This is a genomic window from Tenacibaculum sp. DPLXC6, assembly GCF_056815515.1.
In genome coordinates this window covers 403,701-461,371 of the sequence record NZ_CP141806.1, presented here as the reverse complement: position 1 = coordinate 461,371, position 57,671 = coordinate 403,701, and the positions used below count along the sequence as shown (strand labels likewise).

Sequence of the window (57,671 nt, the reverse complement as noted above, 5' to 3'; positions counted from 1 at the left end):
TTCTATTAAAAATTGGTCAAAAGCACTCACTTCTGATAATTTAACTCAATGGGTAGCTAACGAAAATTTAGGTAAGAATAAACCTAAAATAGTTGCTGTTATTATGGCTGGAAATATTCCTTTAGTTGGCTTTCATGATTTTTTATCAGTTTTAATTTCAGGACACTCCGTATTAGTTAAACAATCTTCCAACGATAAACACTTACTTCCTTTTTTGGCAAAGTATTTAGAGTATGTTGAGCCTGAATTAAAAGGAAAAATCACATTTACTGAAGAAAAAATAACAAGTTTTGATGCTGTTATTGCCACTGGTAGTAATAATACAGCACGTTATTTTGAATATTATTTTAAAGATAAACCTAGCATTATAAGAAAAAACAGAAACTCTGTGGCTGTTCTAACAGGAAACGAGTCTGGAGAACAACTGCAAAACTTAAGCGAAGATGTTTTTCGTTACTTTGGGTTAGGTTGTCGCTCAGTTTCTAAAGTATTCATCCCAAAAGATTATAATTTTGATGCTTTTTTCAATGGAATGTATCAACAACATGAAATCATTAATAATACTAAATATGCTAATAATTACGATTACAACAAAGCAGTGTATTTAATGAGTGAATTTGACATTCTAGAGAATGGTTTTTTAATGATTAAAGAAGATGAAAGCTACGCCTCTCCTATTGCTTCTGTTTTTTATGAATACTATGATAATGTAGATGATTTAAAAATTAAACTGTGGGAAGACAGAGATCAAATTCAGTGTATTGTAGCTAATGATTTTATTAAAAATGAAGTAGCATTCGGACAAACACAACACCCAAAGTTATGGGACTATGCTGATGGTGTAAACACACTAGAATTTTTAGCTAAAATTTAAAAGAGTCTCTATATAAATTTGCACCTTTGTGTAGCAAAACACAACAACACAAATGAAAAAACATAACTTTAGTGCAGGACCTTGTATTTTACCTGAAGAAGTGCTGAAAAAAGCATCAGACGCTGTTATTAATTTTAATAATGACAATTTATCTTTAATCGAAATATCACACAGAAGTCAACCTTTTGTTGATGTAATTGAAAAAGCGAGAAATTTAGCATTAGAATTATTAGGACTAGAAAATAAAGGTTATAAAGCATTGTTTTTACAAGGTGGAGCTAGTATGCAATTTTTAATGGTTGCTTATAACCTATTAAACAAGAAAGCAGCTTACTTAAATACAGGAACTTGGAGTGACAAAGCAATTAAAGAAGCTAAACTATTTGGCGAATTAGTAGAAGTAGCTTCTTCAAAAGATAAAAACTTCAGTTATATACCTAAAGCATATGAAATTCCTACTGATGTAGATTATTTCCACTGTACTAGTAATAACACTATTTATGGAACACAAATGAAGAGTTTTCCAAAGACTTCTGTTCCAATGATATGTGATATGAGTTCTGATATTTTTTCTCGTCAATTGGATTTTTCAAAGTTTGATTTGATTTATGCAGGGGCTCAAAAAAACATGGGACCAGCTGGTACTACGCTTGTTGTAGTAAAAGAAGACATTTTAGGGAAAGTAGAACGTCAAATTCCTTCAATGTTAAATTATCAGGTAATTATTGATAAAGAAAGTATGTTTAATACACCTCCTGTATTTGCAGTATATACTTCCATGTTAACTTTGGAATGGTTAAAAGATTTAGGAGGTATCGAATTCATTGAAAAGGTGAATGAAAAAAAATCAGCACTGTTATATAGTGAAATAGACAGAAACCCTTTATTTAAAGGAGTAGCTGCTATAGAAGACAGAAGCCATATGAATGCTACTTTTACCTTAGCTGATAAAAACTTACAAGCTAAGTTTGATAAAATGTGGCAAGAAGCCAATATCAACGGGTTAAGTGGTCATAGAAGTGTTGGTGGTTACCGTGCAAGCATGTACAATGCCTTACCTTTATACAGTGTTCAGGCCTTAGTAGATGTAATGCAAGAATTAGAAAGAATAAGTTAGATACAACGTCATTTTTTTATAATGGCATTTTTAATATAAAGAACGATGAAGATATTAGTGACCGATGGAATTTCCGCTAGCGGAATACAAGCTTTAGAAGACAAAGGCTTTGAAGTAATAAACACTAAAGTTGCACAAGAGCAATTAGAAAACTATATAAACGACCATACTATTGATGCTATTACAGTAGGTAATACTACACAAGTACGACAAGAGTTAATTGATGCTTGCCCAAGCATTAAACTTATTGCTTGTTTAGGAACCGAAATGGATAATATTGATGTTGATTATGCTATTAGTAATGGGGTTCACGTTGTGAATAGTGAAGATGCTTCTGCTACTTCAATTGCAGAACTAGTATTTGCACATTTATTCGGAATGGTTCGTTTTTTACATCAATCGAACCGTGAAATGCCTTTAGAAGGAGACATGCGTTTTAATGCTTTAAAAAAGCAATACTCACAAGGAACTGAATTAAGAGGAAAGACACTAGGAATTATTGGATTTGATACCGTAGGACAAGAAGTTGCAAAAACAGCACTGGCTTTAGGTATGGAAGTAATAGCTACCGATGCTGAAGTAGATAATGCAACCATTACAATTCCTTTTTTCGATGGTCAATCGGTAGATTTCTTTATTGAAACAGAAACTATAGATAACCTATTATCAAAATCAGACTTTATAACCTTACACCTTCCTGTACAAGAAGGATATGTTATTGAAACATCTTTATTAAACAAAATGAAAGACGGTGTAGGAATTATAAATACTTCTCATGGAGGTGTTTTAAATGAAGTTGATTTAGTAAAAGCTATAGAAAGCGGAAAAGTTAAATATGCAGGATTAGACGTTTTTGAAAGTCAACCGAGGCCAGAAATTCAACTATTAATGAATCCTGAAATATCAATGACACCTCATATTGGTGCTTCAACTGTTGAAGCGCAAGATAGAGCTGGAATTGAACTTGCTAATAAAATCATCGAATTACTAAGCGAATAAAATAATCTATGGCAATTGTAAAACCATTTAAAGCTGTTAGAGCCACTCGAGATAAAGTCGCTTTAGTATCTTCTAAATCGTACGAAATTTATACCCCTGCGGAAATTGGAGCTAAACTCGATTTTAATCCATACACTTTTTTACATGTAATTAACCCTGGTTATAAATATCATAAACAAGATGTAACAGGAGAACAACGCTTTAAATTGGTACACAATCGTTATTTAGAATTTAAAGAAAATGAAGTCTTCAAACAAGATGAAGCTCCAGGGTATTATGTATATCAAAAAATAACTCCAAATGATAATTTCTGTGGAATAATTGCAGCAACCTCTGTTGAAGATTATCATAATGAAGTTATTAAAAAGCATGAAGACACTTTAAAAGAACGTGAATTACTGTTTGAAAACTATCTAAAAAACACAGGTTTTAATGCAGAACCTGTACTACTCACCTATCCTGATAATACTGTTATTAATTCTATTGTAAAAAAATATCAAAAAAAAAGAGCTGAGTATGAGTTCTCTACATCTGATAAGGATTTACATTTTTTATGGGTGATAAGTGATGAAAAAGATGTTGAAGAAATAGCTAAAGCGTTTAAAGATGTTAACACCTTATATATTGCAGATGGGCATCATCGTTCAACATCTTCGTGTTTGTTGGCACAAAACTTAGCTGAGAACAATCCTGAGCACACAGGAAAAGAAGACTATAACTTTTTCATGAGCTACTTATTACCTGAAAGTCAGGTGAAAATTTATGAATTCAATAGATTTATAAGAGATTTAAACGGATTAACTCCTGAAGAACTTTTAATGGAACTTGACACGCATTTTAGAATTGAAAACCGTGGACAAGAACTTTATAGACCTAAAGAAAAGCATCATTTTAGTATGTACTTAAATGGTGAGTTTTATGCATTGTATTTACGCAAATCTGCTTATAATTTTACCGATTGTTTAAGCGAATTAGATGCTTATATTTTATACACAACTGTACTAGAACCTATTTTAGGAATTGAGGATATTAGAAACGCTTCTAAAATTGTATACTCACAAGATAAATCTGACGGATTAGAGCTAAAAACAAAAGTAGATAGTGGTGAGTTTAAAGTTTCTTTTGGAATGTTACCCACTAACATTCAAGAACTAAAAACTATTGTTGATGCTGGTTTAATGATGCCGCCGAAAACAACCTATATAGAACCTAAGTTAAGAAGTGCTTTAACTATTTACGAGTTTTAGTGTAAAGTCTGATAAACAATTATTATGATTACAGGAATTAAAGAAAATCTTCAAAAAATAAAATCAACACTACCAGAAAATGTAACGTTAGTTGCTGTTTCTAAAACCAAACCTATTGCTGATTTACAAGAAGCTTATGATGCTGGTCAGCGTATATTTGGTGAAAATAAAATACAAGAAATGGTAGCTAAATACGATGAATTACCTAAAGACATAAAATGGCACATGATTGGCCATTTACAACGTAATAAGGTAAAGTATATGGCACATTTTGTTGATTTAATTCATGGTGTAGATAGCTTTAAAACATTAAAAGAAATAGATAAGCAAGCTAAAAAACATAATAGAGTTATCAATTGTTTGTTACAAGCTCGAATTGCTAAAGAAGATACCAAATTTGGACTACCTTTTACTGATATTGAAGATATTTTAGCTTCAGAAGAATTCAAAGAGTTAAAAAATGTAAAAATAGTAGGCTTAATGGGAATGGCCACTTTTACAGACAACCAAGAACAATTACAAGAGGAGTTTTCATCATTAGCTAATTTCTTCAATAAAAATCAGGAAAAATACCCCGATTTATCAATTCTTTCAATGGGTATGAGCGGTGATTATGAGTTAGCCATACAAAATGGCAGTACTATGGTACGAATAGGAAGCTCTATTTTTGGAGTTAGAAATTATATTGCTTAGATTTACATAAATCAGCTAAAAAAAAGGGAGAGATTTGTACGCTATTTTAGACATTGAAACTACTGGAGGAAAATATAACGAGGAAGGAATTACTGAAATTGCCATCTATAAATATGACGGACATCAAGTTATAGATCAATTCATTAGCCTTGTGAATCCAGAAAGAGAAATTCAAGAGTTTGTTGTAAAACTTACAGGAATTAATAATAAAATGCTACGAAATGCACCTAAGTTTTATGAAGTAGCGAAAAGAATTATTGAAATAACCCAAGATTGTTTCATTGTAGCACACAATGCTAATTTTGATTACCGCATTCTTCGTACTGAATTTGATAGGTTAGGTTATAAATACAAACGCAATACACTTTGTACAGTTACTTTAAGTAAGAAACTTATACCTGAATCTCCATCACATAGCCTTGGAAAACTATGTAAGTTTTTAGGAATTCCTATGTCAGATCGTCACAGAGCTACAGGTGACGCTTTAGCCACTGTACAATTATTTAAATTATTAATAGATAAAGATGTTGAAAAGAATATTATTCAACAATCCATAAAATATTTTGATAATAGACACGAAAAATTTCGTATTCAAAGAATATTAGATAGCTTACCTGAAAAAGAAGGTGTTTTTTATGTTCATAATCATGAAGGAGCTATCATTTTTGTTGGTAGAGGTAAAAACATAAAACAAGAAACTAATAAACTCTTTTTAAAAGAAACTAGAAAAGCTTTGAAAGTAATAAAAAGAGTAGCTAGGGTTTCCTACGAAGAAACAGGGAATATGCTTTTTACGCGTTTAAAATACCATTTAGAACTCGAAAAACTACGACCTAAGTACAATATTATACGAAAAAGAAAGATTACAGATAGAAGCTTTAATCATGATAATATGCTTGTCATAGATAAAGGTAGAACCCCTGAAGAACACGCTGTAATTTTAATTGAAAAAAACGAAGTTGTAGGATATACATATACCAATCTTGCATTTCAAGAAAACCAGTTGTCTATTCTAAAATCAATGCTCACTCCTATTGAGCACAAAGAACTAGCTAAAACAATAATAAAAAACTATTTACTAAAAAATAAAGTGTCTAAAATAGTACGATTACAAGTTGAAAATAATTTGTAATATTGCTATAAAGCATTCAAAAAAACTAATCTTTTGGATAAAAAAACACTTAATTGGAGGGATAAATTACATGAAGTAATCTACGAAGCAGACACACCTGCTGGTAGACTATTTGATATCGTTTTATTATTTGCAATTTTAGCAAGTATTATATTAGTAATGCTTGAAAGTGTAGAAAGCTTTGATAATAAGCATCATGATTTCTTATATATTTCTGAATGGATTATTACTTTCTTTTTTTCAATTGAATATATCCTTCGAATTATTTCAATAAAAAAACCAACAAAATATATTTTTAGCTTTTATGGTATTATAGATTTACTTTCTACCATTCCTATGTACTTAACGTTCTTTTTTGTGGGTACACATAGTAGCTTAATAGCTTTGAGAGCATTGCGCCTATTAAGAGTTTTTAGAATTTTAAAAGTATCTAGATACATTGGAGAATCAAATCAATTAATCAAAGCTTTGAACGCGAGTAAAGCTAAGATTGGGGTATTTCTTTATTTTGTATTGATTATCTGTATCATTTTAGGATCTGTGATGTATTTTATTGAAGGAGCAGAAAACGGTTTTACAAGCATACCTAGAAGTATTTATTGGTCAATAGTAACACTTACAACTGTTGGTTATGGAGATATTGCTCCTCAAACCGCTTTAGGACAGTTCATTGCGAGTATTACTGTAATTATTGGTTATGCTATTATTGCAATTCCTACAGGAATAGTAAGTTCTGAAATGACTAAAAATAAGGTGCATCTAAATACACAATCTTGCCCAAATTGTTCTTATGAAGGTCATAAAGATGATGCAGATTTTTGTTATCATTGCGGAACAAAACTGAACTAAATGTCACAAAAAAACACGTTAATTACAATTGTTGGAGCTACGGCTATTGGTAAAACAGCACTAAGCATTAAACTAGCTCAACATTTTAATTGTGATATTATTTCGTGTGACTCTCGTCAATTTTATAAGGAAATGACCATAGGAACAGCGGTTCCTGAACCTGAAGAATTAACTGCTGCTCCACATCATTTTATCCAAAACAGAAGTGTTTTTGATGATTATTCAGTAGGTCAGTTTGAAAAAGATGCTTTAGCTAAGTTAGATGAGTTATTTTCCCAAAAACCTATTCAAATCATGGTAGGCGGAAGTGGTTTGTATGTAGATGCTGTTTTAAAAGGATTAGACTATTTTCCTGATGTAGATCCACAAATAAGAATAGATTTAACTATCGAATTAGAAAATAAAGGAATAGAATATCTTCAAAAAAAATTAAAAGAACTTGATATTGAAGCTTACAATACGATTGCTATTGACAACCCACATCGATTAATCCGTGCCTTAGAGATTTGTATAGGAACAGGAAAAACATATAGTTCTTTTAAAAACAAACCAAAAACTCCTCGTAATTTTCAAACTATAAAAATTGGATTGACAGCCGATAGAGAAATTATGTACGACCGTATTAATCGTCGTGTAGATATTATGATTGAAAAAGGTTTGATAGAAGAAGCTAAAAAACTATATCCTCATAAAAGCCTAAACGCATTACAAACAGTAGGATATAGAGAGTTATTTGAATATTTTGAAGGTAACTTTACTAAAGAATTTGCTATTGAGGAAATTAAGAAGAATTCAAGAAGGTTTGCTAAACGACAAGGAACATGGTTTCGTAAAGATCCAAACATTTTATGGTTTGATTTTCAAGAAGATGTTCAAAATATTATAAAAACTATTGAAAATAAACTTTAACGCTTTTTAAGAACACTAAAAAAATCACTTTTTTATATTTGTCAAAAACAGAAATACATGAAACTAAAAATCACTTTTATACTAGCCTTATTTTTTATCGGATTTTCAAATGCTCAAACTAAAGTTGGAACGGTAAATAGCGAATTAATTATTAGTAAAATGCCACAAATCAAAGGAGTTTTACAACGAGTAGAAAATTATGGTAAAAAACTAGATTCTAGTTTTCAAATAAAAGCGTCTGAATATAAAGCTAAAGTAGATTCTTTTAAGGCTGAAGAAAAAATTATGACAGATGCTGATAAAAAAACTCGAATTAAAGAAATACAACAGTTAGAGTTAGACATGGCTAAGTTCCGTAAAAATGGAGGAGCTATGATACAGCTTCAAAAAGATCAAAGTTTACGTCCTTTATATAAAAAGTTGAGCGAAGTAATTGCAGAAGTAGCAAAAGCTAACGGGTATACACAAGTTTTAACTACTACTGGAAATGAATTTGGATACATTGATGAGCGTTTTGATATCACACAATTAGTACTAGATAAGTTAGGAATTAAAGAGTAATTCTTTTATGTATCAAAAACAAAAAGACTTACAATTACAATACGAAGGATTTTTAAAAACACCTTTTCTATGGCATGGAAAAGGTGTTTTTAATTTAGAACAATTTCCTATTTTAATAACTCGAACAAGTTCGTTTAACCAAGAGATTACACAAAAATTACGTTTAGGGAAATTGGTAGAACGTTTTGTTTCATTTGAATTAAATCAAGACACTTCTGTATCAATTCTTGCTGAGAACATTCAAATTCAAAAAGAAAAAATTACTGTAGGTGAATTAGATTGTTTATTGTTGAAAAATAAGAAACCAATTCATTTAGAAATTATATATAAGTTCTACTTATATGATGCTTATGTTGGTAATTCTGAAGTTGAGCATTGGATTGGACCAAACCGACGAGATTCTCTTATTCAAAAGCTAACTAAGCTTCAAGAAAAACAATTACCACTACTCTACTCCAATCATACTAAAACTTATTTAGATAAATTAAAGTTGAGTGTAGATAAAATAATACAACAAGTATATTTTAAAGCACAATTATTTGTTCCTTTAAAAGACTTCGGAAAAAACTTTAAACAACTAAATAATGAGTGTATTTACGGGTTTTACATCTATCCGAAAGAGTTACCACAATTTTCCGATTGTAAATTCTATATTCCAACTAAACATAACTGGTTAATAAATCCACATTCAAATATTAACTGGTTAACTTTTAAAGCCTTTCAAAATAAACTTCACCAATTTTTAAATGAAGAAAATGCTCCTCTTTGTTGGTTGAAAAAACCAAATGGTGAACTTTTTAAGTTTTTTGTGGTTTGGTGGGATAATTAATGTATTTCAAATTACTTATTAAATTTGCCCACTAAAAATCTATGAAATATTTCAAACCCTCTTTTTTACTTCTATTTACTTTAATCACATTCACATCTTGTTTTGAAGTCGAAGAAAACATACTTTCTTGTGTTGATGTAGACATAGCTTTTGAAGATGATTATTATAAATTAGAAGCTGAAGTTTATTCGAGTAAGTATATAGAAGTTAACCTAATAAATGAATGTGACTTAGATACAAGAGTTACTGGAATAAAAGTTGAAGGTCAACACCGTGAAGACTTTCAGGTTAAAGGTCTATCAATAGGTACAAATATAACAACAGCAACTTACTTTGATGTTGTTTTTACTCCTACACATATAGGTACTAGAGATGTAATTATTGTAATAAAGCACGAGCTAGGAGAATTGGTAATTAACTTATCAGGTGAAGGAATATAACTTTTAGTAATAAAAAACGCTTAGAAATGATTTTCTAAGCGTTCTATTTATTGTAAATTAAGACTATTCACTATCTTCTTTTTCTTCTATTTTATTTATATACTCTAGATCTCTAGTATTTTTTTGTACAGAAATGGCTGCATAAATACTTAAAGAAAAAGACATTGCATAAAATCCTTTTTCACTTAATAATAAGTTTGCATTCCATAATCCAACTACGAGTAAAACTATAGAAGCAATGGTTGTAAACCAGCTAATACTATAGTAAATTTCTGTTACTTTTATTCCTTCTAACCTATCTCTAACAGATTTTTGAACAGATATTACTGAGAATAACGCGAACAATAAAACCGTAAAATAATAACCTTTTTCATTAAGTTCCATCTCTACGTTCCATAAACCAATACAATAAGAAGAAATTCCTATTAGTAATGCTACCCATGACGCACCAATGTAGGCTGAAGTTGGTTTTTGATTGTATACTTTTAATGTTTTCTTTTTTTCTTTCTTTGTTTTCTTGTTTTGATCTAACGACCATTCTGATTGATTATTCATAACTTTTAGTTTTTAATTATGCTCAAAAATGCTTCATTTTGAAAGATTCATAAAAACATTATTAATAAAAATCTAACGATATAATTCACAAATTAAACTTAATAATCGCTATATTTACTAATGAAAATACAATTATATATAACGATTAAATGAATCAACTTCATAGTATAATCTCTTCTTTTTCTATAGAAGAACAGCAACGTTTTATGTTATTTTTAGAAAAGAGGAACAAAAGAGTAGATACCAAAAACATTCAATTGTTTAAAATAGCTCAAAAAGGAGAAACTTCTACAAAATTTATTTGTGAAGAATTATACGGTACTCAAAAAAAAGAAGCTTTTTATACGCTCAAGCAACGTTTGTATGAATCGTTAATTGATTTTATAGCCAATAATAAAATCCAAGGAGAAAACTCTGTAGACATGCTTTTGATAAAGTATATTTTAGCTGCTAGAGATTTTTTACTTCATAAAAACAACAAAGCAGCTTATAAAATTTTAGATAAAGCCGAAGTAATTGCAAAGGAATATCAACTATTTTCTATTTTAAATGAAATATATCATACCAAAATTCAGTATGCACATACCAATCCCAATATAAACTTAAATGAAACTATTACATACTTCAAAGAAAATCAAAGAAACCTTTTTTTAGAAGAAGAACTAAATATTATATATGCAAAAGTTAGAAACACATTAAAAGTAAGTCCACATAAAAAGAACTTAGATTTTTATTCATTAATAAATACACTTTTTGAAGAACATCAAATTAATGTACAACAAGATTTATCTTTTAAATCTCTTTATCAACTGATTTCCATCGTTAACATTTCAGCTTTTATACATAAAGATTATTTAAAAACGGAAATCTTTTTAACCGAGACTTATCGCCTACTGAATGAAAAAAAAGGAAAAGAAAAACAGGTATTCTATCATATTAGGGTTTTGTATTTAATTGCTAATACTCTTTTTAGAAATAAAAAATTCAAAGAATCATTAGAGTATTTAAATAGTATGCACTCTTATATGTTACAGAATAAAAAAAAGTTTTTTAATAGTTTTTATTTGAACTATACCCTATTATTAGCTCTAAATTATAACTACACTAATAATCAAGAAATTGCTATTAAATTATTAGAAACTGTTTTGAAAAAAAAGCATTCTGATATAAAAACTATTTTAGAAATAAAATTAAGCCTAATTACATTTTATTTTCAGAGTAATGAGTTTAGGAAAGCTTTGCAATTATATAATACGTTTTATCATTCAGATCAATGGTATATTGATAAAGCTGGAATTGAATGGACTGTAAAAAAGAATTTAATTGAAATTCTATTACATTTAGAATTACAAAATATAGATTTATTTGAATCTAGATTATTAAGTTTTAAACGAAAACATATTCAGTTTTTACTAGAGATTAATCAAGAAAGAGTAATCACATTTTTAAAATTAGTTGAACAGTATTATAAAAACCCAGATATAGTAACTACTCCTGATTTTTTCAACTTAGTAGAGAATTCATTTGTTTTTGTTGGAGCTAAACAAGAAGATATTTTTGTAATGAGTTTCTATGCTTGGTTAAAAAGTAAAATGACACAACAACCTATTTATGACGTTACTTCAGCTTTAATAAAAGAAGTACAACTTCAAAGTCCACACTAAAAACTTTAATTTTTTAATATTAGAAAACAACTCTTTCTTTAAGAATATAAAGTTAAACTGCTTATACTTTTTGTGGTTTAGAAGTTACTTTCAATTTTGATATTCGCTTTCTTGATGTAATAAAATAAACTCCTGATAATAAAACTACTGAAGCAACAATAGATTGAGTTGTTAAGGTTTCATCTAGAAAATACCATCCTAAAAATAAGGCTACAACTGGATTTACATACGCTGATGTTGATACTTTTTCCGTTGGAACAATTTTTAATAAATAATTAAAAGATGTAAATGCAACAATACTTCCGAAAACAATTAACAAAAACATAGCTCCTTGCGCTTTAAAAGACCAATCTAAAGGAGAAGACCAAGTTTCTTTTAATAAAACAGAACCTATAAAGAGAAAAAGTCCTGCAAAAAGCATTTGATAACCTGTACTTACAAAGAAGTTTTTAGGAAGCTTAGCTTTGGCTACAAAAACACTACCGTAACTCCAACTTAATACACATGAAAAAATCATAAAGATTCCTATTAGCATATCTTTTGATGTCGTAATTTCATTTTGACTTACTAACAAATACATTCCTATAATTCCTAAAACGACTCCAATAATGGATTGTCTCTGCATCTTCTTTCCATCAATTAAACGTAGTAGTAACAATACAAATAAAGGTTGTGTTGCCGCTAACAAAGCACCAAAACCACTATCTACAAACTTTAATGCCCACACAAACATCCCGTTTCCATACACTAAAAAAAGAAAACCAGCTATCGCAGAATTTAAAAGTTGCTTTTTAGTCACTTTTATTTCTCTTTTTAAAAGTTTAGCTATTAGCATGATTAGCGCTCCCGATATAGAAAAACGAATGGCTGCTAATAACAATGGAGAAACCTCAGTAACAACAATTTTATTTAGCAAATAGGTTGATCCCCAAATAACATAAATAGCTATAAAAGCAGCTATAACAAGCGGTTTAGATTCTTTCATTTTATCTATATTCTAATGTGCTAAAAGTACGATAAAACCTTTTTGCTTGTTCTTGAAAAAGAAAAAATCGTTTGAAAATATTTTCAAACGATTTTTTATTAAACACTCACTATTTAATAGTTATAATTTTGCAAATAATTTTTCTGCTACTAATTCAGATGATGCTGGATTTTGTCCGGTGATTAAGTTTCCGTCTTCAATCACATATTCTTGCCAATCTCCTGCTTTGCTATAAATTCCACCATTATTTTTTAGTTCATCTTCTACTAAAAACGGTACAATTGAAGTTAATTGCACTGCATCTTCTTCTGTATTAGAAAAACCTGTTACTTTTTTATCTTTAACTAAAGGATCTCCATTTACTTTAGCGTCTTTTAATACAATAGGTGCATGACAAACTGCTCCTACTGGTTTATTGTTTATATAAAAAGTTTCTATTAAAGCTACAGAATCTTTATTTTCAGCTAAATCCCATAAAGGTCCATGTCCTCCAGGGTAAAAAATTGCATCATAATCACCTTCTTTAACTTCACTCAATTTCATTGTGTTTGCCAATAAAGCTTGAAGTTCTTCATCTTTATTGAAACGATGTGTAGCTGGTGTTTGAAAATCTGGTTCGTTACTTTTTGGATCAATTGGTGGTTGTCCTCCTTTTGGAGATGCTAAAGTTACTTCTACTCCTTTATCTTTTAATAAATAATAAGGAGCTGCAAATTCTTCAATCCAAAACCCTGTTTTTTCTCCTGTATTCCCTAATTCTTCATGACTAGTAAGTACAAATACTACTTTTTTCATATTATTTCTATTTTTAAGTTACCTCAAAATTAGTATATGAAAGGTGAAAAAAAATTGATGTATGGTAATAAAGACCTTTATAAAGTTTCTTTTCGTATTCTACTTAAACTTTCTGTTGTTATTCCTAGGTAAGATGCTAAATGATAATTTTTAATTTGCTGCTCTATATTTGGATAGGTTTGTAAAAATAAATAATACCTTTCTTTAGCTGATAATACTAAGTTGTTCAGAATTCTTTTTTGAAACCTTACTGTTGAGCGTTCTAACTTTTTTCTAAAAAAATGTTCTATTTTGGGTACTTTTTCATAGATACTATCCAAATCACTCTTGGCTACTTTTAACACAGTAGCATCTGTAATACACTCAATAGAAAGTACAGATTCTGATTCGGAAAAATAACCTATGTAATCACTAATCCACCAGTCGTTAATAGCAAATTGTATTGTATGCTCTTTTCCTTTAGCATCCATAAAAAACGTTCGTAAACAACCTTTTACTACATAATATTGGTAGTATACTTTTTCATTCGTTTGTAATATGGTATCGCCTTTTTTATACGTTACTTCCGAAAAAATACTCTCAACTACTTTTAACTCTTCATTTTCTAGCTGAAGGTCTTTAAATACATTACTAACAGATGTACTCATTATAAAAACATTATAGCAACCCTTCTAAATAGTGTTGCTCAATTTGATAAGCTTCTTTTAAATCTAAAATTTTAGCTTCAATACGTTTTTTATCTACTTTTTTAGATGACTTAGCACCAATTAGCATTACATTTTTACGCGTGTGCTCATTGCTTATAAACTCAAAAACCTTGGTAGTATAATTGTTTTTCTCTAAAATTAAAGCACGAATGGTATCGGTAACCATTTCAAACTGACGTTCCTTAAAAATTCCATATTTTAATAAAGGGCTCTCCTGCTCTTTTCCTTTTACTTGCTGACGGATTTGTTTATGACAGCACGGAGCACAAACAATCAATTCTGCTTTTGAAACCAAACCTTTGTAAATAGCATCATCGGTAGCTGTATCACAAGCATGTAAAGCAATTAAAATATCTATTTTATTGTTATCGTATTCCTGAATTGGTTGTGCTACAAATAGTAATCCTTTAAAATCACACTTTTTGGCAATATCATTACAATAATCAACTAAACTCTGGCGTAACTCAATACCTGTTACACTGGCAGTATATCCTTTTTGATTGACCAAATAATCGTACAAAGCAAAAGTTAAATAGCCTTTTCCTGAGCCCATATCTACAATATTGATATGCTTAGGTAATTTAACTGATTGTATTTGAGCTTCAATAATCTCTAAATACTTGTTAATTTGACGGTATTTATCCGCCATTTTAGGAATTACTTTTCCTTCTTTATCCGTTACACCTAAATGATATAAATATTCGCTGTTTTCAGCTCTTTTTTCTTTGGGCTTATCGTGAGTTTCTGGTAATTTATTTTTAAAACTTGGTTGTGTAGTTTTATAGCTTACCTTCTTCTTCTTAGAAATAAACACCAACAAATCATTTTCTAATGTAAATAATGTCGCCGCTCTAAACTTTTCTGAAAGTAAATGAGTTAATTCTTCAATACTTTCTTCAAACGAATAGTTTTTTGTTTGATCATTTGTTTTATAACGATATAAAAACTGAAAACAAACGTCTCCTTTCAACGTTATCTGGCGAACGTATACATTCGATAATTCATCACTTTTACGAATTGGTTTACTTAAAGTTAATTTTACAAAATTATTTTTTTGTACGCTATTTTGAAACTCAGTAAACAGTTGATGTAAGGCTTCTTTCATATTACAAAAATAGGCAATCGAATTTGTTTAATAACAAATAAAAAGTACTATCATTTCCATTAAAACTGCAACGCTAAATAAAAGTTATCGTTTCTATTAAAACAAATAATGAAATACTATGAAGAAATTAATCACACTTTTTACCCTTTTACTATTGTTTTTTAGTTTTTCTTATTCTAATCAAAAGAAAGAGAAGAATACAGCTACCATTAAAAATGAAATTGACTCTTATTTAACAAAAGCTATGGAGCTACATAATATTCCTGGATTAGCTTTAGCAGTAATTAAAAATGATGAAATAGTTTATAAAAATTATTTAGGCAAATCATCATTAGAGAATAATAAACCAGTTGATGAAAATACACTGTTCAGAGTTTTTTCAGCGACAAAACTTATAACTTCCACAGGAATATTTCAGCTTATACAAAACAAACAGCTAAGTTTAGAAGACAAAATTTCAAAATACATAAGTGATTTACCACAACAATGGCAAGAGATAAAAGTTAAAAATTTACTAAGTCATTCTTCTGGTTTACCAGATATTATAAGATATAAAAGTACATTAACTGATGAAGAATTAATGGAAAAACTATTCAATGACAAAATGAATTTTACTATTGGAAAACAGTTTCAATACAATCAAACAAATTATTGGTTACTGGCTCAAATTATAGAGAAAATTACAAGAATGTCTTTCGATGATTATATTATTAAAAATCAGTTTGATAATTCTACAAATGGAGTTTTATTTTCTTCTAACTCGCTAGAAAATATTCCAAATCGTGCTACAAGATATTTTTATAATGAAAAGACAAAAGAATTTGAAAAAGACACAAATAATAGTGGTGTAAGAGGACATTCAGGAAACGGGCTAAACATCACTCTTGATAAATTTATTGAGTGGAACAAGAAATTGGACGACGATATCTTGTTAAGTGGTAAGATTAAAACAGAAATGTGGGAACCTTTTAGTTTTACGAATCAAAAAGACCATTTTTTACATGGTTGGAATAGCATTCAAGTAAATGGATTAAACTCTTATGGGTTTTCGGGTGGAAATTTAGCTGCTTTTAGAAAATTCATAGATAATAATACAACGATTATTTTATTGTCTAACGGTTATAAAATACCAGCTTACAACATTATTATTAATGATATAGCTAGAATTTCAATCCCTGAACTTAAAGCAAAAAAATTAGCAAAGGAGGAAGATGTTATGAATTTTGTTACTCGTCATCAATTTAACGAAGCTATTCAATCATTCAAAAAGTTAAAAGAAGAAAATCCAAATTCAGACTTTGATAACTTAAAATGGAATATTAACAGTATAGGTAATTCTTATATTTATAGTAAAAATAACATTGAAAATGCTATTGATGTATTTAAATTTAACGCCGAAGTTAATCCTAATTGGTGGGTATCAAAAGCTAGTTTAGCTGAAGCTTATGAAATGAAAAATGATAGTCTTAAGGCAATTAAAAACTATAAAAAAGCAATTCTACTCAATGAAAACAATGAATGGAATTATAATGAGCAAATGAAAAACAAAATTGCAGAATTAAAAAATAAATAAGATAATAAGCCTATCAATGACTGAACTTAGTATTTAAAAATTCAGTCATTTTTTTTAATACTCGTTTCTTGTAACATTTTTTATTCTAAAACGTCTACAAGAAAACTAAACTGCATGAAATATCTAAAAATTAGTAATTTATTATTACTCCTAACAGTATCGTTTTTATTTCTTAACTGTACAAAAAACAACAAAACTAAAATTGAAAAAGAAAACAATACCTACGTTATAAAAAACGTCAATGTAGTACCTATGACAGAAAATAATAATGTTATTGAAAATGCTACAGTGGTAATTCACAATAACAAAATAGAGTCTATAAATGATTCTGTCCCTTCTGAAGCAACAATTATTGATGGAAATGATAAATGGCTTATTCCTGGACTAATTGATATGCACGTACATACGCTGAGCAATGGCAGCTTTTCTCAAGGATATGCAACTAGAGGTTCTACAGTAAACTTTAACACACAGAACTTAATGACTCCATACATAGCAAACGGAGTGACTACAATATTTGAGTTAAGTGGAAGGCTTGGACACTTTTCACAAAGAGATAAAATAATGGAAAAAAGTGTTATTGGACCTCGTATGGCAATAGCTGCTGTAATTGATGGTAAAGGCAATGAAATAAAAGCTACGACTCCTATAGAAGGAAGACAATCGGTTAGAAATGCTAAAGGTTTAGGTTATAGGTTTATAAAAGTTTATACATGGTTAAACGAAGAAACTTTTAAAGCTGTTATTGATGAAGCTGAAAAACAAAACATGAAAGTTGTTGGCCATATTCCTACAACTTTTGAAGGAAAACCCGCTGAAGATTTATTTGTACCACATTTCGGACTCATTGCACATGCTGAAGAATTATCTAAACAAACGAATGATTATAGTTATGAAAAAGCGCAAGAATTTGCTCGCTTAGCTAAAGAAAATAATACTTGGTTAATTCCGAATTTATCTAACATGGTTTGGATTTTAAATCAGGCTAAATCACCAGAAAAAATTCAAAACCTACCAAGTTTAAAGTATGTACACCCATTAATGCAGAGTAAATGGTTAAACTCGAATCGTTTTTCTGGATCTTCTCCTAAATTAATTGAATTCTTTAACAAACAAAAAGATTTTCATAAAAAGATTGTTAAAGCTTTTAAAGAAGAAGGTGTGCCTATGCTCGCAGGAACAGATGCTGGTATTTCTGGAATTGTTTGGGGATTTTCTCTTCATGATGAATTGGAATTATTAGTAGAAGCTGGATTAACAACTGAAGAAGCCTTAGCTTCTACAACTAGATTACCTGCTGAATGGCTAGAAATCGGCGATAAAATTGGTACTATTGAAACAGGAAAGTTTGCTGATTTAATTTTTTTAGATAAAAATCCATTAGAAAATATTAATAACACACGTACAATATCAGGTGTATTTGTCGATGGAAAATGGCTTGATAAAACTAAAATCGATACTATGCTCTTAAAAGTAGCTAATTGGAATAATACCAACAAAGAAAAATTTCAATGGAAAAATAGGAAGGAATTATAGTTCTATAAGTAATGATATATAATATTACAAACCAAATATAGTTCTTATACCTGGTTTGTAATATACTAACCAACTTAATCAATTTCTACTTTTTAAAATATCTTCTATATCAGTAATCGTAAAACCTTTGGCTTTTAATAAAATTAAATAGTGATATAATAAATCGGCAGCCTCGTTTTTAAATAATTCATCATTGTTGTCTTTCGCTTCAATAACTACTTCTACAGCCTCCTCTCCTACTTTTTGAGCTACTTTGTTAATTCCTCTTTTATAAAGTTTATTAGTATAAGACGTTTCAACATTATTATCTATTCTGTCAGAAATGATACTTTCTAATGAATACAAAAAACCTTTAGGTGTTTCCTCACCAAAGCAAGAAGTGGTTCCTTTATGACAAGTAGGTCCTTCGGGAGTAGCTTTAATCAACAAAGTATCATTATCACAATCTATTAGAATATCTTTTACCCATAAAAAGTTTCCTGATTCCTCACCTTTTGTCCAAAGTCTATTTTTACTTCGGCTATAAAAAGTAACTTTTCCTTCTTTTTTCGTTTTAGTAAAGGCTTCTTCATTCATGTACCCTAACATTAGTACTTGTAAGGTGATATTATTTTGTATTACTACTGGAACCAACCCATTTCCTTTTGAAAAATCTATATTCATCGTATAGCTATGTTTTGTTTTTTTAATTCGTTTTTTAGTTCGGGTACCGGTATTTCACCAAAGTGAAAGATACTAGCAGCCAATCCTGCACTGGCTTCTGTTTTTGTAAAAACTTCTATAAAGTGCTCTACCTTTCCTGCACCACCAGAGGCAATCACAGGAATATTTACAGTTTTACTTACCGCGTTAGTTACTTCAATATCAAATCCGTTTTTGGTACCATCACTATTCATAGAAGTTAATAATATTTCACCAGCACCTAATTTTTCTACCTCTTTTGCCCAACTCACTGTTTCTAATTCGGTTTCAAAAGTGCCTCCTTTAGTGAACACTTTCCAATTACCATTTACATTTTTAGTATCAATGGCAACCACAACAAACTGGCTTCCGAATCGATTTTTTAAATCACTTATTAATTGCGGATTTTTTACTGCGGAAGAATTGATACTTACTTTATCGGCTCCTGCTTGTATTAAGGCCACTGCATCTTCAACAGTACTAATACCACCACCAACAGTAAATGGAATATTAATCTCTTGTGCAATTGTTTTTACCAACTCAACTAATGTTTTTCTGTTTTCTAAGGTGGCTGTAATATCTAAAAACACCAATTCATCTGCTCCTTGTTTTACATATTGTTTTGCTAATTCTACTGGATCTCCTGCATCCTTAATATCAATAAAATTAACTCCCTTTACAGTTCGTCCGTTTTTTATATCCAAACATGGGATAATTCTTTTCTTTAACATCTCTTAGCTTATAAATTCTTGTAATTCTTTTAAACTTATATTTCCTTCATAAATAGCTTTACCTACAATGGCTCCTTCACAACCAATTTCTTTTAATCGATGTAAATCATTGATATTGGCTACTCCTCCACTCGCTATTAAGTTTACTGAGGTTTTACTCAAAATTTCTAAATATAAATCTAAAGAAGCGCCTTGTAACATTCCATCTTTAGCTACATCTGTACAAATAGTATTTGCAATACCTATTTCTTGATATTCACTTATAAATTCAACAACATCAACTTCTGAGGTTTGCAACCAACCATTGGTCGCAATTTTTCTGTCTTTACAATCTGCTCCCAAGATTATTTTATCCGCACCATATTTAGTTAACCATCCAATAAAAACATCTGGATCCTTTACCGCTATACTTCCTCCTGTTATTTGATTTGCTCCACTTTCAAATGCTATTCGAGCATCTTCATCTGATTTTAGACCTCCTCCAAAATCAATTTTTAAATTGGTTTTCGTTGCTATTTGTTCTAATACTTTGTGGTTTATAATTCGACTAGATTTTGCGCCATCTAAATCAACAACATGTAAGTATTCTATTCCGTTTGTCTCAAACTCTTTCGCTACTTCTAACGGGTTCTCGTTGTATATTTTTTTGGTATTGTAGTCACCTTTAGTTAAACGAACACATTTTCCTTCTATAATATCTATTGCGGGTATAATTCTCATTTTAATCTCTTTTATAACTCTAAAAAATTCTTCAATAATTGCTCTCCAACATCTGCTGATTTTTCTGGGTGAAATTGCATTGCATAAAAATTATCTTGCTTCATGACAGTACTGAACGGAAGAATATAATCGCAGGTTGCCAATGTATTTTTAGTTACTTCTGCATAATACCCATGAACGTAGTATACATCATCTTCTAGAGCTATGTTTGTAAACAGTTTAGATGATTTTAATTCAGAAAAATTATTCCACCCCATATGTGGTACTTTTTCTTTTGGTGGAAACTGTTTTGTACGCGCATCAAAAATGCCCAAACATTTGGTACCTCCTTCTTCTGAATATGTACACATTAGTTGTAGTCCTAGACAAATTCCTAGTACAGGTTGTTTTAAGGAAACAATTAATTCATCAAGATTTCTTTCTTTTAAGTATTGCATTGCTGAACTAGCTTCTCCAACTCCTGGAAATATTACTTTATCTGCCGATTGTATTTCTTCTGGACTATCAGTAATAATACTTTCATACCCCAAGCGAGTTAACGCATTTTGTACCGATCTTATATTACCTGCATTATATTTTATAATAGCTATCATATTTTAATTATGAATGATGAATTTTTAATTACAAATTATTATCTCAGACTATTGAGTAATTCATAATTTTTAATTCGTAATTGATTACAAAACTCCTTTTGTTGATGGTAAGACCATCTTCTCTACATCTCTTTTTATAGCTACTTTTATAGCTTTTGCAAAAGCTTTGAAAATAGCTTCTATTTTGTGATGTTCGTTAGTACCTTCTGCTTTGATATTTAAATTACATTTAGCACCGTCTGTAAACGACTTAAAGAAGTGATAAAACATTTCCGTAGGCATTTTACCTATCATTTCTCGTTTAAAATCAGCTTCCCAAACCAACCAGTTTCTTCCACCAAAATCAATGGCTACTTGCGCTAAACAATCATCCATTGGCAAACAGAACCCGTAACGTTCAATACCTAGTTTGTTTCCTAAAGCTTTGTAAAAAACTTCACCTAAAGCGATTGCTGTGTCTTCAATAGTGTGGTGTTCATCTACCTCTAAATCACCTTTTACTTGTATATTCAGATCCATTTGACCATGACGCGCTATTTGATCTAACATATGATCGAAAAAAGCAATACCTGTATCAATCGTACTTTTCCCGGTTCCATCTAAATTTACTTCTATTTTTATTTGAGTTTCATTGGTGTTTCTTTCAATAGAGGCAGAACGTTCTTCCAACTTTAAAAACTCATAAATCGTGTTCCAATCGTTACTCTCTAAAGCTATAAAATCGTCTAGTTCCTCTCTTTTTACAGTAATTTCATCAGTTCCTAAATTCGTTTCATCATTGATGTAAATTCCTTGAGCACCCAAATTTTTAGCGAGTTCTACATCGGTTAAACGGTCACCAATCACAAAAGAGTTTTTCAAGTCATACTCTTTAGAGAAGTATTTTGTTAATAAGCCTGTGTTTGGTTTTCTTGTAGGTTGATTGTCTTTAGCAAAGGTTCTATCAATGATTTCCTCTGCGAACTCAATACCTTCTTCTTTTAAAGTATTCATCACAAAGTTGTGTACTGGCCAAAACGTGTTTTCTGGATATGCTTCCGTTCCTAATCCATCTTGATTAGTGACTAACACTAATTCAAAATCGAGTTCTTTGGCTATTTTACTCAATCCTTGAAAAACTTTCGGATAGAATTGTAATTTCTCAAATGAATCTGTTTGTTCATCTGCTGGTTCTTTGATTAAGGTACCATCTCTATCTATAAATAATATTTTTTTCATCGTCTTTTTAAAATTTAAAGTGAATTTTCAACTTTATCAGATGTAACACTCAATTCTTTTAATGCTGTCATTAATTTTTTGTTTTCTTTCTCACTTCCTATTGTAATTCGTATGCAATTATTTACCAAGCTATTCCTGTTTCTCGTTATAATTTTTTGAGCTACTAATTGAGTATATAACTCATTCGCATTTCTAACCTCTATTAGTAGAAAATTAGCTTCTGAAGGATATACTTTTTTAACCAGTTCAACTTCCTCTAGCTGCTTTTCTAATTTTTCCTTTTCATTTAGAATTATATTTTTCTCAATTTCAAACTGAGCTAAATTATCTAGCTTATTAAGTACAGCTTCTTGATTTAAAGCACTAATATTATAAGGAGGTTTTACCTTATTATAGAGGTTTATAATATCAGAATTAGCATACGCTACTCCAACTCTAACACCTGCTAACCCCCATGCTTTACTAAAGGTTTGGCTAATAATTAGATTTTGATAGTTTTTTAATTGATTTATAAAAGATTCTTTAGTGCTAAAATCAATATAGGCTTCATCAATAATTACAATTCCTTTGAATTTACTAAGAATAAACTCAATTGTTTCATCTTCAAAGCAATTTCCTGTTGGGTTATTTGGTGAGCAGATGAATATTAATTTTAAATTTTCATCTTCTAAATAACGTTCTAAAACATCTGTATTAATCTGAAAATCTTGATTTAAATCTAATTTAATCAATTCAACATCATTAATGGCTGCGGAAACATTATACATTCCATAAGAGGGGGTAAAAGTTAGTGCTTTGTCTTTCCCTGGATTACAAAATATTCTAAATGCTAAATCGATTACTTCATCACTTCCATTTCCTATAAAGATTTGATTCTCATTTACACCTTTAATTTCAGACAATCGTTTTTTAATTGCCATTTGTTGTGGATCTGGATAACGATTCAAGTTACCAAATGGGTTCTCATTGGCGTCTAAATATACTTCAGCAATTCCTTTGAATTCATCTCTAGCAGAAGAATAGGCTTTTAGCTGTTGAATATTAGGTCGTACTATTTTTTCTAAATTAAACATTATTAAGCTCTTTTAATCTAACTGTTATTGCATTTTTGTGTGCTTGTAAACCTTCAGCTTCTGCCATCAATTCTATAGCTTCACCTAGGTTGTCTATACCTTCTTTAGTTACTTCTTGAAAGGTTATTTTCTTCACAAAACTATCTAACGAAACACCACTGTAGTTTTTTGCATAACCGTTTGTAGGCAATGTGTGATTGGTTCCACTAGCATAATCTCCAGCACTTTCACAACTATAATTTCCTAAAAATACTGAACCCGCATTCATAACTCCATCAATATATTCAGATGCTTTTTCTGATGCTATAATTAAGTGTTCTGGTGCATATTCATTACTAAAGTTTATACATTCTTCTTTAGAGTTAAAAACCACTGTAAAACTATTTTCTATTGCTTTTTTTGCAAGTTCTTTCCTAGGTAAATCTTCTAACTGTTTCTTTAACTCTACTTCAACATTTTTAGCAACTTCTTCGTTAGTAGTTACCAATACTGATTGACTGTCTGCTCCGTGTTCTGCTTGCGACAACAAATCAGCTGCTACAAATACAGGATTGCTAGTTTCATCAGCAATAACAAGTACTTCACTAGGACCCGCTGGCATATCAATAGCTACTCCTTGCTGTTGTACCAACTCTTTTGCCTTAGTTACAAATTGATTTCCTGGTCCTAAAATTTTATATACTTGAGGAATTGTTTCTGTTCCGTATGCCATGGCTCCAATTGCCTGTGCACCACCTACTTTAAAAATTTTAGTTACTCCTACTAAAGATGCAGTATATAAAATAGCTGCATTCACTTTACCTTCCTTATTGGTTGGTGTGCATAATACTATTTCTTTACAACCTGCTATTTTTGCTGGAACTCCTAACATTAGAATTGAAGAAAATAAAGGAGCTGACCCTCCTGGAATATATAAACCTACTTTTTCGATAGCAACGTTCTTTCTCCAACAAGTAACTCCTTTTGTTGTTATTACTTTTTTAGTTTCTTCTTTTTGAGAAGTGTGAAATTTTTCAATATTAGATTTTGCTAATTGTATAGCAGATTTTAACTCGTCTGAAACTAGTTTTTCTGCTTCTTCCAGCTCTTTTTCAGATACTTTTAAAGAATTTAGAGAGACTCCATCAAATAACTGAGTATACTTTTTTAAGGCTTTATCTTTATTTAGTTTTACATCATTAAGTATGGTTTTTACAGTTTCTTGCAAGCTGTTTTCATTTATCGTAGCCCTTTTACAAAGTGAACTCCATGTTTGTACTATTGGATTTTTTATAATTTTCATCTGTTTATTTTTATTGTTTTTAACTGTCATACCTAGACTGTACGTATAAGTACGAGGAAATAAATCCTTGGCTATTTTTCCTGCTATTAAACAACCATTTTTTCTATTGGACACACCAAAATACCTTCTGCTCCGTTGGTTTTTAGTTCGTCTATGATCTCCCAAAATTCATTTTTATTAAGTACAGAATGTACAGAACTCCAACCTTCTTCTGCTAAAGGAAGTACTGTTGGGCTACGCATTCCTGGTAAGATATCAATGATTTTGTCTAGTTTTTCATTCGGAGCATTTAGTAACACATATCTTGATTGTCTTGCTTTTAATACTGATTGAAGCCTAAATTGTAATTTGTTAAGTATCGCTTGTTGTTTTTCTTGAATCTTAGGTGAGACTGCCAATACAGCTTCCGATTTTAATAAAACTTCTACTTCTTTTAAGTTGTTTTTAAATAAAGTTGAACCACTAGATACAATATCACAGATTCCGTCTGCTAAACCTATATTTGGAGCTATTTCTACAGAACCGTTAATGATATGTAATTGTGATTTTATGTTCTTCTTTTCTAGAAATTTTAAAACTGTGTTTGGATATGAAGTTGCTATTTTTTTATTCTGAAAGTAGCTTATTCCTGTATATTCCTCATTTTTAGGAATTGCTAAGGACACTTTACATTTTGAAAAACCTAGTTTTTCTATGAATTGAATTCCTTCTCCTTTTTCTATTAACAAGTTTTCTCCGATAATAGCTATGTCAACTACTCCATCTTTTAAATACTGTGGAATATCTCCATTTCTTAAATAGAATATCTCTAATGAGAAGTTACTTGCTGAAGCTTTTAATTGATCTTTACCGTTATCAATAGAAACTCCACAATCTTTTAAAATTTGTAGGGAGTCTTGATTAAGTCTTCCTGATTTTTGTATGGCTATTTTTAATTTACTCATTTCTGGTTTTGAATAGGTTTGAGTAAATCGTTTTGAGAAGCTTGTTTCCTGGCGCCTTGGAAATAAAAAACCCGTTTGATTTACTCAAACGGGTTTAAAATATATCTTGATTTTATTCAATACATTTTCAGCTCGCCTGAGTGCAAGTATGAAAATGATGATGATGTAATTGAATAAAATTCATTTCTTTGTTTTTGTTAGTACAAATATCTGCAATAAAAATTGAATTATGCAAATTATTTTTAATAAAAAATAAAAACCACCTGAATTACAGATGGTTTCTATATTTATACCTAAAATAGGTTGTATTATTTTACGAAATTAATTTTACGCATACGTAAACTCTCTGGAGTAACTTCTAAGTACTCATCTGGTCTAATATACTCCATACATTCCTCTAGAGAAAAATCAATTTTTGGAGCAATTTTCACACCGTCATCAGAACCTGAAGCACGTACATTTGTTAACTTTTTCCCTTTAATTAAGTTAACTGCCATATCATCTGCTTTAGCATTTTCACCAACAACCTGACCTTTGTAAATCTCTTGGTTAGGGTCAATAAAGAAACGTCCTCTATCTTGTAAACGGTCAATTGCATAAGCAGTAGCTTTTCCTGTTTCAGAAGAAACAATAGCTCCTTTTAATTCTTCTGTAAAATCTCCTTTATAAGGTCCATATTCACTGAATCTATGGTTTATAATTGCTTGACCAGCTGTAGCTGTTAATATTTTATTACGTAAACCAATTAATCCTCTTGAAGGAATAGTAAACTCTAAGTGTTGTAAATCTCCTTTTGGCTCCATTACTAATAAATCTCCCTTACGTAAAGAAACTAAGTTAATTGCTTTAGAAGCTACATCTTCTGGAACATCAATTGATAATGTTTCGTATGGTTCACTCTTAACTCCGTCAATATCTTTTAAAATTACTTGAGGACGACCTACTTGTAATTCATAGCCTTCACGACGCATAGTTTCAATTAATACTGATAAGTGTAATACACCACGTCCAAAAACGTTGAATTTATCTTCAGTATCAGTTTCATCAACACGTAAAGCTAAGTTTTTCTCCATCTCTTTAAATAAGCGATCACGTAAGTGACGAGAAGTTACAAACTTACCTTCTTTACCAAAGAATGGAGAGTTATTAATAGTAAATAGCATACTCATAGTAGGTTGATCTACTTCAATTCTTGGTAAAGCTTCTGGATTATCTACATCGGCAATAGTATCACCAATTTCAAAATCATCTAAACCTGTTACTGCACAAATATCTCCACTACGAACTTTGTCTGCTTCAGCTTTACCCATTCCTTCAAAAACATGTAATTCTTTAATACGGACTTTTTTAGTAGTTCCGTCTGCTTTACAAAGCATGTAATCTTTATTCTTTTCTAAATCTCCACGATATACACGTCCAATAGCTATTCTTCCTTTAAATGAAGAATAATCTAATGATGTAATTTGCATTTGTGGTGATCCTTCACGATATGGTGCTTCTGGAATTGTTTCTAAAACAGCATCTAATAAAGGAATAATGTCTTCAGTTGGTTTTTGCCAATCTGTACTCATCCAACCATTTTTAGCAGAACCGTAAATAGTTGTAAAATCTAATTGATCTTCATTTGCTTCTAAAGCAAACATTAAGTCAAATACTTTTTCATGTACTAAATCTGGCGTACAGTTTTCTTTATCAACCTTATTAACTACTACGATAGGAGTTAACCCTAATTCAATAGCTTTTCCTAATACAAAACGTGTTTGAGGCATTGGTCCTTCAAAAGCATCAACCAATAATAAAACTCCATCTGCCATCTTTAATACACGCTCTACTTCTCCACCAAAGTCGGCGTGACCAGGAGTATCAATTACATTAATTTTTACTCCTTTATAGTTTACTGATACATTTTTAGATAAAATGGTAATACCGCGTTCACGCTCTAAGTCGTTGTTATCTAATAATAAATCAGTACGCTCTTTACGTTCATCTAAAATTTTAGCTTGATCTATAATTTTGTCTACCAAGGTTGTCTTTCCGTGGTCAACGTGTGCTATAATAGCAATGTTTCTTATTGATTGCATTCGTGCTTATTTTGAAGCTGCAAAAGTAGTGTTTTATTGTTTACGATTTACGAAATTTTATTTATGAATTCGTAATGTTTTATTTAATGAGCTATAAAAACATCATTTTATATGCTTTTCTCTTATTTTTAAAGAGTATTGAGATTTTTTTATTTTTTATCTTATTCAAATAAAAAATAATTTATAGTGAAGTTATTCTAGTTTAGGGTCTTCTAATTCCTCATCATCTTCTTTAAAGGCGCTTGGCAGAATATCTGGGATTAATTTTATAAGTAAAGGCAAAAGTAATGCTCCACCTGGTAGCATAAACACTGTAAATGCAGGAATCGCTTTACAAATATCAAGTGTTTGTTCTTTTACTTTTACCTTTTCTTCGTCTGTTAATGAAGTTGTTAGTGATTTTCTAACAAGAAAGATAAGCTCCTTACTTTCTTGGAGCTCTTTAGCTAATCTTTTTTTGTTTTTATTGATAGCTACTTTTATTTCATCAACTGTATTCATTAAAGCTTTCTACGTGCTTTTTCTGTTTTAAGTAAATTCAATTCTCTTGAAGTTTGTCCAGCTACAGAAGTATTTTCTTCTGCCCTACGAATTAAATATGGCATAACGTCACGAACGGGCCCAAAAGGAACATATTTCGCTACATTATATCCTTCTTTAGCTAGATTAAAACTAATGTGGTCACTCATTCCATATAATTGACCAAACCACATACGTTTATCATTAGCCGCAATATTATGCTCTTTTGCTAAATCCATCAATAAATATGAACTATCTTCATTATGGGTTCCTGCAAAAATTGCCATATTCTTATGATCCATCATATAACGAACTGCTTCGTTATAATTATCATCAGTTGCTTGTTTATCAACACAAATAGGAGATTCATAACCATTTTCTTTGGCTCTTTCACGTTCTTTCTCCATATAAGCTCCACGAACCACTTTCATTCCGATATGATATCCTTTTTGGTGAGCTCTTTGATGTAAGTTTCGTAAATATTCCATACGATCTTGACGATACATTTGTAGCGTGTTGAAAACAATAGCCTTTTCTTTATTGTAAATTTCCATTAACTCTTCAATTAAATCATCAGCAGCATCTTGCATCCAACTTTCTTCAGCATCTATCAATAACGGAACATCTTTAGCTTTTGCTGCTTTACATACAGTATGAAAACGTTCTACAACTCTATCCCACTCTACTTTTTCTTCTGAAGTTAACTCTTTTCCTTCAGTTAATTTTTGATATAAAGCAAAACGCCCAAAACCTGTTGGTTTAAAAACTGCATAAGGTATAGATTGTTTTTCTTCAGCAAAATCAATTGTTTTCAAAGTCATTTTTAAAGCATCATCAAACTGAGCTTCATCTTCCTTTCCTTCTACTGAATAATCTAAAATACTATGTACATTACCTTGTTCGTACATTTTTTCGATATTCGGTAAGCAATCATCTTCACTTACTCCTCCACAAAAATGATCGAAAACTGTTGAACGGATTAACCCTTCAACTGGTAAATGTGCTTTTAAAGCAAAGTTTGTTACCGCAGTACCTATTCTAACCATTGGCTGGCTCTGAATCATTTTAAACAAAAAATATGCACGTTCTAACTCTGAGTCAGATTTTAATTTAAAAGCAGTTTCTGTATTGTCAAAAAGTCTCATTATCGAGGTAATATTATATCTTAATTTATAGAGACAAATATAATTGAGTAGACTGATATATTTTAATTTTTTCTATTTAATTTCGCCTTATATTTTTTTGTTATTATGACTACAATTAACGCGGCAACATACCCTATTCATTTTGAAGAAAAAGGCTATAATAAATTAACTTCTTTAGTTTCTGAAAGAAATTATTCTTCAGTTTTTATTTTGGTGGATGACAACACTTTAGATTGTTGCTACCCTCGGTTTATGCAATTATTTGCTACAGATAAGCCGATTGAAGTTATTCAAATTGATGCTGGTGAAGTTCATAAGAATATAGAAACTTGTATGGGCGTTTGGAATGTAATGACTGAATTAGGTGCTGACAGAAAAAGCTTGCTAATAACTTTAGGTGGAGGTGTTATTACTGATTTAGGTGGTTTTGTTGCTTCTACTTTTAAGCGTGGAATTGATTTTGTAAACATTCCTACTACCTTGTTAAGCATGGTAGACGCTTCTGTTGGTGGTAAAACAGGTGTTGATTTAGGTGTATTAAAAAATCAAATTGGTGTATTTGCTAATCCTGAGTTAATTATTATTGACCCTGAATACTTGCATACAGTAACTCCTAGAGAAATTCGTTCTGGTACTGCAGAAATCATTAAGTATGGAATGACTCATGATATTCGTTTGTTCAATGAAATTAAAGATAACGACAAACTAAATATTGTTAATTTAATTCATCGTTCGATAGAAATTAAGAATGAAGTTGTTTTGGAAGATCCTAAAGAACAAGGAGTTCGTAAGGTTTTAAATTGGGGACATACTATTGGACATGGTGTAGAGTCTTATTTTTTAGAGAACCCGAAAAAAGAAGCCTTAACACATGGTGAAGCTATTGCTATTGGAATGGTTTGCGAGGCTTATTTATCATCAAAAGTTTTAGGGTTTTCTGAAGATAAAGTCTTTGAAATAAAAGATGCTATTATTAAGATATATGGTAAAGTAGGATTATTAGAAGAAGATTTTCAACCTATTCTTGAGTTAATGAAACACGATAAAAAGAATGTAGGAGGAGAAATTAACTTTGTACTCCTTAACGATTATGAAGATTTTAAAATAAATAGTAAAGCTTCTGATGAATTAATCAAAGAAAGTTTACAGTTTTATAATTCATAAAGAGTTTTTATATCTCTTTATTTTAGTTTTCCATTTATATACTCCTTGGCTGTTTTATAAATAGCATCTACTTCTTTAGTACTGAATCCACTAAATTCACCTAAAGGAAAACAAATAGTGGCATATGTTTTAAAAAACTTATGTTCTTCTGAAGATAACATCAAAAGCTTAGATGTGTGTGCTAAAACTTTTAGAGTTGTATTTAATTCTTCACTTGTTTTTTCAGAAGGATACACAACATAACTACCTACAATTGGGTATTCTGAATCTTTGAATGGATTGGTTGGAAAATTATCTATTATTCCTCCATCAGAATAAAGCATATCGTTTATTTTCACAGGATTGAATAAACCTGGTAATGCGCATGAAGCTAAAACTGGTTTTAATAACTCACCTTCATGAAAATACTCAGTTGTACCTCTATTTAAATTGGTTGTTGAAACCGTTAAAGGTATCTCTAATTCTTCAAATGTTGGTTTAATTTTATCTTTAATTAATCTTGCATAATTCGAGGAATTAAAAATTCCAGGTTTAGCAATCGTTATCCATGTAAACTGGAAAATTTCTGTAGTTTTAAAGAAGTTTAATATTTCTTTTGGCCTCATTCCTGAAGCATACATAGATCCTACTAGAGAGCCTGAACTACAAGCCGAAATAGCGTTGATTTTAATGTTCAACTCTTCAAGTTTTTCTAATAAAGCAATATGAGCCACTCCTTTTTCTGCTCCTCCACTCAACACTAAATTAATTGGTACATTAGTGTCAAGGTTTTTTATTTTTTCAAGAGAACATTGATATTTTTCTTTAATCATCTTTTTCTATTTATTAGCTTTCTTAAATATAACACAATAATTCTGTTATTAACTCACATAACATTTTTTATAGAGTTTTTCATAAGCTGGCAGAATATTATCTAATGAAAATAACTTAATATGTTCTTTAGCATTTTCTTTAAACTCACTTAAAACTGTATCATCTTTTAGGATATTAATTGCATTATTGGCCATACCTTCAATATCACCTAACTCACTTAAAAAACCTGTTATTCCATTAATATTTACTTCTGGTAAACCTCCTGTATTTGTAGAAATAACTGGTGTACTTGCAGCCATAGCTTCCAAAGCTGCTAATCCAAAACTTTCTGTTTCAGACGGTAGCAAAAACACATCTGTATAACATAATATTTTTGCAACCTCTGTACTATTTCCCATAAAAAGAACCTTGTCTTCAATTCCTAACTCTTTAGCTAAATTTTCCGCTTTTAAGCGTTCTGGTCCATCACCAACCATCAATAATTTTGAAGGGATTTCTTTTTGAACTTTATTAAAAATTCGAATTACATCGTCAGTACGTTTTACAGGTCTAAAATTACTTATATGTGTTAATATTCTTTCTTCTGGTTTAGCCAATGCTTCTCTTTTACACTCTCCTTCATGTGCCTTATCATACTTCTCTCCATCAATAAAGTTATATACTACTTTAATATCTTTTTCAATATTAAATAATCGAAGTGTATCTTCTTTTAAACTGTTGGATACGGCAGTAACTTCATCCGATTTGTTTATACTAAATTCTACTGCTGTTTTGTATGTTGGGTGGCTTCCTACCAAGGTTATATCTGTACCATGTAGTGTTGTTACAACCTTTACATCAATCCCCTTATCTTCAAGCATCTTTTTTGCCATATAGGCAGCATATGCATGTGGAATCGCGTAATGTACATGTAATACTTCAAGGTCATATTTTTGTACTACTTCTACCATCTTACTAGATAAAGCTAACTCGTAAGGTTGATATTGAAATAGTGGATACTCTTCTAAAACAACTTCATGAAAATGTAAACGGTGAGAAAAGAAATCTAATCGAACAGGTTGATTGTAAGTTATAAAATGTACTTCGTGTCCTTTATCTGCTAATGCCATTCCTAATTCAGTTGCTACTACTCCACTTCCTCCAAAGGTAGGATAACATACAATTCCTATTTTCATGTGTATCTGTTGATTATTTTTTGAATATGATTACTGACGTAAATTTACGGTATTACTTACTTTTTTTTGTAAAGATTTTCATAAAATAAAACGCCATTACGTAGTGTAATGGCGTTTTTAATATTAATTATAAAGTTTATCTTAATAATCTCCTAAAGTTTCAGGGTTTTGAGTTAAAGCAACCTCTAATTGTTCATCATTAGGTGCTTTACCATGCCATGCATGTGTATGCATCATAAAATCAACTCCATTCCCCATTTCTGTACGTAATAATACACAAACTGGCTTTCCGTTACCTGTACGTGATTTTGCTTCTGCCATTCCTGCTAAAACAGCCTCAACGTTATTGCCTTCTGCAATCTCTACAACATCCCAACCAAAAGCTTCAAATTTAGCTTTTAAGCTTCCCATAGCTAAAACTTCGTCAGTAGATCCATCTATTTGCTTTTCGTTTACATCTACCGTAGAAATTAAATTGTCAACTTTTTTAGCCGCTGCATACATAACAGCCTCCCAAATTTGACCTTCTTGTAACTCACCATCTCCGTGTAAAGAATATATAGTTTTGTTATCACCATCTAACTTTTTTGCTTGGGCTGCACCAATAGCAACACTCATACCTTGACCTAACGACCCAGAAGCAATACGGATCCCTGGTAAATGCTCGTGTGTAGTTGGGTGTCCTTGTAAACGAGAGTCTAATTTTCTAAATGTATCTAACTCGGCTACAGGAAAAAAACCGCTACGAGCTAAAACACTATAATAAACTGGCGAAATATGTCCGTTTGATAAAAAGAATAAATCTTCGTTTTTACCATCCATAGAAAAATCAGTAGAATAATCCATGATTTCTTGGTATAAACACGTAAAAAATTCTGCACATCCTAAAGATCCTCCTGGATGTCCTGAATTTACAGCATGTACCATGCGTACTATGTCTCTACGAACTTGTTGTGTAAACTCTTGTAATTGTTGTGTTGTTGGCATTATTGTTTTGTTTTATGCCCACAAATGTAATTGATTATGGAAAAATGAGCAATTACTTTTTTATTTAAGTAAAAGAAAAAGGGTTCATCTAAATTAAGTTTTCTTTTTCGTTTAATTTTCCCGTTCTAATGAATCGCTATTGAACCCTTTATTTACGTGATTCAAATAACTTATTTGTTTATTTCATTTACAAATAGTTATACACGGATTTTATAAAAAACGAGTTACAATAAAATATAACAAACTCATTTTTAAAATCTTACACACAAAATGAAGTCAAGTTTTTTTGGTACTTTTGAGTTCAAGTTGATTATATTGTTATGAAAAAAACATTTTTTTTATTTCTTATTATGGGGTTTAGTTTAGACATTTTCTCTAAAGTCCAAATAAAGAAAGATACTTTATCTCAAAAAAAATTTCAAGAACTAGTTGATTCATTTTATGAAAACAAGCATAATACCTCAAAAGCGGCTATATATGCTAAAGCTATTTATAATAAAGCTATTATTGAAAGTGACACCATGAACATGTTGCATGGAAAGTTTTTTTTAGCTGATATTTTAAATGATAAAAACATTTATATACGTTTTTGTGATTCTTTGATAAATATTACCAAAAAGCATCCTTCAAAAAATTTCCCTTCTGCAATATATTATCATAAATCAATATTTTATTTTAACGAAGGAATAAATAGTAAAGCTTTAGAAGAGTTAACACTAAGCAAGCAAACTTTAAGAAAAAATGATAGTCTAAAACATTTACTATTTATCCAGCTCGCTATGATTAAAAGCTCAGTTGGAGAAGTTGAAAACGCAATAGATCTTTATAAAAAAGCTTACTTATTCGCTAAACAAAAAAAGTACTTAAGTCATCAAGATTTCTCTACTCTTCCTTTAAATATAGCTTCCGCTTACAAAAAACTTAATAAAATTGATTCTGCATTTTTTTATAATAATGAAGCAGTAAGCTTGTATGAAAAAATAAATGATAGTTTGAGTTTAGGGTATTCTTTTTATGTATTAGGTAGTATAGAAAATAGAAGGAAAAATTATAATGAATCAATTATTTCATATAAAAAATCTATACCTTATATCATTAGTGACGAGAATTACAGAATTTTAATCAGAGCCTATGTTAAAATAGGGGTTCAATATAACTACTTAAAAAATAAAAAGAATGCCTTAAAATATCATCTAAAAGCAGACTCTTTGTTTAATGTAAGAGAGATTCCTAGTAAATATTTAGAAGACACTTATAAATATTTAATCAACCATAGTAAAAATAATAAAAACTTAAAGAAACAATTATTATACATAAATAAGTTATTGAAAATAAAGGATTTTAAGTTAAATGAAGAAAAGAAAATAAAGGAAACGCTCACTGAGGAATACGACATCCCTAACTTATTATCAGAAAAAAAGCAAGTAATAAAAGAGCTAGAAAAGGAAATTAATGAATCTAAGAGAAATAAAGTAGTGTATATTTCTTTATTAACATTATCATTTGTTTTAGTAGGATACCAAGTCAGAAGAAAAAAAACTTTAAAAAAACGTTTTATAGCATTAGCAAATCAAAACAAAACTGTAGATAAAAAAGAATCAGAGACTATATCACAACAAACCATTAATAAACATGAACTTTCTAACGAAACTATTGATCTTATTATTAATGGACTTGAAGCTTTTGAAAAAAATGCAGATTTTTTAAACTCTAAAATCAACTTACAACTATTAGCTGACAGATTAGATACCAATACAAGTTACTTATCGAAAGTAATCAATCAACACAAAAAAAACTCTTTTTCTAGTTATATAAATCAACTTAGAATTGAATACGCTATTGAAAAACTTAAAAGTGATACTCTCTGGAGAAAGTACACGATAAAAGCTATTGCGAAAGAAGTTGGTTTTAAAAATGCTGAATCTTTTTCGAGAGTTTTCTATAAATTTACAGGTATTAAACCTTCTTATTTTATTAAAGAATTAGAAAAATCTGAAAAAAATTAAGTCTTCTGCTTTTTCTTTTTAGCTGCAGGAAACAGTACATTATTCAATATTAAACGATATCCTGGTGAGGTTGGATGTAAATCTAATTCTGTTTTAGGATCTCCTACCCTATGCTGGTAATCTTCAGGATCGTGTCCCCCATAAAAAGTAAACATTCCTTTTCCTTTAGTTCCGTGAATGTAACGCCCTTCTCTATTTGTTTTATTTTCTCCTAAAACAATAATAGTAGATTTTATAGTATTGGGGTCAAAAGATGTTGTTTGCCCCATAAAACCTTTTACCAGCATAGTGTGGTTCTGGGTAAGCATTGTTGGAACTTGATCCCATTTTGCAGAAAATTCTTTTAATACAAAGTAGTCTACTTCTTTTCTTATTCTTCGTTTACGAGTCATATCTATTGAAGAGAACTCATACGTAGTAGGATTCCGAATCAATTCAAAATCTTTAAACACAAATGTTTTATTAAAATTTATTTTCGATTGGTAATTAGGTTCTGAAGCATCACCATCAAACATTCCTTCACAAATATCTACACCATCTGCAGCCAGCGCAATATCAAAACTATCGGTTGCAGAGCACATCGCAAACATAAACCCACCACCTACTACATAATCACGGATTTTTTTAGCTACGTCTCCTTTTTCTTCTGATACTTTACTGTATCCTAGTTTTTTTGCTAAAGCTTCTGCATCTTTTTTTTGTTGAATGTACCAAGGCGCTGTTCTAAAAGCTCCATAAAAACGCCCATACTGACCTGTAAAGTCCTCATGATGCAAGTGTAGCCATTCATACAACAATAGTTTATCATTTAGTACTTCTTCATCATATATTACATCAAACGGAATTTCAGCATATGTCAGTACCATAGTTACTGCATCATCCCACGGCATTTTATCTTTCGGTGAATACACCGCTATTTTAGGGGCTTTTTCTAAAGTTACTGCTTCTTGGTTTTTAGATGGTGATGAAATTTCTTCTAAAATTAATGCTGACTTAGCATCAGAAATGATTTGATAGGATACACCTCGTATTTTGCATTCTTTTTCTACTGCTTCATTATTTTCAATTAAAAAAGCACCTCCATCATAATTCAATAACCATTTTGCCTTCAACCCATTTTCTAAAGCATAGTAAACAATACCATAGGCTTTTAAATGATTTTTTTGATTTTCATTACTCATAGGTACATAAATAAATGATGCCCATAATGAGTTAGAAAAAAGGAAAAATGTTAGTATGTAGAGAAATTGTTTCATATCAAAAACTAAAATACACAATTACTTTTAAGCAATTGTGTATTCTATAATATTTTAAGTTTTATTTAAAGATTAAAACGGAACATCATCATCACTCGGTCCAAAAGCATCTTCTGGTGAAGCAAAGTTACTAGACGCTACTTCATCATTAAACCCTGAGTTCATACTCGATTGGAATTCACTACTAAATCCTTCTTCTAAATCTGAGAATTTTGCCAAGTGTCCTGTAAACTTCAAACGAATATTATCTAATCCACCATTACGGTGTTTTGCTACAATAAACTCTCCTTGTCCTTCACATGGTGAGTGATCATCATCATCCCATTCTGTCATTCCATAGTATTCAGGACGATAAATAAACGATACAATATCGGCATCCTGCTCAATCGCTCCAGATTCACGAAGATCGGATAGCAACGGACGCTTACTACCTCCACGGGTTTCAACCGCACGCGATAACTGAGAAAGAGCAATTACAGGTACATTTAATTCTTTTCCTAATGCTTTTAAGTTACGCGAAATCGTCGAAATTTCTTGTTCACGGTTACCTCCTGCTCCACCTGCTGTCATTAACTGTAAGTAATCAATAATTAAGATTTTAACTCCGTGTTGCGACACTAAACGACGTGCTTTTGCACGTAAATCAAAGATTGATAGTGCAGGTGTATCATCAATAAAAATAGGTGCATCAGAAAGTTTTTTCACCTTCACGTTTAACTGCTCCCATTCGTGTGGTTCCAAGTTTCCTTTACGTAATTTTTCAGAAGTTAATCCTGTTTCCGAAGAAATCATACGGGTAATTAACTGTACCGATGACATCTCTAGTGAGAATAATGCTACTGGGTGTCCAAAATCAATCGCCATATTTTTTGCCATCGATATTACGAAAGCGGTTTTACCCATACCGGGACGTGCTGCAATAATGATTAAATCGGTAGGTTGCCAACCTGAGGTTAATGCATCTAGTTTGGTAAATCCTGTTGCCAAACCACTCATCCCCTCTTTGGTTGATATTTCTTGAATTTTATTAATCGATTGTTGTACTAACGAATCGGCTCTTTCGGCTCCTTTTTTAAGGTTTCCTTGTGTTACTTCAAATAATTTTCCTTCGGCATCATCTAACAAATCAAAAACATCAACAGTTTCATCATATGCATTTTCAATAATTTCTGAAGAAATGGTAATTAGTTTACGTTGAATAAACTTTTCTAGGATAATTCTAGAGTGAAATTCAATATGAGCAGATGAGGCTACTTTTTGAGTTAACCCAATTAAGTAAAAATCTCCTCCTGCTAAATCTAGTTTTCCATTTTTCTTTAATTGATTTGATACAGAAAGTAAATCAATTGGCTCTGAGTTTTGGAAAAGCTCATAAATAGCTGCATAAATTTCTTGATGCCTTTTATCATAAAAAGCATCTGGATGTAAGATATCAATTACTTCATCAATCCCTTTTTTATCAATCATCATAGCACCCAAAACAGCCTCTTCTAACTCTAAAGCCTGCGGTGGTAACTTTCCTTTTTCTAAGCTTATAATTCTAGCTTTATCTATTTTTGTTCCTTTGAGAGATTGGGTTCTTTCCATAACAGCAAAAGTAAATTTTTAAGATGATATTTTTAGAGACTATGCTCAATTTTCTTTATGCACATTTTTTGTAAATAAACTGTTATTAACTTGTTGATAACGTTACAACTTTCTTATTTTTGGAGGCATGCGTAACCTAAAAAAATATTTTTTTGTTGCTTTATTTTTACCTGTTCAAGTAATTTTTGTGCTTTTTATTAGCCAAAAACCACAGTGGATTGAGTTTTATTATAGTAATGGAATTTACCCATATATTTCACAATTCTTTCGAACTATTTTAGGATGGATTCCTTTTTCTGTTGGGGATATAATTGGTTTTGGTTTGCTTTATCTTTTATTAAAATCTATCTATTATTTAATTAAAAAAAGGTTTCAAAACTTCCTTCCTAAGTTAGTAAAATTTATTGCAATTCTATCTATTATTTATTTTTGTTTTTATGCTTTTTGGGGATTGAATTATTTTAGACAACCTTTAGCTGAGAATCTTGGACTAAAACAATCTACCTATACAACTGATGAGTTAATTTCAACTACTAAACATATTGTAACAGAACTAAACAAAATTCATTTACAAATAACAAAAAATGATTCTATTTCTGTAATAGTTCCATATTCTCAAAAAGAGATTTATAACTTAGCTCCAAACGGGTTCCAAGAACTCTCAAAAATATATCCTCAACTGGCTTATCAAACTTCCTCTGTTAAAAGTTCATTAGTTAGTTTGTTTCAGTCTTATAATGGAACTTCAGGATATTTAAACCCAATAACAGGAGAAGCGCAAGTAAACAACATGATTCCTAAAACTGGTTATCCAGCAACGACCTGCCATGAAATGGCACATCAAATTGGTTGGGCAGCTGAGAATGACGCTAATTTTGTGAGTTTTTTAGCTTCAATAGCCAATAAAGACTTATATTTTAAGTATTCTGGCTACCGTATGGCTTATAACTATTGTATAGGTCAAGTTTATAAAAGAAATAAAGAATTGGGTAAAGAAATAGCTAAAACTGTAAACAAAGGTATTTATAAAGATTATAAGGCTACCTACTTACACTGGAAACAGTTTAAAAATCCTATAGAACCTTATTTAAAGAAAGGGTATAACTCTTATCTTAAAGCTAATAATCAATCTAAAGGGATTCAATCGTATAGTTATGTTGTTGATTTGTTAATTGCTTATTTTAAAAAGAATGTTTCCTAAAAATTTCATCTTGTTTCAATTGACAAAATACATTTGAAATGGCTATTTTTGATGCTTTAAAAATACTACGATGAACAAACAACATATAATCGACCGATTTGTAAAGTATGTAACTATTGATACTGAAAGTGATCCTAATAACCCAGCATTTCCTAGTACTGAAAAACAATGGAATTTAGCGAAGATTCTTGAAAAAGAACTTAAGGAAATAGGAATGGAAGATGTTGAATTAGATGAGAATTGCTATTTAATGGCAACGTTACCTAGTAATTTAGATTATGAAGTACCAACTATTGGTTTTGTTGCTCATATTGATACTAGTCCAGACTTTACTGGAGCTAATGTAAAGCCTCAAATTCATGAGAATTACGACGGAAAAGACATCTTATTAAACAAAGAAAAGAACATCGTTTTATCTCCTGATTATTTTGAAGATTTATTACAATATAAAGGTCAAACTATTATTACTACAGACGGTACTACTTTATTAGGTGCTGATGATAAAGCTGGTGTTACTGAAATTGTTTCTGCAATGGAGTACTTAATCCAACACCCAGAAATTAAGCATGGTAAAATCCGTATTTGCTTTACTCCTGATGAAGAAGTTGGTAAAGGAGCTCACATGTTTGATGTAGAAAAGTTTGGAGCTGAGTGGGCTTATACTATGGACGGAAGTCAAATTGGTGAGTTAGAATACGAAAACTTTAATGCTGCTGGTGCTACAGTTACTATTCAAGGTAAAATTGTACACCCTGGGTATGCTAAAGGTAAAATGATTAATTCAATGCTTATTGCTAGTGAGTTTATCAATGCTTTACCTGAAGATGAAGTTCCTGAAAGAACAACTGGTTATGAAGGTTTCTTCCACTTACATCATATGGAAGGTAAAGTTGAACAAACTACGTTGAGTTACATTATTAGAGATCATGATATGGATCAATTCAACAACCGCAAAAAAGCAATGTTAGATTTAGCTGAAGTTTTGAATGCTAAACGTGGACAAAAACTAGTTTCTGTTGAGATTAAAGATCAATATTTTAACATGAAGGAAAAAGTTACCCCTGTAATGCACATTGTTGATATTGCTGAAGAGGTAATGAAAGACATGGGAATTACTCCGTTAATTAAACCTATCCGTGGTGGTACTGACGGTTCTCAATTATCATACAAAGGCTTACCATGCCCTAACATTTTTGCTGGTGGACACAACTTTCATGGACGTTATGAATATGTTCCTGCTGAAAGTATTGTTAAAGCTAGTGAAGTAATTGTTGGAATTGCTCAAAAAGTAGCTGTAAAGTTTAATTAATTTTACACACAACATATATAAAATCAAAAACTCTAGCTTCCGCTAGAGTTTTTTTATGATATTTTTACCCCTTAAAAAAAATATCATTCTGTTTGAAATAAATCCCCTTAATTTTATTTCATGGCAAATATGATTCTTTTTAAAGGATTATATTATAGGAAAATTCCCTTTTGCCTAGACGTAAAACCCCTAATTTTACAAAAAAACACAAATTTGTAAATTTCTTTCATTTTATTTTTTGTAATCAGTCACCTCTATACTTTTGCCGATAAATATTAAAGTAAATGAATAGACAAGACCTTTTAAAGCTAGCTGATAAGTATCAGTCACCTTTGTATGTTTACGACACTGAAAAAATTATTTCTCAGTATAAAAAGATAACATCTGCTTTTTCAAAAGTTAAAAATGTAAAGATTAATTATGCAGTTAAGGCATTATCAAACATTAATATCTTAAAGGTTTTCAATAAGCTTAACAGTGGTTTGGATACAGTTTCTATTCAAGAAGTTAAACTTGGTTTATTAGCAGGTTTTGAACCTCATGAAATTATATATACACCTAATGGAGTTTCACTACAAGAAATAGAAGAAGTAGCTAAATTAGGGGTTCAAATTAATATTGATAACTTATCTATTTTAGAGTTATTCGGACAAAAACACCCAAAAATTCCTGTTTGTATTCGTATCAACCCGCATGTAATGGCTGGTGGAAACAGTAAAATATCTGTAGGTCATATCGATTCTAAGTTTGGAATTTCAATTCATCAAGTACCTCATATAAAAAGAGTTGTTGAAAATACAGGAATGCATATTAATGGAATACATATGCATACTGGTTCTGATATTTTAGATATTGATACTTTTTTAAGAGCTACAGAAATTTTATTTGATACAGCAAGACAATTCAAAGATATTGACTTTATTGATTTTGGTAGTGGGTTTAAAGTTCCTTACAAAAAAGATGATATTTCAACTGATATAAATGAATTAGGTAAAAAATTATCTACACGATTTAATGAATTTTGCAAAAACTACGGCAAGGAAGTTACGCTAATGTTTGAGCCTGGAAAATTTTTAGTGAGTGAGGCTGGATATTTTTTAGCTAAAGTGAATGTTATTAAACAAACAACTTCTACAGTTTTTGCTGGTATTGATAGTGGCTTGAATCACTTAATCCGCCCTATGTTTTACAATTCTTATCATTACATAGAAAACCTATCTAACCCAAAAGGAAGAGAACGTTTTTATAGTATCGTTGGATATATTTGTGAAAATGACACCTTTGGTTCTAATAGAAGAATCAACGAAATATCTGAAGACGATATATTATGTTTCCATAATGCAGGTGCTTATTGTTTTTCTATGGCTTCAAATTATAATTCAAGGTTTAGACCCGCTGAAGTTATGATTTACAAAGGAAAAGATTATTTGATTAGGAAAAGGGAAACTATGGAAGATATTCTTAAGAATCAAGAAAGCGTTACACTATAATAAAACACTTAAAAACTCTGACCTTAGTAAGGCCAGAGTTTTTTTAAAATATAATCAACCCCTCAAAGACTATATTTTAAAACGTTGTAATTAAAGTCCCCTATCTTTATTTACATCTACAAATATCACTTATTTATTTCAAAATTTTCACAGGAAAAACACCCTTTATTATAAAATTTTTAACTAAAAAACAAAAAAACCACTCAGAAAATGAGTGGTTTTATAAATTTTAATTCGTCTTTTTTTAAAATATATAACGCAGACCTATTTGCATTTGCCAACGAGAAAGTAAACTAGAATCGAAACCAAATGTCTGTTCTTGATTGGTACTAAATGTATAAGTAGGTGCTTCAGAATAATCTGGCACATAATTAGCAGGATCTGTATTCATAGGATCTACATCAGGGAATCTTACACCTAAAGGTTGTACGTTATTAGGTTGTTGTACTACTCCCCAATCTGAGTTAATTAAATTACCTACATTTAAAATATCAAGACTTAACTGTATTGTATTTTGCTTTTCAGCAGATACGTTAAAATTAAAGTCTTGTAATATTTTTAAATCCCATTTACCTCTCCATGGTGCCAAAGCTCCATAACGTTCAACGTACTGCCCTCTTCTTTCACTTAGATAATCATCTTGTTGTATATAGCTTTCAAAAGCAGCTGCGTGAGCAGGATTACTAAATTGCATTTGATTAAGTTCTGAACTAGTTGGAACGTATAATAAATCATTTACAGCTGACCCATCATTATTAATATCTCCTCCATAAGTGTAATTAAACCTTCCTCCTTGCGCATATTCAAAAAATGTAGAAATAGTTGTAGCAAACTTATCTCCTCCATAAGTGAACTTCTTAGACGCTACACCAATAATTCTATGAGTGTCACCATATTTAGAATATGATAAAACATCATTATTAGCATTTCCTACTACTGGATTAAAAGCAAAAGCATCTCCTGTAATTTCTGCTTCAATAGAGTTTACATCTTTAGCATTTAAGTAATTATAGGCAACGCTTGTATACAACCCATTATCAAAAGTTTTTTGAAGTTTTAGAGAAGCATTCCATACACGACCTTTATCTGAATTTGTAAATACATAAGCATTATTTCCTTTATCGCTTCCATCATATATTTCTCTACTATCAAATGGTGTATTTAAAGTTGCACTAGGTTCTCTTAATCCCCAGTTTTGTACATGAGCACCATTAATGTCTTTTGTATAAGAAATGTCTGTAGTTGCTATAATTCCGTTTTCAAATTTCCAATCTAAACCTAAGTTTGTTCTCCATACTTGAGGAAACTTAAAATCTGGATCAACTAATTGGAAGAAACCATCGTCTGCTCCACTTACTTGGTTTCCAATCCACACGAAAGGTAAGCGTCCTGTAAACACACCTGAACCTCCACGAAGTTGCATTGTATTATTTCCTTTTACATCCCAGTTAAAACCTACTCTTGGTGAAATCAACCATTGGTTTGTAGGCATCTTGGTTGAAAGCAACTGTTGCTCTTCTCCTGTATTTGGGTTGTAATACAGTACAGAATTATCTCTAGTCGCTCCATTATCGGTATCAATAAATTTCTGAATTAAACTAGAAGTATTAAAATACAATGGTTTATCAAAACGAACTCCGTAAGTTAACTTAAACTTATCATTCATTTCCCATTCATCTTGTACATAAAATGCTAATTGACCTACATTTAGTTCAGATAATTTCCAACCGCCATCATTTCCGTCTCCATTTGCATTAAATGAATCGTAAGCATTTTGAGTAGCTGCTAAATATTGCTCTACTACCCCTCCTGGTTGTGCAGCTGATAAAAAAGTTGCTACATCTGGGTAAGGACTAAACAACCCGTAGTATGGGAAAATTCCAAAATTAAAGGACTCGTAATTTGTTAAATTGAATGAGTTTTCAAATTCAAATTGTTCAAATGAAAAACCAACAGTGTACGTATGATCTCCCTTATAAAAGTTCATGTTGTTTGTCAACTGAAAAACTCGTTGATCTAACTTGTTATTGATAGAAAATGGTTCATGACCAGCTATAATATAATTACTACCATTACCATCTTGTATGGTAATTACTGGAGCAGGTGCAGATAAAGGATTTCTAAAATCATCAAAATGTGTATAACCTATTTGCAGTTTATTGGTTGTTGTTTCTGATAAGTTAGAGTTTAATTCTAATTGGAAGGAATTTAAGTTGTTATTAATTTCATACCCTGAATTTTCAAACTGTAATGTAGAAAAACTTGGACCTCTAATTCCCAAAGCTGTTGGGTGTGCAGGAGTTTCTTTTGAAGCTCTTAAGAAATTATAAATTAATGCTAATCTATTTTTATCATTGATATTCCAATCTAATTTAAAAATTCCTTTAGTAGATTCAGAACCATAAGTAAAACCTTCATAAGCTCCCGTATCATATCCTAAAGCAGACAAAGCATCACGAACAGCTATCATATCTGATTCTAATACTCTAGATTCATTAACTGCTCCACTACCTGTATTTGGTATCCAACCTGCTGTACCTAAATCTTCTCTATCATCTTTTTCAAAATTTGCAAAAAAGAACAATTTATCCTTAATAATTGGTCCTCCTAAGCTTGCTCCATATTGGCTTTGACTTAATTTTGGTTTTACAACTTCTTGACCTTTAATTTTACCTCCTGTCATATCTTGGTTTCTGTAAAAACCATAAACAGTACCTTTAAATTCGTTAGTACCACTTTTTGTTACTGCATCTACCGAAGCCCCAGTAAACCCAGATAAAGTAACATCGTATGGTGCTGTAGAAACCGAAATTTGTTCAATTGCGTCTAACGATATTGGTTGTGATCCTGTTTGTCCTCCTGGTGTTGGTGAATCTAAACCAAAAGGGTTATTAAAAATAGATCCGTCTAATGAAAAGTTATTGAATTGATCGTTTCTTCCTCCAAATGAATTTCCACTCGCAGTTGGTTCTAAACGGGTAAAATCTGCAGCAGAACGTGATATAGTTGGTAAGGTTTTTAACTGAACAGCACTTACACTAGTTTGTGCCCCTGTTCTATCATTATTAAAAACTTTACTTCTTGTTGTTGATATAACAACTTCTTCTAATTGCTCTCCATCCTCAGACAAAACACCATCAATATTAGTTGTTTTACCTAAAGTTAAATATACATTGGTTACTTCTTGTGATTCAAACCCAATATAGCTAAATGTTACTTTATAAGGGCCTCCAACTCTTAAGTTAGGTATGGTGTATCTTCCATTATCTTGAGCTACGGCTCCAGATATGGTACCTGTTGGCTCATGCAAAACAACAATGTTAGCACCAAACAAAGGTTCTCCCTGATTGTCTGTTACAGTTCCTTTTATTTTTGATGTGGTTACCTGGGAATAAATGGATAAACTCAAAAAAACAAAAGAAAAAATTATTAATTTCTTCATAATAGTTCTGATTTTGTTTATGTTATACTTCAAATTTAAGCATAAAAAAAATCCGCTCGACCGAGCGGATTTATACTTTATTAACATGTATTTAACAATTTAGTTACTATTCAGCAACTACTTCAAATACGATGTCAGCAACAACAGTTCTGTGTAAACGTACAGCAGCGTTGTATTTTCCTAATCTTTTTACGTTACCTCCAGTAACTTTGATAAATTTCTTATCCACTTCAGTACCTGCCTTTGCTAAAGCTGCAGCAACATCAATGTTGTTTACTGATCCAAATAATTTATCTCCTGAACCTACTTTAGAAGCTATCTTGATTTCATAACCTTTAATAGTTTCAGCTACTTTGTTAGCGTCTTCTATTAATTTAGCTTCTTTAAAAGCACGTTGCTTTAAGTTTTCTGCTAATACTTTTTTAGCTGAAGAAGTAGCTAAAATTGCATATCCTTGAGGTATTAGGTAATTACGTCCGTAACCATTCTTAACAGTTACAACATCGTCTTTAAAACCTAAGTTTTCTACGTCTTGTTTTAATATCAATTCCATGTTTCTACTTCTTTATTATTTTAACATATCTCCAACGTAAGGCATTAAAGCTAAGTGACGAGCTCTTTTAATAGCTTGAGCCACTTTACGTTGATATTTTAATGATGTTCCTGTTAAACGTCTTGGTAAAATTTTACCTTGTTCGTTTACTAAATACATTAAGAAGTCTGCATCTTTGTAATCGATGTATTTAATACCGTTTTTCTTGAAACGACAGTATTTAGCTTCCTTTTTAGTTTCGATATCAAGCGGAGTTAAGTAACGTACTTCTCCTTGCTTGTTTCCTTTTGCTTGTTGTTCTATAGATGCCATTTCTTACTTTTTTGCAGATTTAACACGGTTTCTTCTCTTTTCAGCCCAAGCTGCAGCATGCTTATCTAACTTTACAGTTAAATAACGCATAACGCTATCGTCACGTCTAAACTCTAATTCAAACGGAGCAATTGCATCACCTGCTACTTTGTACTCAAATAAGTGGTAAAATCCACTTTTTTTCTTTTCGATTGGATAAGCTAATTTTTTTAAGCCCCAATCTTCTTTAGAAATCATTTCTGCACCTTTAGAAAGTAAATAGTCCTCAAACTTTTTTACTGCTTCCTTTATCTGAGTTTCAGATAAAACGGGATTCAAAATGAAAACAGTTTCGTAATGATTCATAATTAAATTATTTAAAATTTATTTTTAAGCCTGCAAATATACTGCTTTTTAATCCATAAACAAACTCTATTACTTAAATAATTTAATGATTTTGTGTAAGTTTGTGACTAAACACTCTTTTTTATGCAAATCCCTGAAATTCCTAATTTAGTTCATTATGCTATTCCTTTTTTTATTTTAACTGTTATTATTGAAGTAATATTAACCGTTAAAGTAAAATTAGAAGATTATGAGTTTAAAGATGCTGCTACATCCATAACTATGGGGTTAGGGAATGTTTTTATAGGGTTATTTACCAAAGGATTAATATTTGGAGTGTTTTTATTTCTTTATCAATATCGCCTATTTACTATTCCGTTTACTTGGTGGTCTTGGTTTATTTTATTGTTTGCTGAAGACTTTGCGTACTACTGGAACCATAGAATTGCACATGAAAGTAGACTCTTTTGGGCTAGCCACGTGGTTCATCATTCTTCAACAAAATACAATTTAAGTACTGCTTTGCGTCAAACTTGGTCAGGAAGTTTTTACACGTTCATATTTTGGGCACCATTGGCCATCATAGGATTTCATCCATTAATGATTGTAACTCAAATGAGCATTAGTTTGTTATATCAATACTGGATTCATACTGAGCTTATTGACAAAATGCCTAAATGGTTTGAAGCTATTTTTAATACTCCAAGTCATCATAGAGTTCATCATGCTACGAATCCTCAGTATCTGGATAGAAATCATGCAGGAATCTTTATTATTTGGGATAAACTTTTTGGAACTTTTGAACCTGAAATAGAAAAACCAGTGTACGGTTTAGTTAAAAATATAAATACGTATAACCCAATTAAAGTGGCTTTTATTGAATGGTATAATATGTTCAATGATGTTTTTACTAGTAAAACTACGTTAGGAAAAAGGTTATTGTACTTTTTTAAACCTCCTGGTTGGAAACATGATGGTACCGGAAAACTTTCAATGCATTTGCGTAAAGAATGGGAGGAAAATAAAAAAGGAGAAGTTTAAACTTCTCCTTTTTTATTGGTACCGCCAAAAGGAAATAATCCTCAAAAGCTAGCCTCAATGTAGTTTACTAATTAATATCAAATCGAAGACCTAATGAAATATTTCTTGTATCTGTATTTTTAAACAATGGATTTAAATCATATTTAGCATATAATCCAATACCTTGGTAAGCAACATAAGCACTTAATCCGTAGTTATATTTGTTCATATTAAAATTATTCTTCTGAACTTCTTCAACTGTAACTCCTTGAGCATTTTTATATTCTAAATATTGACGAGTTCCTAATTTAAAACCGAAGAAACCACCTACTCCAACTTGAAAACTTTGATGTGTTCTATCTACAATTTCTCCATCAGAATATTTTTTATTTTTTGAAAAATCGAATTCTAAATGCATCGGAAACGTCATTTGTACATGTCGTAACCTACTTTCAGAAAGCTGTTCTGGATGAATACTTAAGTTTGTTTCATTTTCATTAACTATATGATATTGATTGTTTTTAGCTCTTAAGTTGTTCCACAGAAAAGAGAAACCGTATTTAAAATATGCTTTTGATGGTTCTTTTGCTAACCGTGTTTTCCATGTAAAACCTAACTCATAAAAATGTGATTGCCAAAATTTGTAGTCTGAATCGTCTAAAGAACTTAGTTTATTATCTGTTAATGTATTATTTGCTCCTAAAGCAAAAACAAATTGTGTTGTGGTTCTTTTTCTTCTTCTTTTCTTTTCTCTTTCAACTTCATCTTCTTCATCGTCAGAAAAGTTTAGTCTGAACTTAAATTTCGCTATTTCAAAAGTTTGCTCTCGTGATTCTTCTTCATTACTAAATATTTTACCATCAATTTTGTCTTGTACAAGTTGTTGTAGTTTTTGTTCCTGAAAACTAACTTTTTTCTCTATTTGAGCTGCATGGTAGGCTGCTGCCTCTTTTTTCAGTATCGCAGCTTCATCAAATGTTATTTTATTCTTTTCTAATTTTGTATTAATCTCTTTTACTCTAATCTTTAAAGAGTCTTTTTGCTGCTTAGTAATACTATCAATACTCATTGATATTTTCTTTACTTCTTTTTCAAATACTTTTTCTTGAGATTGGGCAATAGTTGTTATAAACAACACTAATAATAGTATTCTTTTCATTTTAATAATTTTAAATTAAACTGATAATAATTAGGAATGGTTAATTATCGATAATTAATAAGCGCTTTATTTATTTCTATCAACAATTGCTACCGCAATGTCTGATATTTTTGATTTTAATTTTTGCATAAAGTCTCCTTTAAACTCTTCATCATCAATCGTTCTTTCAACTTCAGCTAAAATGATATTTGGATCTATTTTTAAGTTTGACTTTTTCAGTTCATCTTCAATAGTTTTTAACACATCTTCTCGCTTTACTTTATTTCTCGCATAGTATTCTTTAACCTCTTCAGAACTATGTGTTACTGCAAATAGTAAGTCATCACTATTCACTCTAACTCTTGAATTAAACTCTTTCTTTTTTGTTACTATTGGCTTATCTAACTTTGCTACTACCTCCTCTTCTTTTGGTTGTTCTTCATTTTGGATATTTTTAAAGACTATATCTTTTTCTTTTAAGGTAGAATTCTTAGTTGTAGTAATCTTTTTCTTCTTTTTAAGCAATTGCTTTTCTTGTTCATTTTCTTCTGCCTCCACAACAGCTTCCTCAGTATTTCTAAGGAAATTTTCTATTCCTTTATTATTAATTTTTAGTGTATCAATTGGAATATCAACTATAACTTCTTCTATCTTTTCTTTTGACTCTGAATCTGTAAAATAGAAAGCTACAAAGCTTATTAACAAAGCCAAACTAGCTGCATAACCTACATATAAAACCCAGTTTCTTTTCTTTGTTGCCTCCTGATTATCTAATTGAGTTTCTAACCTTTCCCATGCTGAATTAGATGGTTTTAGTTCTCTGTTTTTTAGCTTTTCTGCTATATGTTTGTCTATATTATTGCTTGACATTTCTTACTTGATTAATTTTCTCGTAGCTTGCTTGTAAACATTTACGAGCTTTAAATAATTGTGACTTAGAGGTACTTTCAGAAATTTGTAATTTTTCTGCAATCTCTGAATGTTTATATCCTTCAATAGCATATAAATTAAAAACTAACTTATATCCTTCAGGTAATTCATCTATTAACTTTTGTATATCTTCTACCGATGTGTTTTCAAGACTTTCTGTTGCAGCATCATTAAAAACAAAGTCTTCATCTGATACTTGAACAGGATTCTTTTTTCGCAAATAACTTATACAGGTATTTACCATAATTCTACGAATCCAGCCTTCAAAGCTTCCATCTCCCTTAAATTTTTCAATATTGGTAAAAACTTTAAAAAAACCTTGCAACATTAAATCTTCTGCATGATGTAAATCTTTAACATACTGCCTACAAACTCCTAACATTTTTGGGGAGTGCTGCTCAAATATTAATTGTTGAGCTTCTCTACTCTGTTTCTTTGCTTGTTTTATAAGCGAAGCTTCTTTATTATGTAGTGAAATAATTTTCAAATCAATAGGTACGTTTTTATAGCCTTACAAATATAAAGACTACTGAATTTGAAAAAAGGTTGCCTGAAGAATAAAAAAACCTCCGAACTTTTTAAAAGACCGGAGGTTCAAATACCATAATTAAATGATATTTCAGGGGGACTAGCTCTTTTTGTGTCTCCTCTGAATTATGTTGCAAAGTTATACCATATTAACAAATATATTTACAGGAAAAAGCCTAGATGTTTATTTTTTATTTACCAACTTACTCCTGCTCCACCTCCACCTGAGCTACCACCTCCAAAACTTGAAGATGATGACGATGAGGATGACCATGAAGATCCTCCAGAACTAGAAGAACTACTACTTCTTTCTAATCTTGGAATTATTATTGTTTTACTTTCTTGATAGTTACAGTTTTTACATAAATAGTCTTCTTTTTTTTCGCCACTAGAGTCGTAAGTTGCTTTACGTATAATTTTCGTACTAATTCTTCCATAGGTTTTATAACCACATTTTTTACAATTAGAATACTTTCTACTAGAACCTTCATATTCTAAAATCAAAATATCACTTTCATCTTCTGTAACCCAGACATCATATTCTTTTGACTTAATTTTTTCTTCAAGAATTTGTGCTTTCTCTAAAAAACTGTTTTCACTCCATTCATCTTTTAAATAAAGTTGCTTTCCGTTCTTTTTACTAAAACGAGGAGAAAATCTATATCGTTTAAGCTTAGCTTTTACATATCTATTAATAAAATAAAGTGGTAATGGAAATAAAAAGAGTAAACAACCTAACCCTAGCTTACTCATATCTTGATATTTATCATAAAGATCTTCCTTAGATTTATCTATTGATTTAGCTTTTATACTAAACCAACCTCCTATAAATAAGCCAACTATTGAATAAAAAAGTAGGTATAAAAAAAGCGGATTCTTAAAAAAATTAGTTTCCTCTTCATTATAATAATTAATGTTCTGAGCATAAATTTCATCAATAACATCAGGTTTATTAATTATTTCTTCTACTCTAGAAACAGCAGATAGCAATCCTTTACCAAATTCTCCTTCTTTAAAATACGGTACAATCTCGTCTGTTCCTATTCTATGGCAAACAATATCAGTTAAAATAGGTTCTAACCCATACCCTACCTCAAATTCTGTTCTTCGTTGATCTATTACCGTTAAAATAAGTAACCCGTTATCGACTTCTTTATCGCCTATTGCCCATTCTTCAAATAATTTAACACCAAAATTTTTAGGTACTTCCTTTCCTATACTTTTAAGAATAACAACAGCTACTTGCGCTGTTGTATTTTGTTCTATTTCCCAAAGCTTTAAATTTAATTGTTGCTCTTCAATTTCATTTATATAGTTATTGGGGTCAGATATAAACCCATTAGCACCATTCTTTTTTGGGTTTGGAACTTCTTTAACCGAATAAACTTCTTTTTGAATATATTTTGGAGGAATAAAACTATCAGGATATGTTTTTTGAGTTTTTACTTCTTCTTCCTGAACCTCTTTTTCTTTTAAAATTGTAGTTTTATTTTCTTCATCAACAACTTCCTGAAAGCTATACGCTTGAAAAACAACAAATAACAACAGAAAATTTAATATGTACTTTTTCATCTTTTATATACTCTAAATTCTTTCTATTTTCTAGTATTTTTTACTTGCTTGTAAAAGTAACAAGTTTACAACAAACATTTCCCTACAAAACTTGCCCAATATAATTCTTTGTACTACTTTTATTATAAACCTAATGAGTAAAAGAGTTTTATTATATGAGTTATAATGCAACGATAGAAGAAGAAAACAAAGAGATAGCAAATAGGTATAAAAATTTATTAAAAGGTACATATCAAACATTATCAGAAGATGATAAAAAACTGATACGTAAAGCTTTTGATATTGCTGTAGAAGCACACTCTGAACAACGTAGAAAATCAGGGGAACCTTATATTTATCATCCTATAGCTGTAGCTAAAATAGTTGCAGACGAAATAGGTTTGGGGGCTACTTCTATTGCTGCTGCCTTACTACACGATGTTGTTGAAGATACGCACTATACCTTAGATGATATGGAGCGTTTGTTTGGAGAAAACATAGCTCGTATTGTAAGTGGGTTAACTAAAATATCAAACCTAAAGCAAGAACAAGACTACTCTATCCAAGCTGAGAATTTTAGAAAGATGTTACTCACACTACACGATGACGTTAGAGTAATACTTATTAAAATTGCTGATAGGTTACACAATATGCAAACTATGGATTCTATGCCTCCTCATAAGCAGGTAAAAATAGCATCTGAAACCTTGTATATATATGCTCCTCTTGCACATCGTTTAGGACTTTATAATATTAAAACTGAACTTGAAGATCTTGGTTTAAAATACACCGAACCTGATGTTTATAGAGATATTGCTAACAAAATAAAAGAAAGCAAAGAAGATCAACAAAAGTATATTGATAGCTTTACTAGTGTTTTAAAAGAAGCATTAAACAAAGAAGGTTTTGCTTATGAAATAAAAGGACGTTTTAAGTCTATTTTCTCTATTCGTAGAAAAATGCGTAAACAAAACGTAACTTTTGATGAAGTGTACGATAAGTTTGCTATTCGAATTATATATAAGCCTACTTCTGAAGATGAAAAGTTTGATGCTTGGAAAATTTATTCTATCGTTACAGACTTCTTTAAGCCAAACCCTGCTAGGTTAAGAGATTGGATTTCTCAACCAAAATCAACAGGATATGAGGCATTACACATAACAGTAATTGGACCTCAGGCAAAATGGGTAGAAGTTCAAATCCGCTCAGAAAGAATGGATGAAATAGCTGAAAAAGGTTATGCTGCTCATTTTAAATACAAACAAGGTTCTGTTAAGGAAAATGGCTTAGAAGGATGGTTAAATCGTTTAAAAGAGAGTTTAGAAAACCAGAGTTTAGACGCTGTAGATTTTGTTGAAGATTTTAAACTAAACCTTTATGCCAAAGAAATCTATGTATTTACTCCAAAAGGAGATTTAAAATCACTTCCTAAAGGAGCTTCAGCATTAGATTTTGCCTTTTCTGTACATACCGATGTTGGATTAAAGTGTCGTGGAGCAAAAGTAAACGGAAAACTAGTGCCGTTAAGTCACGAATTAAAAAGTGGAGATCAAGTAGAGGTACTTACCGCCTCTAACAACAAACCTAATGTGCGTTGGTTAGATTTTGTTATTACAGCTAGAGCCCGTGCTAAGATTAAATCGGCTTTAAAAGCAGAAGAAAAGAAAATAGCAGAAGAAGGAAAAGCTATTTTACAACGAAAGTTACGTCATTTAAAAATCAACTCAAATGAAAAAGTTATTCATGAGTTAGCTAGTTATTTTGGATTAAAAACTAGTTTCGACTTGTTTTATCGAGTTGGTAATGGTGCTATAGATAATACACAACTTAAAGACTTTGTTGCTCAGAGAAGTAATCGCTTTATGGGCTTCATTAAAAGTACTTTTAGGCGTTCTCCATCAAAAGAAATATCAGAAAAAGAAGAAGTTACTAATAAATACGATGCTTTAGTTTTTGGTAAAGAAGAGCAAACATTAGATTATACTTTAGCTAAATGCTGTTCTCCTATTCCTGGTGATAAAGTTTTTGGCTTTGTAACTATTAATGAAGGAATTAAGGTACATAAAAATGATTGCCCTAATGCTATTTCATTACAGTCTAACTACGCTTATAGAATTATGCCTGCCAAATGGATTGATTCTACCAAGCAAGAGTTTACAGCTATTTTACACCTTTCTGGTATGGATAATAAAGGAATTGTAAACAACATTACTAGAATAATTTCTAATAGTATGGATGTATTTATTCATAGTATTAATATTTCTGGAGACAATGGTGTTTTTGACGGAAAACTATCGTTAAGTGTAAAAAACAAGACTCAACTAGATAAATTAATTAATAACATGAAACAAGTGGAAGGCGTTCAAAAAGTTGAGCGTGTTAATACTTTGTAAATTTCGTTTTTAACATCCTTGTATTTTATCAAGAAATAAACGTAAATTTGTCCTTTCGTAAAATTTAAAAATAAATGAGTAATTCAGCCGAAAATCAAGAAATTGTAAAAAAAGTATTCACTTCTTTTTTAGAAGAGAATAAACACCGTAAAACACCTGAACGTTACGCTATTTTACAAGAGATTTACGATGCTGATGAGCATTTTGATATCGAATCTTTATACATTAAGATGAAAAACAAAAACTATCGTGTAAGTAGAGCTACGCTTTACAATACGATGGATTTATTGTTAGACTGTGGTTTGGTTCGTAAACATCAATTTGAAGGACAATCAATGGCGCGTTACGAAAAAAGTTATTTCGATAAAAATCACGATCATGTTATACTTACTGATAGTGGTGAAGTAAAAGAGTTTTGCGACCCAAGAATTCAAATTATTAAAAAAACAATTGAAGATGTTTTTGATATAGATATTCACAACCATTCACTTTATTTCTACGGAACAAAAAGAAACAACAAATAAAAACACACTTAACAACACACTAAATGGCAGTAGATTTATTACTCGGACTACAATGGGGAGACGAGGGAAAAGGTAAGATTGTAGACGTTTTAACAAAAAACTACGATATAATTGCACGTTTTCAAGGAGGTCCAAATGCTGGTCACACACTAATTTTTGATGGAAACAAGCATGTATTACATACTATTCCTTCAGGAATTTTCCATAAAACAGCTTTAAACGTAGTAGGTAACGGAGTGGTTATTGACCCTGTTATCTTTAAAAAAGAATTAGAAAATTTAGACAAACATAACATTGATTATACTTCTAAATTATTAATCTCTCGTAAAGCACATTTAATTTTACCAACACATCGATTATTAGATGCTGCTTCTGAAACTTCAAAAGGAAAAGCAAAAATCGGATCTACTTTAAAAGGAATTGGGCCTACTTATATGGACAAGACTGGTAGAAACGGAATGCGTGTTGGTGATTTAGAATTAGACAACTGGAAAGAAAAATATAGAGCTTTAACTGAAAAACATTTAAGTATGTTAGCATACTTTGATGTTCAAATCGATTATGATTTAGATGAGTTAGAAGCTGAGTTTTCTAGAGGAATTGAAAAATTAAAAACATTACAATTTATCGATTCTGAAGAGTTTTTAAACAAAGCTATCAAAGAAGGTAAAACTATTTTAGCTGAAGGAGCTCAAGGATCATTATTAGATATCGATTTTGGAACATACCCGTTCGTTACTTCTTCAAACACAACTGCTGCTGGTGCTTGTACTGGTTTAGGAGTTGCTCCTAATAGAATTGGTGAAGTTTTCGGTATTTTTAAAGCATACACTACTCGTGTAGGTTCTGGACCTTTCCCTACTGAATTATTTGACGAAGACGGAGCTACTATGGCTAAAGTTGGTCATGAATTTGGAGCTACAACAGGACGTGCTCGTCGTTGTGGATGGTTAGATTTAGTTGCATTAAAATATGCTGTTGATGTAAATGGTGTTACGCAATTAATGATGATGAAAGGTGATGTATTATCTGGTTTTGACACTTTAAAAGTTTGTACTTCTTACAACTATAAAGGAGAAGAAATTTCTCACTTACCTTATAATATTGAGCCAGAAAATGTAAGTGTAAACTATACTGAATTCAAAGGTTGGGAAGATGATTTAACAAAAATGACTTCTGCTGATGAATTACCTCAAAACTTATTAGACTACATCGCGTTTATTGAAAAAGAAACTGGTGTACCTGTAAAAATAGTTTCTGTAGGCCCTGATAGAAAACAAACAATTAATAGATAAAATTTAAAGGAGCTCAATTGAGCTCCTTTTTTATGATGGTAAAAGAATATTTAGAGAATATCACTACCCAATTTAAATCGTATAAAAAGGTAGCTGATAAAACGATTGCACTGCTAGAAGAAAAAGACTTACACTGGAAGTACAATGAAGAAAGTAATAGCATTGCTGCTATTATTGTACATGTATCTGAAAACATGTTATCTCGTTGGACAGACTTTTTTACTTCTGATGGAGAAAAAGATTGGAGAGATAGAGATGCTGAATTTGAAACTCATGATTTATCAAAAAAAGAATTGATTGCTCAATGGGAAAAGGGTTGGAACTGTCTTTTTTCTGCTTTAAACTCTTTAAATGAAGAAAATTTCAATCAACCTATTCTTATAAGGAATAAACAAGTTAAACTAATTGAAAGTATTACCAGACAAATAGCTCATTTTCCTTATCATATAGGTCAAATAGCTTATGTAGGTAAGATGATTTTAAACGACAAATGGCAAACTGCTTCAATAGCAAAAGGAAAATCAAAAGAGTTTATACAGGCTCAATTTGAAAAAAACAATTCATAAAAAAACGTCTTTTAGAAATTTCTAAAAGACGTTTTTAATAGGAAACATTTGGCAGCTTATTTTTTTACTGTTTCCAAAATACTTGCTACAGTTTCTTTATTGTCTACACCTAAACCTTCTTGTTGATGCACTAACTCCCCTTCCGGATTAAATACACTTATTATATTTGAGTGTGAAAAATCTAACGGAGAAATTTGTTTATATTTTACTGCCAATACATTTGCAAACTCTCTAACTGATTCTTCTGTACCTTGTAGAAAAGTCCAATGCTCATCATCCATATAATTTTCTTTAGCAAAAACTTTAAGTTTTTCTGGAGTATCATTTTTAGGATCAATACTGATTAAAACATATTGTAAATCACTATTGTACTTCTTTGGTATTTTAGCCTCAATATTACGCATATCAGCCACCAATCTTGGGCAAGCAGCTTTACAAGTAGTATAAATCATGACCATTACCAAAGTTTTTCCTCTTAAATCTTCTAAGTGAATACTTTTATTTTCTTCAGTTTTCCATTCTGATGTTAAATTGAATATAGAACTTTCAG

54 protein-coding genes (2 of these 54 cut by a window edge) are annotated in these 57,671 nt (G+C 30.6%); 24 read left to right on the top strand and 30 right to left on the bottom strand.

The genetic code is table 11. From position 1 onward, the window contains the following. The 11 genes in view from VCM48_RS01980 to VCM48_RS01930 are tightly spaced (at most 57 nt apart) and all read left to right on the top strand, a layout consistent with a single transcriptional unit that may run on beyond the window. On the top strand, window positions 1-874 hold the 3' portion of the coding sequence (locus tag VCM48_RS01980) for an acyl-CoA reductase (RefSeq protein ID WP_482271424.1). It extends 188 nt beyond the left edge of the window; only the last 874 of its 1,062 coding nucleotides appear in the window; its start codon lies off the left edge, out of view; the stop codon is at window positions 872-874. 52 nt (window positions 875-926) lie between these two features. Further along, window positions 927-1,991: a 3-phosphoserine/phosphohydroxythreonine transaminase gene (serC, locus tag VCM48_RS01975; protein ID WP_482271423.1), complete on the top strand. Its 1,065-nt coding sequence runs from the start codon at window positions 927-929 to the stop codon at window positions 1,989-1,991. Window positions 1,992-2,036: 45 nt separating this feature from the next. After that, window positions 2,037-2,990 (top strand): D-2-hydroxyacid dehydrogenase, encoded by a 954-nt coding sequence (locus VCM48_RS01970; protein ID WP_274639841.1) that lies wholly within the window; start codon window positions 2,037-2,039, stop codon window positions 2,988-2,990. A gap of 8 nt (window positions 2,991-2,998) precedes the next feature. Continuing rightward, complete coding sequence (locus VCM48_RS01965; protein WP_482271422.1) at window positions 2,999-4,237, top strand: DUF1015 domain-containing protein; 1,239 nt, start codon at window positions 2,999-3,001, stop codon at window positions 4,235-4,237. 24 nt (window positions 4,238-4,261) lie between these two features. Further along, window positions 4,262-4,930, top strand: coding sequence for a YggS family pyridoxal phosphate-dependent enzyme (locus VCM48_RS01960; RefSeq protein WP_099214440.1), 669 nt, complete (start codon window positions 4,262-4,264; stop codon window positions 4,928-4,930). 34 nt (window positions 4,931-4,964) lie between these two features. After that, entirely contained in the window at window positions 4,965-6,062 is a 1,098-nt protein-coding gene (locus VCM48_RS01955) for an exonuclease domain-containing protein (protein WP_482271421.1), read from the top strand. 33 nt (window positions 6,063-6,095) lie between these two features. Next, the gene (locus VCM48_RS01950) at window positions 6,096-6,911 is read left to right on the top strand and encodes an ion transporter (RefSeq protein WP_482271420.1); all 816 of its coding nucleotides are present in this window, start codon (window positions 6,096-6,098) and stop codon (window positions 6,909-6,911) included. After that, window positions 6,912-7,820, top strand: coding sequence for a tRNA (adenosine(37)-N6)-dimethylallyltransferase MiaA (miaA, locus tag VCM48_RS01945; RefSeq protein WP_482271419.1), 909 nt, complete (start codon window positions 6,912-6,914; stop codon window positions 7,818-7,820). Window positions 7,821-7,877: 57 nt separating this feature from the next. Beyond that, complete coding sequence (locus VCM48_RS01940; protein WP_482271418.1) at window positions 7,878-8,381, top strand: OmpH/Skp family outer membrane protein; 504 nt, start codon at window positions 7,878-7,880, stop codon at window positions 8,379-8,381. 7 nt (window positions 8,382-8,388) lie between these two features. Further along, a complete protein-coding gene (locus tag VCM48_RS01935) occupies window positions 8,389-9,210 on the top strand; it encodes a DUF1853 family protein (RefSeq protein WP_482271417.1) in 822 nt (273 codons plus the stop codon). 41 nt (window positions 9,211-9,251) lie between these two features. Beyond that, window positions 9,252-9,650, top strand: a complete 399-nt coding sequence (locus VCM48_RS01930) for a hypothetical protein (protein WP_482271416.1) — start codon at window positions 9,252-9,254, stop codon at window positions 9,648-9,650. A gap of 63 nt (window positions 9,651-9,713) precedes the next feature. On the opposite strand, the gene yiaA is transcribed toward VCM48_RS01930, so the two are convergent. Beyond that, window positions 9,714-10,205, bottom strand: a complete 492-nt coding sequence (gene yiaA / locus VCM48_RS01925; protein ID WP_482271415.1) for an inner membrane protein YiaA — start codon at window positions 10,203-10,205, stop codon at window positions 9,714-9,716. Window positions 10,206-10,354: 149 nt separating this feature from the next. On the opposite strand from yiaA, the gene VCM48_RS01920 reads away from it, so the two are divergent. Then, window positions 10,355-11,869, top strand: a complete 1,515-nt coding sequence (locus tag VCM48_RS01920) for a hypothetical protein (RefSeq protein ID WP_482271414.1) — start codon at window positions 10,355-10,357, stop codon at window positions 11,867-11,869. A 61-nt stretch (window positions 11,870-11,930) separates the two neighbouring features. Here the strand turns inward: VCM48_RS01920 and VCM48_RS01915 are convergent, their stop codons facing one another. The 4 genes from VCM48_RS01915 to VCM48_RS01900 form a co-directional block, all read right to left on the bottom strand. Then, window positions 11,931-12,854: an EamA family transporter gene (locus VCM48_RS01915; protein ID WP_440121510.1), complete on the bottom strand. Its 924-nt coding sequence runs from the start codon at window positions 12,852-12,854 to the stop codon at window positions 11,931-11,933. A 120-nt stretch (window positions 12,855-12,974) separates the two neighbouring features. Next, complete coding sequence (locus VCM48_RS01910) at window positions 12,975-13,649, bottom strand: type 1 glutamine amidotransferase domain-containing protein (RefSeq protein ID WP_482271413.1); 675 nt, start codon at window positions 13,647-13,649, stop codon at window positions 12,975-12,977. 77 nt (window positions 13,650-13,726) lie between these two features. Continuing rightward, the gene (locus VCM48_RS01905; RefSeq protein WP_482271412.1) at window positions 13,727-14,296 is read right to left on the bottom strand and encodes a Crp/Fnr family transcriptional regulator; all 570 of its coding nucleotides are present in this window, start codon (window positions 14,294-14,296) and stop codon (window positions 13,727-13,729) included. A gap of 10 nt (window positions 14,297-14,306) precedes the next feature. Then, window positions 14,307-15,461, bottom strand: a complete 1,155-nt coding sequence (locus tag VCM48_RS01900; RefSeq protein ID WP_482271411.1) for a class I SAM-dependent methyltransferase — start codon at window positions 15,459-15,461, stop codon at window positions 14,307-14,309. Window positions 15,462-15,579: 118 nt separating this feature from the next. Between VCM48_RS01900 and VCM48_RS01895 the strand changes: the two genes are divergently transcribed. Both VCM48_RS01895 and VCM48_RS01890 read left to right on the top strand, forming a co-directional pair. Beyond that, the gene (locus VCM48_RS01895) at window positions 15,580-17,034 is read left to right on the top strand and encodes a serine hydrolase domain-containing protein (protein WP_482271410.1); all 1,455 of its coding nucleotides are present in this window, start codon (window positions 15,580-15,582) and stop codon (window positions 17,032-17,034) included. A 114-nt stretch (window positions 17,035-17,148) separates the two neighbouring features. Further along, window positions 17,149-18,570, top strand: a complete 1,422-nt coding sequence (locus tag VCM48_RS01890; RefSeq protein ID WP_482271409.1) for an amidohydrolase family protein — start codon at window positions 17,149-17,151, stop codon at window positions 18,568-18,570. A 78-nt stretch (window positions 18,571-18,648) separates the two neighbouring features. Here VCM48_RS01890 and hisIE read toward each other — a convergent pair whose 3' ends face one another. The 11 genes from hisIE to VCM48_RS01835 form a co-directional block, all read right to left on the bottom strand. Then, the gene (gene hisIE / locus VCM48_RS01885; protein WP_482271408.1) at window positions 18,649-19,233 is read right to left on the bottom strand and encodes a bifunctional phosphoribosyl-AMP cyclohydrolase/phosphoribosyl-ATP diphosphatase HisIE; all 585 of its coding nucleotides are present in this window, start codon (window positions 19,231-19,233) and stop codon (window positions 18,649-18,651) included. Next, the gene (hisF, locus tag VCM48_RS01880) at window positions 19,230-19,982 is read right to left on the bottom strand and encodes an imidazole glycerol phosphate synthase subunit HisF (RefSeq protein ID WP_482271407.1); all 753 of its coding nucleotides are present in this window, start codon (window positions 19,980-19,982) and stop codon (window positions 19,230-19,232) included. Before hisF ends, hisIE begins: the two co-directional genes overlap by 4 nt. A gap of 3 nt (window positions 19,983-19,985) precedes the next feature. After that, entirely contained in the window at window positions 19,986-20,702 is a 717-nt protein-coding gene (gene hisA / locus VCM48_RS01875) for a 1-(5-phosphoribosyl)-5-[(5-phosphoribosylamino)methylideneamino]imidazole-4-carboxamide isomerase (RefSeq protein ID WP_482271406.1), read from the bottom strand. A gap of 11 nt (window positions 20,703-20,713) precedes the next feature. Further along, complete coding sequence (hisH, locus tag VCM48_RS01870) at window positions 20,714-21,295, bottom strand: imidazole glycerol phosphate synthase subunit HisH (protein ID WP_482271405.1); 582 nt, start codon at window positions 21,293-21,295, stop codon at window positions 20,714-20,716. A gap of 84 nt (window positions 21,296-21,379) precedes the next feature. Then, a complete protein-coding gene (gene hisB, locus VCM48_RS01865; protein ID WP_482271404.1) occupies window positions 21,380-22,513 on the bottom strand; it encodes a bifunctional histidinol-phosphatase/imidazoleglycerol-phosphate dehydratase HisB in 1,134 nt (377 codons plus the stop codon). A gap of 14 nt (window positions 22,514-22,527) precedes the next feature. Beyond that, window positions 22,528-23,586, bottom strand: a complete 1,059-nt coding sequence (gene hisC, locus VCM48_RS01860) for a histidinol-phosphate transaminase (RefSeq protein ID WP_482271403.1) — start codon at window positions 23,584-23,586, stop codon at window positions 22,528-22,530. Beyond that, on the bottom strand, window positions 23,579-24,868 hold the full coding sequence (gene hisD, locus VCM48_RS01855; RefSeq protein WP_482271402.1) for a histidinol dehydrogenase: 1,290 nt from the start codon (window positions 24,866-24,868) through the stop codon (window positions 23,579-23,581). Before hisD ends, hisC begins: the two co-directional genes overlap by 8 nt. A gap of 86 nt (window positions 24,869-24,954) precedes the next feature. Continuing rightward, a complete protein-coding gene (hisG, locus tag VCM48_RS01850; protein ID WP_482271401.1) occupies window positions 24,955-25,812 on the bottom strand; it encodes an ATP phosphoribosyltransferase in 858 nt (285 codons plus the stop codon). A gap of 308 nt (window positions 25,813-26,120) precedes the next feature. Beyond that, complete coding sequence (gene typA / locus VCM48_RS01845; protein ID WP_274639820.1) at window positions 26,121-27,893, bottom strand: translational GTPase TypA; 1,773 nt, start codon at window positions 27,891-27,893, stop codon at window positions 26,121-26,123. Window positions 27,894-28,085: 192 nt separating this feature from the next. Then, complete coding sequence (locus VCM48_RS01840; RefSeq protein ID WP_482271400.1) at window positions 28,086-28,394, bottom strand: LETM1 domain-containing protein; 309 nt, start codon at window positions 28,392-28,394, stop codon at window positions 28,086-28,088. Then, a complete protein-coding gene (locus VCM48_RS01835; RefSeq protein ID WP_482272232.1) occupies window positions 28,394-29,560 on the bottom strand; it encodes a proline dehydrogenase family protein in 1,167 nt (388 codons plus the stop codon). Before VCM48_RS01835 ends, VCM48_RS01840 begins: the two co-directional genes overlap by 1 nt. Before the next feature lie 102 nt (window positions 29,561-29,662). On the opposite strand from VCM48_RS01835, the gene aroB reads away from it, so the two are divergent. Continuing rightward, a complete protein-coding gene (gene aroB / locus VCM48_RS01830) occupies window positions 29,663-30,721 on the top strand; it encodes a 3-dehydroquinate synthase (protein WP_482271399.1) in 1,059 nt (352 codons plus the stop codon). A gap of 17 nt (window positions 30,722-30,738) precedes the next feature. Here aroB and VCM48_RS01825 read toward each other — a convergent pair whose 3' ends face one another. The 3 genes from VCM48_RS01825 to VCM48_RS01815 all read right to left on the bottom strand — a co-directional run bounded on the left by VCM48_RS01825 (window position 30,739) and on the right by VCM48_RS01815 (window position 33,696). Next, entirely contained in the window at window positions 30,739-31,533 is a 795-nt protein-coding gene (locus VCM48_RS01825; RefSeq protein ID WP_099214463.1) for a patatin-like phospholipase family protein, read from the bottom strand. A gap of 48 nt (window positions 31,534-31,581) precedes the next feature. Further along, the gene (gene bshA, locus VCM48_RS01820) at window positions 31,582-32,709 is read right to left on the bottom strand and encodes an N-acetyl-alpha-D-glucosaminyl L-malate synthase BshA (RefSeq protein WP_482271398.1); all 1,128 of its coding nucleotides are present in this window, start codon (window positions 32,707-32,709) and stop codon (window positions 31,582-31,584) included. Between the two features lie 141 nt (window positions 32,710-32,850). Then, window positions 32,851-33,696 (bottom strand): transketolase, encoded by an 846-nt coding sequence (locus VCM48_RS01815; RefSeq protein WP_482271397.1) that lies wholly within the window; start codon window positions 33,694-33,696, stop codon window positions 32,851-32,853. A 320-nt stretch (window positions 33,697-34,016) separates the two neighbouring features. On the opposite strand from VCM48_RS01815, the gene VCM48_RS01810 reads away from it, so the two are divergent. Beyond that, window positions 34,017-35,702: a helix-turn-helix domain-containing protein gene (locus VCM48_RS01810; protein WP_482271396.1), complete on the top strand. Its 1,686-nt coding sequence runs from the start codon at window positions 34,017-34,019 to the stop codon at window positions 35,700-35,702. Here the strand turns inward: VCM48_RS01810 and VCM48_RS01805 are convergent. Continuing rightward, complete coding sequence (locus VCM48_RS01805; protein ID WP_482271395.1) at window positions 35,699-36,958, bottom strand: asparagine synthetase B; 1,260 nt, start codon at window positions 36,956-36,958, stop codon at window positions 35,699-35,701. The genes VCM48_RS01810 and VCM48_RS01805 overlap by 4 nt on opposite strands. A gap of 72 nt (window positions 36,959-37,030) precedes the next feature. Continuing rightward, window positions 37,031-38,545, bottom strand: coding sequence for a replicative DNA helicase (gene dnaB / locus VCM48_RS01800; RefSeq protein WP_047788883.1), 1,515 nt, complete (start codon window positions 38,543-38,545; stop codon window positions 37,031-37,033). Between the two features lie 127 nt (window positions 38,546-38,672). On the opposite strand from dnaB, the gene VCM48_RS01795 reads away from it, so the two are divergent. From VCM48_RS01795 to lysA, 3 genes are all read left to right on the top strand, one after another. Beyond that, complete coding sequence (locus VCM48_RS01795; RefSeq protein WP_482271394.1) at window positions 38,673-39,746, top strand: DUF3810 domain-containing protein; 1,074 nt, start codon at window positions 38,673-38,675, stop codon at window positions 39,744-39,746. Window positions 39,747-39,816: 70 nt separating this feature from the next. Continuing rightward, window positions 39,817-41,055, top strand: coding sequence for a peptidase T (pepT, locus tag VCM48_RS01790; RefSeq protein WP_482271393.1), 1,239 nt, complete (start codon window positions 39,817-39,819; stop codon window positions 41,053-41,055). Between the two features lie 284 nt (window positions 41,056-41,339). Then, window positions 41,340-42,545: a diaminopimelate decarboxylase gene (lysA, locus tag VCM48_RS01785; RefSeq protein WP_274639810.1), complete on the top strand. Its 1,206-nt coding sequence runs from the start codon at window positions 41,340-41,342 to the stop codon at window positions 42,543-42,545. A gap of 244 nt (window positions 42,546-42,789) precedes the next feature. On the opposite strand, the gene VCM48_RS01780 is transcribed toward lysA, so the two are convergent. From VCM48_RS01780 to rpsF, 4 genes are all read right to left on the bottom strand, one after another. After that, window positions 42,790-45,987, bottom strand: coding sequence for a TonB-dependent receptor (locus tag VCM48_RS01780; protein ID WP_274639809.1), 3,198 nt, complete (start codon window positions 45,985-45,987; stop codon window positions 42,790-42,792). A gap of 106 nt (window positions 45,988-46,093) precedes the next feature. Next, window positions 46,094-46,540: a 50S ribosomal protein L9 gene (gene rplI / locus VCM48_RS01775; RefSeq protein WP_047788887.1), complete on the bottom strand. Its 447-nt coding sequence runs from the start codon at window positions 46,538-46,540 to the stop codon at window positions 46,094-46,096. A 15-nt stretch (window positions 46,541-46,555) separates the two neighbouring features. After that, window positions 46,556-46,852 carry a 30S ribosomal protein S18 gene (rpsR, locus tag VCM48_RS01770; RefSeq protein ID WP_028892048.1) on the bottom strand — a complete coding sequence of 99 codons (297 nt, stop codon included), beginning with the start codon at window positions 46,850-46,852 and terminating at the stop codon, window positions 46,556-46,558. A gap of 3 nt (window positions 46,853-46,855) precedes the next feature. Beyond that, complete coding sequence (rpsF, locus tag VCM48_RS01765) at window positions 46,856-47,197, bottom strand: 30S ribosomal protein S6 (RefSeq protein ID WP_099214475.1); 342 nt, start codon at window positions 47,195-47,197, stop codon at window positions 46,856-46,858. Between the two features lie 123 nt (window positions 47,198-47,320). On the opposite strand from rpsF, the gene VCM48_RS01760 reads away from it, so the two are divergent. After that, window positions 47,321-48,217, top strand: coding sequence for a sterol desaturase family protein (locus tag VCM48_RS01760; RefSeq protein ID WP_482271392.1), 897 nt, complete (start codon window positions 47,321-47,323; stop codon window positions 48,215-48,217). Window positions 48,218-48,284: 67 nt separating this feature from the next. On the opposite strand, the gene VCM48_RS01755 is transcribed toward VCM48_RS01760, so the two are convergent. From VCM48_RS01755 to VCM48_RS01740, 4 genes are all read right to left on the bottom strand, one after another. Next, window positions 48,285-49,355: a hypothetical protein gene (locus tag VCM48_RS01755; protein WP_482271391.1), complete on the bottom strand. Its 1,071-nt coding sequence runs from the start codon at window positions 49,353-49,355 to the stop codon at window positions 48,285-48,287. Between the two features lie 66 nt (window positions 49,356-49,421). Then, window positions 49,422-50,204: a hypothetical protein gene (locus tag VCM48_RS01750; protein ID WP_482271390.1), complete on the bottom strand. Its 783-nt coding sequence runs from the start codon at window positions 50,202-50,204 to the stop codon at window positions 49,422-49,424. Then, entirely contained in the window at window positions 50,191-50,751 is a 561-nt protein-coding gene (locus VCM48_RS01745; RefSeq protein WP_440066555.1) for an RNA polymerase sigma factor, read from the bottom strand. Before VCM48_RS01745 ends, VCM48_RS01750 begins: the two co-directional genes overlap by 14 nt. Before the next feature lie 236 nt (window positions 50,752-50,987). Further along, a complete protein-coding gene (locus VCM48_RS01740) occupies window positions 50,988-52,364 on the bottom strand; it encodes a TPM domain-containing protein (RefSeq protein WP_482271389.1) in 1,377 nt (458 codons plus the stop codon). 155 nt (window positions 52,365-52,519) lie between these two features. Between VCM48_RS01740 and VCM48_RS01735 the strand changes: the two genes are divergently transcribed. The 4 genes from VCM48_RS01735 to VCM48_RS01720 all read left to right on the top strand — a co-directional run bounded on the left by VCM48_RS01735 (window position 52,520) and on the right by VCM48_RS01720 (window position 57,121). Beyond that, the gene (locus tag VCM48_RS01735) at window positions 52,520-54,736 is read left to right on the top strand and encodes a RelA/SpoT family protein (RefSeq protein WP_440121480.1); all 2,217 of its coding nucleotides are present in this window, start codon (window positions 52,520-52,522) and stop codon (window positions 54,734-54,736) included. A 74-nt stretch (window positions 54,737-54,810) separates the two neighbouring features. Beyond that, complete coding sequence (locus VCM48_RS01730; RefSeq protein ID WP_125067666.1) at window positions 54,811-55,260, top strand: Fur family transcriptional regulator; 450 nt, start codon at window positions 54,811-54,813, stop codon at window positions 55,258-55,260. Window positions 55,261-55,283: 23 nt separating this feature from the next. Beyond that, window positions 55,284-56,555, top strand: a complete 1,272-nt coding sequence (locus VCM48_RS01725; RefSeq protein WP_440121479.1) for an adenylosuccinate synthase — start codon at window positions 55,284-55,286, stop codon at window positions 56,553-56,555. 32 nt (window positions 56,556-56,587) lie between these two features. After that, window positions 56,588-57,121 (top strand): DUF1572 family protein, encoded by a 534-nt coding sequence (locus VCM48_RS01720; protein ID WP_482271388.1) that lies wholly within the window; start codon window positions 56,588-56,590, stop codon window positions 57,119-57,121. A 56-nt stretch (window positions 57,122-57,177) separates the two neighbouring features. On the opposite strand, the gene VCM48_RS01715 is transcribed toward VCM48_RS01720, so the two are convergent. Then, window positions 57,178-57,671: the 3' portion of an SCO family protein gene (locus tag VCM48_RS01715; protein ID WP_440066546.1), read on the bottom strand. The gene runs 226 nt beyond the window's last position; the window shows 494 of its 720 coding nt (coding positions 227-720); its start codon lies off the right edge, out of view — the gene reads right to left on this strand; its stop codon occupies window positions 57,178-57,180.

What these genes read in the sequence shown, in the direction of transcription:
- serC (WP_482271423.1), top strand. Translation starts at nt 927, where the DNA reads ATGAAAAAACATAACTTTAGTGCAGGACCTTGTATTTTACCTGAAGAA.
- VCM48_RS01970 (WP_274639841.1), top strand. Translation starts at nt 2,037, where the DNA reads ATGAAGATATTAGTGACCGATGGAATTTCCGCTAGCGGAATACAAGCT.
- VCM48_RS01965 (WP_482271422.1), top strand. Translation starts at nt 2,999, where the DNA reads ATGGCAATTGTAAAACCATTTAAAGCTGTTAGAGCCACTCGAGATAAA.
- VCM48_RS01960 (WP_099214440.1), top strand. Translation starts at nt 4,262, where the DNA reads ATGATTACAGGAATTAAAGAAAATCTTCAAAAAATAAAATCAACACTA.
- miaA (WP_482271419.1), top strand. Translation starts at nt 6,912, where the DNA reads ATGTCACAAAAAAACACGTTAATTACAATTGTTGGAGCTACGGCTATT.
- VCM48_RS01940 (WP_482271418.1), top strand. Translation starts at nt 7,878, where the DNA reads ATGAAACTAAAAATCACTTTTATACTAGCCTTATTTTTTATCGGATTT.
- VCM48_RS01935 (WP_482271417.1), top strand. Translation starts at nt 8,389, where the DNA reads ATGTATCAAAAACAAAAAGACTTACAATTACAATACGAAGGATTTTTA.
- VCM48_RS01930 (WP_482271416.1), top strand. Translation starts at nt 9,252, where the DNA reads ATGAAATATTTCAAACCCTCTTTTTTACTTCTATTTACTTTAATCACA.
- yiaA (WP_482271415.1), bottom strand. Translation starts at nt 10,205, where the DNA reads ATGAATAATCAATCAGAATGGTCGTTAGATCAAAACAAGAAAACAAAG.
- VCM48_RS01920 (WP_482271414.1), top strand. Translation starts at nt 10,355, where the DNA reads ATGAATCAACTTCATAGTATAATCTCTTCTTTTTCTATAGAAGAACAG.
- VCM48_RS01915 (WP_440121510.1), bottom strand. Translation starts at nt 12,854, where the DNA reads ATGAAAGAATCTAAACCGCTTGTTATAGCTGCTTTTATAGCTATTTAT.
- VCM48_RS01910 (WP_482271413.1), bottom strand. Translation starts at nt 13,649, where the DNA reads ATGAAAAAAGTAGTATTTGTACTTACTAGTCATGAAGAATTAGGGAAT.
- VCM48_RS01905 (WP_482271412.1), bottom strand. Translation starts at nt 14,296, where the DNA reads ATGAGTACATCTGTTAGTAATGTATTTAAAGACCTTCAGCTAGAAAAT.
- VCM48_RS01900 (WP_482271411.1), bottom strand. Translation starts at nt 15,461, where the DNA reads ATGAAAGAAGCCTTACATCAACTGTTTACTGAGTTTCAAAATAGCGTA.
- VCM48_RS01895 (WP_482271410.1), top strand. Translation starts at nt 15,580, where the DNA reads ATGAAGAAATTAATCACACTTTTTACCCTTTTACTATTGTTTTTTAGT.
- VCM48_RS01890 (WP_482271409.1), top strand. Translation starts at nt 17,149, where the DNA reads ATGAAATATCTAAAAATTAGTAATTTATTATTACTCCTAACAGTATCG.
- hisIE (WP_482271408.1), bottom strand. Translation starts at nt 19,233, where the DNA reads ATGAATATAGATTTTTCAAAAGGAAATGGGTTGGTTCCAGTAGTAATA.
- hisF (WP_482271407.1), bottom strand. Translation starts at nt 19,982, where the DNA reads ATGTTAAAGAAAAGAATTATCCCATGTTTGGATATAAAAAACGGACGA.
- hisA (WP_482271406.1), bottom strand. Translation starts at nt 20,702, where the DNA reads ATGAGAATTATACCCGCAATAGATATTATAGAAGGAAAATGTGTTCGT.
- hisH (WP_482271405.1), bottom strand. Translation starts at nt 21,295, where the DNA reads ATGATAGCTATTATAAAATATAATGCAGGTAATATAAGATCGGTACAA.
- hisB (WP_482271404.1), bottom strand. Translation starts at nt 22,513, where the DNA reads ATGAAAAAAATATTATTTATAGATAGAGATGGTACCTTAATCAAAGAA.
- hisC (WP_482271403.1), bottom strand. Translation starts at nt 23,586, where the DNA reads ATGTTTAATTTAGAAAAAATAGTACGACCTAATATTCAACAGCTAAAA.
- hisD (WP_482271402.1), bottom strand. Translation starts at nt 24,868, where the DNA reads ATGAAAATTATAAAAAATCCAATAGTACAAACATGGAGTTCACTTTGT.
- hisG (WP_482271401.1), bottom strand. Translation starts at nt 25,812, where the DNA reads ATGAGTAAATTAAAAATAGCCATACAAAAATCAGGAAGACTTAATCAA.
- typA (WP_274639820.1), bottom strand. Translation starts at nt 27,893, where the DNA reads ATGCAATCAATAAGAAACATTGCTATTATAGCACACGTTGACCACGGA.
- VCM48_RS01840 (WP_482271400.1), bottom strand. Translation starts at nt 28,394, where the DNA reads ATGAATACAGTTGATGAAATAAAAGTAGCTATCAATAAAAACAAAAAA.
- aroB (WP_482271399.1), top strand. Translation starts at nt 29,663, where the DNA reads ATGACTACAATTAACGCGGCAACATACCCTATTCATTTTGAAGAAAAA.
- VCM48_RS01825 (WP_099214463.1), bottom strand. Translation starts at nt 31,533, where the DNA reads ATGATTAAAGAAAAATATCAATGTTCTCTTGAAAAAATAAAAAACCTT.
- bshA (WP_482271398.1), bottom strand. Translation starts at nt 32,709, where the DNA reads ATGAAAATAGGAATTGTATGTTATCCTACCTTTGGAGGAAGTGGAGTA.
- VCM48_RS01815 (WP_482271397.1), bottom strand. Translation starts at nt 33,696, where the DNA reads ATGCCAACAACACAACAATTACAAGAGTTTACACAACAAGTTCGTAGA.
- VCM48_RS01810 (WP_482271396.1), top strand. Translation starts at nt 34,017, where the DNA reads ATGAAAAAAACATTTTTTTTATTTCTTATTATGGGGTTTAGTTTAGAC.
- VCM48_RS01805 (WP_482271395.1), bottom strand. Translation starts at nt 36,958, where the DNA reads ATGAAACAATTTCTCTACATACTAACATTTTTCCTTTTTTCTAACTCA.
- dnaB (WP_047788883.1), bottom strand. Translation starts at nt 38,545, where the DNA reads ATGGAAAGAACCCAATCTCTCAAAGGAACAAAAATAGATAAAGCTAGA.
- VCM48_RS01795 (WP_482271394.1), top strand. Translation starts at nt 38,673, where the DNA reads ATGCGTAACCTAAAAAAATATTTTTTTGTTGCTTTATTTTTACCTGTT.
- pepT (WP_482271393.1), top strand. Translation starts at nt 39,817, where the DNA reads ATGAACAAACAACATATAATCGACCGATTTGTAAAGTATGTAACTATT.
- lysA (WP_274639810.1), top strand. Translation starts at nt 41,340, where the DNA reads ATGAATAGACAAGACCTTTTAAAGCTAGCTGATAAGTATCAGTCACCT.
- VCM48_RS01780 (WP_274639809.1), bottom strand. Translation starts at nt 45,987, where the DNA reads ATGAAGAAATTAATAATTTTTTCTTTTGTTTTTTTGAGTTTATCCATT.
- rplI (WP_047788887.1), bottom strand. Translation starts at nt 46,540, where the DNA reads ATGGAATTGATATTAAAACAAGACGTAGAAAACTTAGGTTTTAAAGAC.
- rpsR (WP_028892048.1), bottom strand. Translation starts at nt 46,852, where the DNA reads ATGGCATCTATAGAACAACAAGCAAAAGGAAACAAGCAAGGAGAAGTA.
- rpsF (WP_099214475.1), bottom strand. Translation starts at nt 47,197, where the DNA reads ATGAATCATTACGAAACTGTTTTCATTTTGAATCCCGTTTTATCTGAA.
- VCM48_RS01760 (WP_482271392.1), top strand. Translation starts at nt 47,321, where the DNA reads ATGCAAATCCCTGAAATTCCTAATTTAGTTCATTATGCTATTCCTTTT.
- VCM48_RS01755 (WP_482271391.1), bottom strand. Translation starts at nt 49,355, where the DNA reads ATGAAAAGAATACTATTATTAGTGTTGTTTATAACAACTATTGCCCAA.
- VCM48_RS01750 (WP_482271390.1), bottom strand. Translation starts at nt 50,204, where the DNA reads ATGTCAAGCAATAATATAGACAAACATATAGCAGAAAAGCTAAAAAAC.
- VCM48_RS01740 (WP_482271389.1), bottom strand. Translation starts at nt 52,364, where the DNA reads ATGAAAAAGTACATATTAAATTTTCTGTTGTTATTTGTTGTTTTTCAA.
- VCM48_RS01735 (WP_440121480.1), top strand. Translation starts at nt 52,520, where the DNA reads ATGAGTTATAATGCAACGATAGAAGAAGAAAACAAAGAGATAGCAAAT.
- VCM48_RS01730 (WP_125067666.1), top strand. Translation starts at nt 54,811, where the DNA reads ATGAGTAATTCAGCCGAAAATCAAGAAATTGTAAAAAAAGTATTCACT.
- VCM48_RS01725 (WP_440121479.1), top strand. Translation starts at nt 55,284, where the DNA reads ATGGCAGTAGATTTATTACTCGGACTACAATGGGGAGACGAGGGAAAA.
- VCM48_RS01720 (WP_482271388.1), top strand. Translation starts at nt 56,588, where the DNA reads ATGATGGTAAAAGAATATTTAGAGAATATCACTACCCAATTTAAATCG.